The following is a 56,895-nucleotide window of genomic DNA, read 5'->3' as shown; positions in this document are numbered from 1 at the left end:
GGCACTCGTCAAGTAAGGTCACGCGCCCCTGTCAGGTAACAGCTCTACCTACAAAACACGGCGGCATCGGAAAACCCTGCCCAAGGCTGACAGCGGGCGGCATCTCTACCAACCACAAGAGCTGGTATTGAAATCCGCCACGCTTAGGCCAACCTTAAGCAGGTATGCGGGGGAGAACTGTTATTTCAACGACAGGGTTTCTACCCGGCCTTTAATTTCTATATTAAGTTTGCCTTCTTTAGCCAACCAACCGATAGCCCGTTGCACATCGTTCTTGCCCAAGCCGGTCTCAGTTGTAACCTTGTTAATGCTGGCTTCGCCATGCGAGTCCAAAAATTGCCAGATGATTCCAGCCGCTTCGCCAATTGTTTCTACCATTTCAACTCCTCATTATTTAAACAACAAAAAAAATCGGGGGTTTGTAGTTGCGCGATCGGTCAATGTACTGCGTAAACCGCGTCAAGCTTGCAAACGCAACTAGCGCTCATCAGGCAGCACAATATTGAGTTCCAATGTTTCCTGGTTACCATCCTGTTCGAAATTAACGGTGATGGCGTCCTGCCCTACGTTGACATATTTACGGATCACCGCCAGCAATTCTTGTTGCAATTGCGGCAAATAGGACGGCTGATTCCGCGACGACCGTTCATGAGCTACCAATATCTGCAACCGCTCCTTCGCTAAAGACGCGGTATTGGGCTTCGATGACCTAAAGTAATCCAAGAGACTCATCACTTACTCCCGAACAGCTTGCTAAATAAGCCTTTCTTCTCTTCGTCTATAAAGCGGTGCGGTTTGTTTTCCCCAAGATACCTAGCAACGATATCGGCATACGCTTGACCCGCGTCGCTTTGTTCGTCCAATATCACCGGGTTGCCGGAGTTTGAGGCATTCAGCACCGATTTGGATTCCGGTATAACGCCCAACAAGTGCAGCGATAAAATCTCCTGCACATCCTCGACACTCAACATTTCACCTAATTTGACCCGATCTGGAGAATAACGGGTCAGCAGCAAATATTCCTTGATCGGTTCCTCGCCCTTTTCGGCACGCCGCGACTTGCTCGCCAAAATTCCCAGCATCCGGTCCGAATCTCGCACCGAAGAGACTTCGGGGTTGGTCACCACAAAGGCGTCGTCGGCGAAATACATGGCAAGTGTAGCACCACGCTCTATTCCTGCCGGCGAATCGCAGACGATGTATTTAAAATCCTTGGAAAGTTCTTCCAGAATTTTGCCGACACCTTCCGTCGTTAAAGCGTCCTTATCGCGGGTTTGCGAGGCGGGCAATATGAATAATTGATCGCAACGCTTATCTCTGATCAGCGCTTGATTCAAGGTTGCTTCGTTATTGATGACATTAACCAGATCATAAACCACTCGACGCTCACAACCCATGATTAAGTCGAGATTACGCAGTCCCACATCAAAATCGATGACAGCCGTTTTATGCCCGCGCTTCGCCAAGCCCATGGCGATAGCGGCGCTGGTTGTGGTTTTACCCACTCCACCTTTTCCCGATGTTACTACGATAATTCTGGCCAATGTTGTTCCTCCAAGAAAAGCTTAAATATCTTTGATAATCAAAGTCTGATTATCCAGACTGATTTGTACGGGTTTATGCGCGGCATGTTTCAAATCATCGCTGATCTGATAAATACCGGCTATAGAAATCAACTCGGCTTGCAAATCCGAACAAAAAATCCGGCTGTTGACATCGCCCAACACGCCGGCCAAAGCCCGGCCGCGCAACGATCCGTAGATATGAATATTACCTTCCGCCATGATCTCGGCGCCGGCACTAACGGTTGCAGTGACGATTAAATCACCTTTTGCATAAACCCGCTGTCCGGAACGGACCGGCTGGGTGATTAACTTGTTTTCAACCGTTTGGCTGGCTGGCTTTTGCTCTTCCGGCGCGGGAGTCGATAAGGTTTTTGCCGGCGCTTTGTTGACCAGGGGCGCGTTGCTACCATGCAGTGAATGCTGAGGAAGATTCATAGCCAACGCATCGCTATTTTGTTTTTCGTTACCGCCGCGAATGCCTATCGGCATAAAGCCATGCTGGCGCACTATGCCGACTATTTCGGCAAAGTCGATAGCCAGATTTTGAGCGTTGAGTTTTTGCAGATCGATCAGTAGCGGCGAGTTTTTAAAAAACTCGGGGGCTTGCACCACCTTTTCCTTAAGCTGCTGATCGACGAGGGAGAGGTCGTTGCTGGCCAACAGTAACACCGGCACTGTCAGTGATGTGCTTTTAAACTCCAAAGCTGTTTTTTGCGAAGTTATGGTGCCAGTCGACATCGAATTTGGAAAATCAGCCAATTTATGCTCGAAATACTATCATTTTCTGTGACAAAAAGCACAGACCGTTACAGTAAAAACAAGGTTGCCAAGCCCAAAAATGTCATAAAACCAACTACATCGGTAACCGTAGTCAGCAACACGCCGCCGGCCAAGGCCGGATCGACACCGATCTTATCCAGCAATACCGGAATCGCTACGCCCGATAAGGCCGCACACACCAGATTGATCAGCATCGCCACGCCAAGCAGTATGCCAATGTGCGGATTGTGAAACCACAGTCCGGCCACCACCGCAACCACGACAGCCCAACCCAAGCCATTGAGCAAACCCACCGATATTTCCTTGAACAGCAAACTACCCGCATTGCTGGTCGTGATCTGCCGCAATGCCAGGCCTCTCACCACCAGCGTCAAAGTCTGGCTGCCGGCGATTCCCCCCATACTGGCCACAATCGGCATCAACACCGCCAACGCGACGATTTGCTGAATAGTATCTTCAAACAAGTCGATAACCGACGCCGCTAAAAACGCGGTCAGCAAGTTAACACCCAACCATAATGCTCTACGCTTGGCGCTACTGATCACCGGCGCGAACATATCCTGCTCTTCGCTCAAACCGGCCATGCTCATCAGGGAGTGATTCGCTTCATCTCTTATCAAACCAACCACGTCGTCGATAGTGATACGCCCCAATACTTTCCCATCATCCGCCAACACTGGCGCCGACAGCAGTTTTCGCCGTTCGAACAAACCAGCCACGTCGCGACTGGACATGCGATAGGGAATACCGGCACTGCGGGTATCCATCACCGTCTCGACCTTGGCATGGGGATCGTGAGTCAGTAATTGGTCGAGCGCCAACAAGCCCTGAAACTGTTCCTTGCGGTCAACCACGATCAGGCTGTCGGTGGCCGCCGGCAGCTTACCGCGCAGCCTGAGATAACGGGCCACCACATCCAAGGTCACATCGGCGCGGATAGTCAATACATCGTCGGACATCAAGCCACCCGCGGTATGCTCGTCGTAACCCAGCGCTTTTTCGAAACGATTGCGGTTATGAACGCCGATAGATTCCATGACTTGAGACAACAGCGGCTCGGGCAAGACATGCAGTAAATCCACCATCCCTTCCGCCCCCATGGATTCGGTGGCAGCGATCAAATCCTTTCTATCGGTCATTTTCAGCAAGCTACTGCCGACTTCGACATTCACTTCGACCAGAATCTCGCCGATCACCCCTGGCGGTATCAACGCCCACATCTTGGCTCGCTGTTCAGGTTCCAGGGATTCAAGTATGTGCGCGGCTTCTGCCGGATACAATGAGCGCACCAGATTTCTCATCTCGATTAGAGAGCCCTTCGCCAATACTTCCGTCGCGCGATCCAAGAGATGCGCGGTGTTTTCAAGCTTTGCTGGTGGTGTCATGAGTAAAAACCAAGAAATGAGGCGCGGCGACTGCGTTAACGCAATTCCCGGTGCCTGACGATGACGTTAGGAGTAATGCTTTGAAAATGCTTACTCAATGCTTCAACCAAATAAACCGAGCGATGCTGACCACCGGTACAACCGATGGCGATAGTCAAATAACTGCGATTGTCCGACTCGAATCGCGGCGCCCAGCGCCCGATAAAGTAACCGATGTCGTGCAGAAAATCTTTCACGATTGCTTCGTTCTGTAAAAAATCGATGACTTCGGCATGCTTACCGGTCAATCCCCGCAGCTCCGGCGCCCAATAGGGATTGGGCAGGCTGCGGGCATCGAATACAAAATCGGCATCCAAGGGGATACCGTACTTAAAACCGAAGGACTGAAACAAAATCGATAATGAACTTTTGCCTTTCTCGCCCAAGCGGTTTTTCAACAAATCCCGCAATTGATGGTAATGCGTATAGCTGGTGTCGATAACAATATCGGCGCGCGTTGCGACAGGCCGCAGCATTTCCCGTTCTATTTCCAACGCCTCGCGCAAGGGTCTGGTTTCGGTTGTCAACGGGTGCCGGCGGCGCGTTTCGCTGTAGCGTTTGAGAATAATATTCTCATCTGCCTCCATGTATACCAGCTCGCAATCAATACCTTTGTTGCGAATCGAGGCCAGGCTATCCGGAAAATAAGCCAGCTTGTCGTTGCGGTTTCTGGCGTCGATGCCGATTGCGGTTTTGCTATAGGTCTGCTCGTCTTTCAGCATTACATGATCGACAAAGTCTTCCAGCAACACGACCGGCAGATTGTCGATACAGTAATAGCCGCAATCTTCCAGAGTGTCTAAGGCGATACTCTTACCCGATCCCGATAATCCGCTGACGATGACAAGTTTCATATCCAAATCGATACAGAGCGAAAACCGCGCTCACTCTGTATCGCTCAACCTCAAATTAACGATGGTTTTGATTTTTTTCTTTATGTTTGACGATTTGTCTGTCGAGTTTGTCGACCATATTGTCGATGGCAGCATACATGTCTTCCTGCACATCCTCTGCATACAGTTTGGCACCGCTGATTTGCACGGCCGCTTCGGCTTTTTGCTCCAACTTCTCAACGGTCAAAATGACATGAACATCAACGACGTTATCGAAATGACGTTTGATTTTGCTAATTTTTTCATCGACATATGCTTTCAATGCCTCTGTGACTTCTACGTGGTGACCTGTGATACTAACTTGCATGGAATACTCCTAGTTTTAAAAATTATTCTTCCAAATCGATTAAATGTGCCTTTTCCGTTGGCTGGTCGAAGGGATGGACATCGCTTCCCGATATTTGGCAATGGTGCGGCGCGCGACGTTAATGCCCTTCTCGTTCAATAAGTCTGATATTTTACTATCGCTTAATGGTTTGGCCGGATTTTCACTGCCGACCAACTCTTTTATCAGTGCCCGGATGGCTGTTGCCGAACACTCGCCTCCGCCATCGGTACTGACATGGCTGGAGAAAAAATACTTAAATTCAATCACCCCGTGCGGCGTGTGCATGTATTTTTGAGTCGTCACCCTGGAGATGGTGGACTCATGTAGCTCCAATTCCTCGGCGATATCGCGCAACACCATCGGCTTCATCGCGATGGCGCCGTGTTCGAAAAAATCGCCTTGTTTTTCGACGATGCTTTTAGCCACTCGCAACAAGGTATCGTTGCGGCTATGCAGGCTTTTGATAAACCAGCGCGCTTCCTGCAAATGGCTCTTCATGCTGACATTGTCTTGACTATTGTCGGCGCGCTTGATCATCCCGGAATAGAAAGGATTGATGCGTAACTTCGGAGCGATCTCGGGATTCAGACTAACCAACCACTGGCCGCTGACCTTGGCGACGAACACGTCGGGAACCACATATTCGACGTCAACATCTTGCAGCCGCGCACCCGGTTTGGGATCCAAGGTTCTAATCAGCGCCAATATGCCTTTTAATACCTCTTCGCTCAAACCAACCCGTTTCATCAAGCGGACCTGGTCGCAACTGGCCAACAAATCCAGATGTCGGCAGACAAAATCCACAGCCTCGGTTTTATACGACGTAGTCGCCGGCAATTGTTGCAGTTGTATACGCAGGCAATCGGCCAGATCGACCGCAGCGACGCCAACCGGATCGAAATTCTGCACCATGTGTAACACGGCCTGGACTTCGTCCATTTCCAAACCGTCCAACTGTTCCTGTAACCCTTGCAAAATGTCGGTCAACTCACTGGTCACATAGCCGTCGTCGTTGATCGCATCGATGATAGCCACCGCAATCGCATAATCCCGGTCAGAGATCGGAATCAATTCCAATTGCCATATCAGATGATCGCGCAAGGATTCGGCCTTGCCGCGAAAGGCTTCGAACTCGGGGCTATCGCCGTCATCGCTACCGCTTGGCAGTGCGCTTTCGTAAACATCTTCCCAACTAAACTCCACCGGCAACTCGTCCGGCATATCGGTTTGCGAGCCTTCGCTGCCAACCTGATCGCTGTTATCGACCTTTTTTTCGCGAAAATCCAGATTGGGTAAATCCTCTTCCTCCACCTCCAGCATCATGTTCGATTCCAGGGCTTGCTGAATTTCCTGTTGCAAGTCCAAAGTCGACATCTGTAATAACTTGATCGCCTGCTGTAACTGCGGCGTCATGGTCAGACTCTGGCCGATACGGAGTTGTAAGGATTGCTTCATGACTACTCGAATTTCATAAACTAAATTTGTCGCCCAGGTACACTCTGCGTACCTCTTCATTATCAACAAGCTGGCGCGACTGTCCTTCCGCTATAACCTTGCCCTCATTCAAGATGTAGGCCCGATCGCATATCTCCAATGTTTCCCTAACCTTATGCTCGGTAATCAGGATACCGATGCCGCGGTGCTTAAGGTGCGCAATAATTTTTTGCAACTCCAGCACCGAAATTGGATCGACGCCGGCGAACGGTTCGTCCAACAGAATAAACTGCGGCTCGCTGGCCAAGGCCCGAGCGATTTCAACCCGGCGCCGTTCGCCCCCTGACAAGCCTAAGGCCACCTGATTACGCAAGTGGTTGATATTAAATTCGCTTAGCAATTCGTCGATCACTAATTCGATCTGACCATCGGTCAAATCGGCACGAAGCTGTAACACCGCCCGCAAATTATCGGCCACGCTCAACTTGCGAAATACCGAAGCTTCCTGAGCCAGATAACCAATCCCCAGCCGCGCCCGCCTGTGCATAGGCTGATGCGTGATACGTTGATCGTCGAGAAAAATATCGCCGCTATCGGCCTTGACCAAGCCCACCATCATGTAAAAGCTGGTGGTCTTGCCGGCACCGTTCGGCCCCAACAATCCGACCACTTCACCGGCTTCAACCTGCAAGCTGACGCCATCGACGACATTGCGGTTGTTGTAGCGCTTGAACAGTTGTTCCGCAACCAGTCGCGCCATCACTGCGCCTGCTTGGTTTTGGGCTTGGGCTTAATCACCGAATGCACACGCTTGCCATCGGATTGCTGTTCGCCGGCTTTCAATAAGGAATTAAGCGTATCGTACTCGATATATTCGCTGGATTGTTTGGCATCGCCCTGCCATACCGTGGCATTTTTCATAAAAATCAGTAAATTCTTATCCGGGTAATACTCGTTAACCAAGCCTTCACCGTGCATCTCTTCCTTGCCAACCGCCGGCAACTGCTTAAAACGCGACGGTTTGCCGGTCGCAATCAGCTTGGTAATTGCGCCATCCTTCAAATACACCACCAACTGATCGGCATCGATTTTGATACTACCCTGCGTCGCGACCACGTTACCGGTATAGGTACTGATCTGGGTCTTTTCATCATAAACCGCGTTATTGGAGTCTATATATATGGGCTGATCGGGATCAGATTCCAAACCCAGCGCCATCCGCGCCGACAATAACAGGCACAGACCGGCCATTTTACTTAATTTCATAGCGACCTTTCACTTTGGACAACAATTTCAGGTGAATCGGACTCACAAAAGTCGCTTCCATTCCTATTCCCGCCGTTTTGTTGGGCGGGCTGACGATCTCCGCCCACGCCTGTGTCTCCGCATAATGGCTGGCGAGTTTGACCCGCAAATCCGATGTGTTGATGGTCAACGCCGAGTTGGTTTTCGACGCCTCCCGATTGATATAAGCACTGCCGTTCAATTGCAAATTATCGCCGTCCGCCGCCATCACGCCACTGTCGGCTTTAATCAGCCAAGGCATTTGATCGGGGTTGTAAAGACTCATGACCGGCTTTTCCAAGTGAGTGCTGCCGTCGATCTTATAATGTTGCATTTTTTCCGCCGTCAATTCGCTTTTCGGCACGCCATCGACATTCATTTCCTTCTTGAAATAACCCACACTAAAAAAATCCGGGCTATTCTCGGCAATTTTTATTTCGGCGTCACGTTGTTCGTTAAGTTGCACCAACCACCACGATAGCAGCGCAGCCAAACCGACATAGATAAAAATCTGTAGACTTTTCAGCAATGTCATAAATAAGTCTGCAATACGTCTTCGAAGCTACCCTGGGCTTGCATGATCAAATCGCAAACTTCCCGCACAGCGCCCAGGCCACCGGGGGTCTGCGTTTGCCAATGAGCATGGTGTTTAACCGCAAAATTGGCATCCTGTACTGCCACGGCAAAACCGACCTGACGCATCACCGGCAAATCGAGTATGTCATCGCCGATATAAGCCACCTGATCGGGCGCCAACTCCAAAATTTGCAAAATTTCCGCGAACGCAGCGCGCTTGTTTTCGTGGCCTTGATACACATGCTCGACACCCAGGCCCTGCATCCGCAACGTCACCGAATTGGATTTACGGCCGGAAATCACCGCCACTTCGACGCCGGTTTGCCGCAGCAATTTAATCCCGTGGCCGTCGCGCGCATGAAAACATTTATATTCCCTGCCGCTGTCGTCGAAAAACAAGCGACCATCGGTCAGCACGCCGTCCACATCCAGGATCAGCAGTTTTAATTGTTTGACAATACTTAATTGTTGCGGATTTAAATCAAACATCGCTCGCTACTCTCAGACTATCCCGGCCCGCAACAAATCATGCATATTCAAGGCACCCAATAATTTTTGCCGATCATCGACCACCAACAAGGCGTTGATTTTTTTGGTCTCCATGATTTGCATCGCTTCTGCCGCCAACATGTCACCGCCGATCACCTTGCATGGCCCGGTCATCACTTCGACCACCTTGGTCGTATGCACATCCAAATTCTTTTCCAGCATGCGCCGTAAATCACCGTCGGTAAAAATCCCGGCGACCCGGCCTTCGCCGTCGGCAACCGCCGTCATGCCCATTTTTTTACCGGTCATCTCCAACAAGGCATCACTCACTAAAACGCTATCCGCCACCACCGGCACTTCCGCGCCGCGATGCATGATGTCGTTGACCTGCAGCAGCAGGCGCTTACCCAGACTGCCGCCGGGGTGAGACAGCGCGAAATCGTCGCGGGTAAAGCCTTTGGTTTCCAACAGCGACACCGCCAGCGCATCGCCCATCACCAATGCAGCCGTGGTACTGGCGGTCGGCGCCAAACCCAGCGGGCAAGCTTCTTGCTCGACGGCGACGTTAATATGTACCGTAGAAAATTTAGCCAAAGCCGATGCGGGATTACCGGTCAGCGCAATCAACGGTACGCCGAGTCGCTTAATGATAGGCAAAATCGTCAAGATTTCCTCGGTTTCGCCAGAATTGGACAAGGCCAACACCACATCCTGCCGGGTAATCATACCGAGATCGCCGTGGCTGGCCTCGCCGGGGTGCACGAAAAAGGCCGGCGTGCCGGTACTGGCCAAGGTGGCGGCAATTTTTCCGGCGATGTGACCGGATTTACCCATACCGGTCACCACCACCCGGCCTTTGCAAGCCAGAAGCAAATGGCAGGCGCCGACAAAATTCTGGTCGATGCGCGCGGCCAAGCCGGCAACCGCTTGCATTTCGGTTTGAATCACCGCCAACGCCAACGCTTGTATGTCTTGATCACAACCCACGCAAATCGACTCCAGGCACCCGAATAAAAAGGAACCATTATTGCATGTTATTAACCGACTTTTCACCCCAAGTCATTGACTTATTCTCGGCGAGTCATAGAAAATAGCCCGTTCCCAATCAAAAAACTCCTGCGATCCCGGTAGATGGCCAATAGCGCAAGTCCTACAGACAATATCGTTTCTATTAGCAACTTGAGCTTTTCCAGAGGCTCCAGAAAAATTTTCGACGCGGTCAATCTGGACATTCAACGCGGCAAAATCACCGCTATCATGGGCCCCAGCGGCACCGGCAAGACCACGCTACTGAAATTGATCGGCGGTCAATTGGTACCGGATCGAGGCCAAATTCATGTCGACGGTCAAAACGTGCATCGTTTGAGCACCAGAGAACTATACGAACTGCGCAAACGCATGGGCATGCTGTTCCAAAGCGGCGCCTTGCTGACCGATATGAACGTTTACGATAATGTGGCATTTCCGCTACGCGAGCACACCCATCTGCCGGAGTCGATGATCCGCAGCCTGGTTTTGATGAAACTCCAGGCCGTCGGCCTGCGCGGCGCCCGCGAGCTGATGCCCAACGAACTGTCCGGCGGCATGGCGCGGCGGGTAGCGCTGGCCCGCGCCATCGCCCTTGATCCGCTGATGATCATGTACGACGAACCCTTCACCGGCCAGGACCCGATTTCGATGGGCGCCTTGGTGCATCTGATCAAGTCCTTAAATACTACGTTAGGCTTGACCAGCATCATCGTGTCGCACGACGTCCAGGAAACCGCCGCCATCGCCGATTACATCTATGTGCTGTCCGAAGGCAAAATCATCGGCCAAGGCACGCCACAACAATTGCAAGAATCGGATTCGGAATGGGTGCAACAGTTTATGCACGGCGATGCCGACGGTCCGGTACACTTCCACTACCCGGCGCCCGACTATCTGGACGACCTGCTGGCCAGCAAATAACCACATTTAATTATCGATGCTTCAATTTCTGCAAAACTTGGGCAAAACCACCCGCAGCAGCTTTGCCAAGCTCGGCCGCGGCACGTTTTTTCTGACTCACACGCTGACCGGCATCGGCGATGTGTTGCCGCGCCCCAACTTGCTGCTCAAGCAAATGTATTCGGTCGGCGTGCTATCGTTTCTGATCATCACCATCTCCGGCCTGTTCGTCGGCATGGTGCTCGGTTTGCAAGGTTTTAACATTCTCTCCGACTTCGGCGCCGAAGAATCCCTGGGCGTGATGGTGGCCGCGTCCTTGGTGCGCGAACTGGGACCGGTGGTGTCCGCGCTATTATTCGCCGGCCGCGCCGGCTCGGCATTAACCGCGGAGATCGGCTTGATGAAAGCCACCGAACAGCTATCCGGCATGGAAATGATGGCGGTCGACCCTATCAAACGCATCATCTCGCCGCGCTTTTTGGCCGGTTTTATTTCCATGCCCTTGCTGGCCGCCTTGTTCAGCGCGATCGGCGTGATGGGCGGCTTCATGGTCGGCGTCGGCATGCTCGGCGTCGACGACGGCGCATTCTGGGCGCAGATGCAGGCCAACATCGATTTTCGGGAAGACATCGTCAACGGCATCATCAAAAGCGTGGTATTCGGCTTCGTGGTGTCCTGGATTGCCTTGTTCGAAGGCTACGACGCGATACCCACCTCGGAAGGCGTCAGCCGCGCCACCACCCGCACCGTGGTCAATTCGGCTTTCTCGGTTCTGGCACTCGATTTCATTCTAACCGCACTCATGTTTGGAGACATTTAACATGCAGCATTCCAAGACCCAGGACACCCTGGTCGGTTTTTTTGTCGCCAGCGGCATCGCCGCGCTGTTTTACATGGCTCTGCAAGTCAGTAACCTCGGCACATACAGCAGCAACGACAGCTATACGGTGATCGCCCACTTTCAAAACTCCGGCGGCTTGAAAGTTAAATCGCCGGTATCGGTCGCCGGCGTGCGTATCGGCCGGGTTTCGGCGATCAGGCTGGACAAGGAAAGCCACGAATCCATCGTGGAAATGCGCATCGAATCGCAATACAACAACCTGCCTTCCGATTCCGGTGCTAGCATCTATACCGCCGGCCTGTTGGGCGAGCAATACATCAGCATCGATCCCGGCTCGTCCGAGGAGTTTTTGAAAGACAAAAGCACCCTGGACATCACCAGCTCGGCTATCGTGCTGGAAGAAATGATCGGTAAATTCATGCTGAATAAGGCGGAAGGCAAATAATGTCCGTGCTGTCATTGACCGAACAAGCCCCCGGCCATTTTACCGTTGAAGGCAATCTGACCTTCGCCAACATCGACAAGCAGACTTTAAAATCTTTCAAATTTCTGAAAGGCATGGACGCCATTTGCATCGATCTGGCCAAAGTGCAAACCACCGACAGCGCCGGTCTGGCGCTGATGATCGAATGGATCAGACTCAGCCGCATGGGCCGGGTTAAACTGTCCTTCAAAAACGTCCCCGCGCAGTTGATGGCGCTGGCCAAGCTCAGCGGCTTCGACGAAACCGAATATTTTGCAACTCACACGCAGTAAGCTGCGCTCTTCTCCACAGACCCTAGTGAATCCATGGACAAATTACTGATTACCGGCGGCCAAGCGCTGCACGGCGAACTGAGAATCTCCGGCGCCAAAAATGCCGCCCTGCCTATCCTGGCCGCCACCCTGTTGTCCGATGTACCGGTCAGCGTCGGCAACATTCCGCATTTGCACGACATCACCACCACGATGGAACTGCTCGGCCAAATGGGCGTGCGCCTGACCGTCGACGAAAAAATGAACATCGAAGTCGATTCCAGCACCATCGACAAATACGAAGCGCCTTACGAACTGGTGAAAACCATGCGCGCCTCGATTCTGGTATTGGGACCGTTGCTGGCCCGTTTCGGCGAAGCGTATGTGTCGCTGCCCGGCGGTTGTGCAATCGGCACCCGGCCGGTCGATATTCACATCGACTCGCTGATCAAAATGGGCGCCGATATTACTGTTGAAGCCGGTTATATCCATGCCAAGGCCACTCGTTTGAAAGGCTGCCGTTTGGTACTGGACAAAATCACCGTAACCGGTACCGAGAACATCCTGATGGCCGCCACCCTGGCCGAAGGCATTACCATCATCGAAAACGCCGCGAAAGAACCGGAAGTCACCGACCTGGCGCACTTCCTGAACAAAATGGGCGCCAAAATCACCGGCGTCGGCACCGACATTCTCACCGTCGAAGGCGTGGAAAGACTGGGCGTCGAAGGTTTGCATTACGACATCCTGCCCGACCGCATCGAAACCGGCACCTATCTGGTGGCCGGAGCGATCAGCCGCGGCCATGTCAAACTGAAAAATACCGACCCCAGCACCCTGGATGCGGTACTGGTCAAATTGAAGGAAGCCGGCGCCGACATCACTTGCGGCGAAAACTGGATCGAACTGAACATGCACGGTAAGCGTCCGAAAGCCGTCACCGTCCGCACTGCGCCTTATCCAGCTTTCCCGACCGACATGCAGGCGCAATTTACCGCGCTGAACTCGGTCGCCGAAGGCGTGGGCTTGATCACCGAAACAGTGTTCGAAAACCGTTTCATGCACGTCCAGGAACTGCAACGGATGGGCGCCCAAATCAAGCTGGAATCCAACACTGCGATCTGTACCGGCAGCGGCCAGTTGAAAGCAGCGCCGGTCATGGCTACCGACTTGCGGGCTTCCGCCAGCCTGGTATTGGCCGGTCTGGTCGCGGAAGGCGAAACCCTGGTAGACAGGATTTACCATATCGACCGCGGTTACGATCATATCGAAGAAAAACTGTCACAACTGGGCGCCACCATACGCCGCGTTCCTAACTAACCTTATCGCAAAGCCATGTTGACCATTGCCGTATCCAAAGGCCGTATTTACGAAGAAGCATTGCCCTTTCTGGAACAGGCCGGCATTCGGCCGATAGACGACCCCGATAAAAGCCGCAAACTGATTCTGCAAACCACCCGCCCCGACGTGCAGTTGGTGATCATCCGCGCCACCGACGTGCCGACTTTCGTCGAATACGGCGCGGCGGACCTGGGCATCGCCGGCAAGGACGTGCTGCTGGAGCATGGCGCGGAAAGTCTCTACGAACCGCTGGATTTAGGTATCGCCGGCTGTCGGCTGATGACCGCCGGTCCGGTCAACGCGCCGGAAGTGAAAGGCCGCTTGCGGGTCGCCACTAAATACGTGAAAACCGCGCAACGCTATTTCGCCGATCTGGGCATTCAGGCCGAAATCATCAAGCTGTACGGTTCGATGGAACTGGCGCCGTTGGTCGGTTTGGCCGACTGCATCGTCGATTTGGTCGATACCGGCAACACCCTCAAGGCCAACGGCCTGGAGCCACGGGAACTAATCGCCAACATCACCTCTCGACTGGTGGTCAATAAGGCGGCAATGAAAATGAAACACCAAGCCATTCAAGCACTGATAGACCAGTTCGAAACCACCTTAGCGCAAAGGTAAAGCCATGACTGCGATCAAAATGCTCCGCCTCGACAGCGCCGCCGCCGACTTTCGGGAACAATTGCAAGCCCGATTGGCTTGGGATGCCAGCGACGATTTAGAGATACACAAACGGGTATTGGACATCATCGCCGACGTCAGAAAACGCGGCGATAAAGCCTTATTGGAGTACACCAACCGCTTCGACGCCACCACGTTCAAGACCGCCGCGGAACTGGAACTGGATTCCGGTTCATTGAAAACGGCTTGGGACACCCTGCCCAGCACCCAGGCCATCGCGCTGCAAACCGCCGCCGACCGGGTACGTGCTTATGCCGAGCATCAGAAATTGCAGTCCTGGCAATATACCGAACTGGACGGCACTGTGTTGGGCCAGAAAGTCACCGCATTGGATAAGGCCGGGCTTTACGTGCCGGGCGGCAAAGCCGCTTACCCATCCTCGGTATTGATGAACGCGATTCCGGCCAAAGTCGCAGGCGTCGGCGAACTGATCATGGTCGTGCCCACGCCGGGCGGCGAAACCAATGCACTAGTCATGGCGGCGGCTTATGTGGCCGGCGTGGACCGGGTATTCACCATCGGTGGCGCCCAAGCCGTCGCGGCATTGGCATACGGCACCGAATCGATTCCGGCGGTGGATAAAATCGTCGGCCCCGGCAACATCTATGTCGCCACCGCTAAAAAACTGGTGTTCGGCCAAGTCGGCATCGACATGATCGCCGGCCCGTCCGAGATTTTGATCATCTGCGACGGCCAGACCAACCCGGACTGGATCGCGATGGATATGTTCTCGCAAGCCGAACACGACGAAAACGCCCAAGCCATTTTAATCAGCGACGACGCCGATTTTCTGAAACAAGTCGAAGTCAGTATCAACAAGCTATTGCCGCAGATGGAACGCGCCAACATCATCCGCGCTTCGCTAACCGGTCGCGGCGCATTCATCAAGGTGGCCGATTTAGCGGAAGCGGCCAAAGTCGCCAACCGTATCGCGCCGGAACATTTAGAACTATCAGTCGCCGATCCGGAAGCGCTTTGTGCGCAAATCCAAAATGCCGGCGCGATCTTCATGGGCCGTTACACAGCCGAAGCGCTGGGCGACTACTGCGCCGGGCCGAACCACGTGCTGCCCACCTCCAGCACTGCCCGTTACTCCTCGCCGCTGGGCGTTTACGATTTTCAAAAACGCAGCAGTTTGATTAATTGTTCGGCGGTGGGTGCGCAGAACTTGGGTAAGATTGCCTCGGTGTTGGCGCGGGGGGAGAGTCTTACTGCGCATGCGCGGTCGGCGGAGTTTAGAATTTGAAAATTAGTTTGACCTCGTTCCTACGCGCCGAGTGGGAACGCAGAGTGACCGCGCCAGCGGTCATATTGTGTCGCTGCCGCGACGGTTATTTTTGAGTCGGGTCTCGGCCCGACAGCCGAAATACTTTCTTTTGCGTGGCCAAAAAAAGTATTCAAAGAAAAGGCCACCCAGAATTCCGCCTTTATCCTGCGCTCCTCACTTTTGGCTAGGGTTTTCAGAAGGGGCTTCCCAGCCCCTCCAAAAACGAGCGGCATCCCTGCCGCTCCCCTGCGGGCTGATCTCGCCAAAAGCTGCGATGCTCGGGGCGAAATAACGGGAATAAAACCCTCCCGTAATCCAGCCAAAAACTAATATGAAATGTAAAGATCTATAATGCAAGATGTGCTGGCACTAAAGGCGCATCACTCGCGAACAATGCACTTCTCTTATTTTTAGCTCATCCTATTGCCCTGGAATTAGCAGATTGCCTGTGGATTTTTAGAAACACTAAGCAATTCAGAAATAACATTTTTTCCATATTTTTTTTCTAGGCGTTTTACAAAATCATTTTCTACATCAAGGCAAAATGCCAAGTATCCTTTTAAATAACTTAACTGTTCAACATCTAATTGAGATAGCGTGTACTTATGTACAAGACTACTTATATATCTTTTTTTAGCCCTTCCAATTGACAATCTGGAGTCATTAGTTATTGTGAGCCCTGTTATATGTCTATTGTGTTTTTTAGAGGAGAAAACTGTTTTTTCTCGATTAATTTTTAATCTTGGGTATGGCAATGTCTTGATGGTTTCTTCAATAAATTTAGGAACCAAAGACAGCGCTTGCGGCAAAGATGTCGAAAAAATCAAATCATCAGCATAACGCGAATACGTTATACTATTTCCCACACAGTAATAATCGACTTTTTCGTCAAATTGCTGCATGATAGTATTTGATATAAAAGGAGAGCTAGGGGCACCAATACTCATGACCAAAGGCTTGCCTCTAACTGGCGACCAGAAAAAAACTCTGGTAATAACGAATTTATCCTCTTCCGAGAGATTAAATTTAGTCGACCATTTTAAATGCTCAATAAAGTCTTCTGGCTTAATTGATGGAAAAAAATCTTGGAAATCCATTTTAAGTAGAAAAACATTATCGGCATGCATTAAAGCATTATCTTTAATCCCTTTGCCTTTTACGTAAGCCATTGCGCTACGATGCACAGAAAGGTCAGAAAAAAACTCTTTCAAAATAGCTTTTTGAATAAATTTTAACTGAAAAGAAGGTTGGGCAATTACCCTAAATTCACCTTTTTTTCTTTTCGGTATTGAATAAACTTTATAACGATGAGGTGACGAAGCAATAAACCTAAGGATTTCACTTTTTTCTAAACTAAGCAAATTCGACAGGTATTTTAAAATCATAATTTTTCGCCAGAATCTTCACTAACAAGAAGGCTACTAAGCATTCTTCGACGATGTCGTTCTTTGGGCTCTTGCATGTAAAACTGCATTGCAGCCATGGTTATAGCTGATTTATCAATCTTTTTCCTGATTACCCACGACCCTCAGCAACTTACGAGCATCCTGCTAGTCCAATGAAAGCTATGAACTGACAGGAGATCGTGGCATGAAAAAGAATCCGATCCAATTTCAAAAAGGCTTTAGCCTGACGGATTTCATGAATCGCTACGGTACTGAAAGCCAGTGTGCCGCAGGGCTATTTCAGGCGCGATGGCCATCCGGGTTTCAATGCCCAGGCTGCGGTCGCCGCCGCTATAGCGTGATCAAGACTCGCAATTTGTATCAGTGCACGACGTGCCATCACCAAACCTCGTTGATCAGCGGTACGCTGTTCGAACAAACCAAGTTGCCGCTCACCGTGTGGTTTCTGGCGATTCATCTGCTGACTCAAGCCAAAACCAGTTTGTCGGCTTTAGCCTTGAAGCGGCAAATCGGCGTTTCCTACAACACCGCCTGGAGCCTCAAGCACAAGATCATGCAGGCAATGAAAGAGCGCGATGATCGCAAACCGCTGACCGGCATTATTCAACTCGATGACGTTTACTGGGGCGGCGAGCATCGGGGTGGCAAACGCGGGCGAGGTTCGGAAAACAAGACGCCTTTTGTCGCGGCGGTGGCGCTGAACAAGGAACACCATCCTATCGCGATGAACTTGAATGTCGTCAAAGGCTTCCGCAACAGCGAAATCAAGCGCTGGGCCGGCCATCATCTTCAGCCGGGTAGTCTGGTGTACTCGGACGGCTTAGCTTGCTTTTCCGCCGTGCTCGATCACGGTTGTCACCATTACTCCATTGTCACCGGCGGTGGTCCTGACAGCGTGACGAAAGAAGAATTCGCCTGGGTCAATACCATGATCGGTAACGTGAAGCGCGCCATCAATGGCACTTACCATGCCATTCAGTCCAAACATTTACCCCGCTATCTGGCCGAGTTTTGTTATCGTTTTAATCGCAGATTCGATCTGCAAACCATAATGCCGCGGTTTCTCATCGCTGCGGCTAATTCTCCACCCATGCCGGGCCGTTTGCTCAAATTAGCTGAGGCTTATGGGTAATCAGGATCTTTTTTGTTTTATCTTTCAGAGAAAGACTAACTCTGCTTTGCTTCTGCAAAGGATAGTAAAATTCGCTTCCATAGCTTTTCTTTGAAATAAAGCCTAGCTTTTCAAGAAGAAACAAAAACCTGTTTAGTTTTTGTTTAGAAATACATAGACCTAAACACTCTAGCGAGTCCATTATTTCATTATATTTCAACGCCTTAAATAGCAAGATTATCTCAAAGATCACAAACGAAATATGTCCCGGATTTTCTTCTTGAAAAACTTCTCTTTTATGATGTTTACTTAACAAATCTTTAATATCTTCAGATATGTCATTTATAACTGACTTTGCTGTATTTTTTAGGTTATTATCATCCCAAGGATAGCAACGCACTATATCTTCATTCTTACCAGAAAGATAACGCAACAGACCCAGCTTAATGAACGAGTCTGAACTATAATGAAATTCACTAACAAAAATAATCAGCTTATCTATTAAATTGTCGTAAGTTGCAAAAAGCCCTAACTCGGCAATAGTTCCAGGACTCTCTAAAAATATCAATATTAAAGATGAAATATGAGCAATATCTTCTTCGAAAGTTTTAAGATCAGCATATTTCGAATCATTTAGCCAATCCTTGAAATTTTCAGCAATTCTGATATGAGAGAATAACTCTGGCTCTCTTGAAACAATATGTTCGATAAAGAAACCACGAACGGATTTTGGTTCAGGTAAGCGAACATCTGCATTGCCGCCACAGGCAAATATGATAGGAGGAGTCAGCGAAACTTCTGAGCCTTTCAATGAGAAAGAACTCAGATGTTCTAATCGTAAATCTTTTACCAACTTGAATTACTCTTTACCTTTAAGGAAGCGCAGAAGGCTTCTTTGGGCTGTAGCAACGCGGAAGACCGAAGAAGCCTTCTGCGCAGCCTAAATCTTATCAATAAATTTGAGTCTGGCTGAACGCCCGACATACTTAAATTTCCATATAAAACGCGTAAAGAGTATTTAGCAATATAGCACAAGTAAAGCCGTAAGTCGCAACCAGGCCATGAGGCGCTAAAATCTAAAATCTTCACAAATATTAAACAGTCTCGAATTTTGCGGAGGGGTTTTGTCCCGTTTGCCGCGCCGAGCACTGGAGGGTTTTAACGGATAAGCCCAAGGGGCGATGCAGGGATGCATCGCGTTTCCGCAGGGGCTGGGAAGCCCCCTTCGGAAAACCCCGTTCAAACCCTTCGGAGCGCAGGGAATAAGCGGCATCCGGGTGTCTTTTCTTTTGGATACTTTTCTTTGGACAAGCAAAGAAAAGTATCTCGGCTGTCGGGCCGAGACCCGACTTCTAAATAGGCCGTCGCGTAGCGACACAACCTAATGCCTTTGCGACCTCCATAAACCAGTGTTAGAATCCGCCCGCCGTATCGCCCGCACCGCCGCGCGCGATTCGCGTCAACGGGGACGCACCAGGCTGGTTTTCAAGGTTATGCGTTCGTCCTCCGCTTTGTTAAAATCCGCCGATTTTTTTGCCTTCGCGGCCGCCCAAGTTTGATCGGGCATGCTACATGCCGTTTGTTCCAATTCCGCAGAGTTTGACAACATGCCAACCCAACCGCTCGCCAATCTGTTCCGCCCCGAAGTCTTGTCCATGTCGGCCTACCATGTCGCCGATGCCAGCAATTTCATCAAACTCGACGCCATGGAAAATCCGTATAGCTGGCCGGAAGATATTCAAGACCGCTGGTTGGAAACGCTGAAAACCTGCCCGATCAATCGCTATCCGGACCCGACCGGCCGCTCCTTATGCGCCAGCCTGCGGCGCAGCAACGCCATTCCGGACCATGCCGAACTGTTACTGGGCAACGGTTCCGACGAAATCATCCAGATTCTATTGATGGCGCTGGCCGGCGATGCCACGGTGTTGGCGCCGGAACCCGGCTTCGTGATGTACAAACAAATCGCCCGCAGCCTGGGCCTGAACTATGTCGGCGTGCCGTTGACCGCCGAGTTCGAGCTCGATCTGCCGGCAATGCTGCAAGCGATCGACCAGCAGCGGCCGTCCGTGATTTTCATCGCCTATCCGAATAATCCGACCGGCAATCTATTCAACGCCGAGGCCGTCAAGACCATCATTGCCGCCACGCCGGGACTGGTCATCGTCGACGAAGCCTATGCGCCGTTTGCCGATTGCAGCTTCGTCGGCGAATTGGGTCATTATCCCAATCTGTTGGTAATGCGCACCGTCTCCAAACTAGGACTGGCAGGATTGCGACTAGGCTTTTTAGCGGGCCCCGCCGAATTGATCGCCGAGCTGGACAAGGTTCGTCTGCCCTACAACATCAACAGCCTGACTCAGGCCACCGTTGGCTTCGCCTTGGAAAACGGCGACTTCCTGGCCCGACAAACCCAGGCCATCCGCGAAGAACGCAATGTCGTCGCTGCCGCGCTGCAAGCGCTGCCCGGCTTGACCGTTTATCCCAGCGCCGCCAATTTCATCCTGTTCAGGACCGAGCAAGTCCCCGCCGACCAGGTGTTTACCAACTTGAAAACGCAAGGCATCTTAATCAAAAACCTGTCCGGACAAGGCGGCTTACTCGGCGACTGCCTGCGGGTGACGATAGGCAAGCCGGACGAAAACCAGGCTTTTCTGAGCGCATTGACCGCTTCGTTAAAGACAGCCGGCGACTAAACGCCGGCGCGACACACCGTAAATCAACCACTTATCGATTGTCTCAACCAACGTCGCCCCGGAGTCGAATCAGCCAATGATGACGACCGCCGACCAGCGTCGGTGCGAGCGGCACGACAGCCCACGGCTCGCGCGGCCGGCGGCCCAATAACAATTTCAATAATCCGGGCCAGTAAGGTATATTTGCCGGGAAAAATTATAATAAACGGCGTATTGAAAGGTACGCCGCACATCATGCAGGAGTGTTACTTATGAACCACGCAGGCGTCGATCATTCCAAACGCCAGTTTCTGACCTCGGCCTTGTCCGTGGTCGGAGCGGTGGGCGCGGGCTATCTGGCCGTGCCCTTTCTCTCGCAAATGCAGCCCAGCGCCAAAGCCATGGCCGCCGGCGCGCCCGTCGAAGTCGATATCAGTAAAATGGAACCCGGCCAGTTGATCAGGGTGGCTTGGCGCGGCAAGCCGGTCTGGATATTGAATCGAACACCGGAAGTGCAGGCGACGCTGGCGACCTTGGACAGCAAGCTGGCTGACCCGGTATCCAACGAATCGCTGCAACCCGAATATAGTAAAAATCCGTTGCGCTCGATCAAGCCGGAAATCTTTGTCGCGGTCGGTCTTTGCACGCACTTGGGTTGCTCGCCCACGTTTCGCCCGGAAATTGCCCCTAACGATTTAGGCGCAGACTGGAAAGGCGGTTTCTTTTGCCCATGTCACGGTTCCTGGTTCGATCTGGCCGGTCGTGTCTATCGCGGCGTTCCCGCCCCTACCAATCTTGAAATCCCGCCCTATCGATATGAAACAGACAATCTGATTGTCGTTGGCGAAGACAGCGAGGCAAACAACGCATGAAGCAAAAATTGAATCAATGCAGCGATTGGCTGCTGGAGCGCTTTCCACTCTCCCATCTGTGGAACGAACACATGGCGCATTACTATGCGCCTAAAAACTTCAACGTCTGGTACTTTTTCGGTTCTTTAGCCCTGTTCGTACTGGTTAATCAGTTCATCACCGGCATTCTGCTGACCATGAACTACAAGCCTGATGCCAAGCTAGCCTTCGACTCGGTCGAATACATCATGCGCGACGTCAATTGGGGCTGGCTGGTGCGCTATATGCACTCCACCGGCGCCTCGGCCTTCTTCATCGTGGTCTATCTGCACATGTTCCGCGGCCTGATTTACGGTTCGTTCAAACAACCTCGCGAACTGATCTGGATCTTCGGCATGCTGATCTTCGTTTGCCTGATGGCCGAAGCTTTCATGGGTTATTTGCTGCCTTGGGGACAAATGTCTTACTGGGGCGCGCAGGTGATTATCTCGCTGTTCAGCGCGATTCCGGTGGTCGGCGACGAATTGTCACTGTGGATCCGCGGCGACTATGTGGTTTCCGACGCAACGCTGAACCGCTTCTTCGCGTTTCACGTGATTGCGGTGCCCTTGGTATTGTTGATCCTGGTATTCCTGCATATTGTCGCGTTGCACGAAGTGGGCTCCAACAACCCTGACGGCGTTGAAATAAAGCAATCAAAAGACCCCTGGGGACATCCGGTCGACGGCATTCCCTTCCATCCTTATTACACCGTCAAGGATATCGTCGGCGTCGGCGTGTTCATGTTCTTCTTCGCCACGGTGATTTTCTACATGCCGGAATTGGGCGGCTACTTTCTGGAGCACGCCAACTTTATCCCGGCTGATCCATTGAAAACACCAGAACATATTGCGCCGGTCTGGTATTTCACACCGTTCTACGCCATTTTGCGCGCAGTACCGGATAAGTTTGCCGGCGTGATTGCGATGGGCGGCGCGATCGTGGTGCTGTTCATGCTGCCCTGGCTGGACCGCAGCCCGGTCAAATCCATCCGCTATCGCGGCGGTATGTTCAAAAAAGCGCTGGCGCTATTTGTTATCGCTTTCGTGGGCTTGGGCTATTTGGGAACCCAACCCGCCACACCGGGCGCGACGACTGTTGCTCGGGTATTGACCGCTGTTTACTTCGGCTTTTTCCTGTTAATGCCGCTGTATACACGCTGGGAAAAAACCAAACCGGTACCGAATCGACTGACCACGCAGCCAAGCCTGGAAGATCGCATTCCCGCTCTGCTGGCATTAGTCGATGAAGTGGTTGAGGTACACCAAGTTCCCGACAATCTCGGCGGCACCGTCGCCAAAAAAAGGCCGAACTGGTCCGGCATTTCAGCCGTACTGATTCGTTTTGCAAAAAACCTGAAAAAGAGCCTGGATTAAGCCATGAACAAAATACTCTACACTCTTTTATTTTTGCTGCCTTTCAACGTGTTTGCCAGTGCCGGCGTCAAGCTTGACAGCGCCGATATCGACCTGTCTGATACCATGGCCTTGGAACGCGGCGCCAAATACTACGTCACCTACTGCCTGGGCTGCCATTCGGCGAAACATATTCGCTATAAACGCATTGCGCTGGATTTGAAACTGGATGAAGGCGAAGTGCTAAAAGTGGTGGCACCCTTTGGCGCCGGCATCTATGATCAGATGCACTCGGCCATGAATGCGCATGATGCGGAAAAATGGTTCGGCACCACGCCGCCGGATTTATCGTTGATTGCCCGTTCGCGCGGCGCCGACTGGTTGTACACCTACCTGAGGAGCTTTTATGCCGAACCGGGTAAATCGCCTTTGGGCGTCAACAATGTGGTGTTCCCGGATGTGGGTATGCCCAACGTATTCTGGCAACTGCAAGGCACTCAATCAGCGGTGATTCATAAAGTCGATGGTCAAGACGTGATCACCGACCTGAAACTGGAGCAACCGGGTCAGTTGTCGCCGCAGGAATTCGACAAAATGGTCAACGATCTGGTCAACTTCCTGGTTTACGTCGGCGAGCCGGTGCAACTGGAAAGACAGCAAATGGGCAAATATGTATTGTTCTTTATCCTGATGTTCATCGTGCTGGCTTATCTGTTGAAAAAAGAGTACTGGAAAGACGTGCACTAAACACAGCTTAAGCTAGCGCTATCCATCAAACCGGTATCGGCTGTCGCGGATACCGGTTTTTTTATGCCTAAGAAGCTGTTTAAAAGCCGCTGCGCTTGCCCCTGACTGTGTTGAAAAATCGCTCAAAATCCTCATGCACTCCATGTACACTCCGGTTTTTCGCCTTGCCGTGAACAAGCTCCCGACGCTTTTAAACAGCTTCTAAGAACATTTGCTGCCGACGAATCACAATCGACCGATACTCCAGCACACAGCAACCTCATATGATACTGTGTTCGCCATGGCAACAAGCTCGAAACCAATAACTTTTGCCAAGCGTCACGATCATTTCACAAGAGTGTGAGCTAAGTTATCTAGCTCGCGTTGACACCTCAAATCTTCTTGAATAGATTGTGCAATCAGTAAGAATCAACGCTTTATTGGCGACGGACGCAAGCACTTCTTTCGACGCAGCCTTAACTACCAAGCCGCCATGCGCTGTCTTATTAGTACAGCCTAGCAATAGGCTCCACAGATAAATATAAATATAAACTAGGAGAAGCACATGAAAGCATTCATCACAAAACTGATCCACCGCGAAGACGGCGCCAGCGCACTTGAGTACGCGTTGCTGGCAGCCATGGTGGCGGTGGTTATCGCCACATTCGTTACCCCCATCGGCGACGCCATTGGAGTTATTTTTACCAGCATCCAGACCGCCCTGACACCAGCACCATAATCACAAGCGCTTCAGTTATCCTATACGAACATACTGAACGATGGATCGATTACTGGGGCCAGAAGGTCTGCTAATCGCATGGACATGCTCTCTTGTCCTACTTGATTATCGGCAACGGCGCCTACCCAATAGTCTGACGCTGGGCGCGGCCGGAGTCGCCATAATCTATTTACTGATTTACGGCAGAAGCATCCTGGGTGCTTCGCCGCTTTCGGCTGTGACTGCCGGTATCGGCGTGTTGTTTTTTTTGTCGCCATGCCTATGGTTGGGATGGCTGGGAGCAGGAGACATCAAGCTAATGTCGGCCATCGGCTTCATAGGCGGCGCACAGATATTGGCGACTACTTTTGTGATCAGCAGCCTACTGACGCTGCCAGTGGCGCTTTGGCTTAGCATGAGCAAATCCAGGCAGGCGGAACAAAACGCTTCCAAAAACCTGCGCCTGCCGCAAGGCATATTCATTGCCCTGGGATTGATGCTGGCCATGCTCGGCAGCGGCAATGTGTAAGCAACGACCGATGCGAACATTACCCCATCCGGATTCGCATCACGCAGCGGGGCACCGACAAAAAGGCGGGGTTGCCATCGAGTTTGCATTGGCGTTCCCGTTATTTTTCACACTGTTTTATGCCATCGTCGGTTATGGCCTGGTCATGACTTTAGACCAATCACTGACGCACGCGTCAAAGGAAGGTACTCGCGCCGCGATCAAGGCAGACCCCACTGCCTTTGCCAGCAACGCCGATTATCAGGCCAAGGTCGCCGAACTGGCCCGCGGCGCGGTCGTTCAAACCTTGGCCTGGCTGCCTGAGTCCCAGAAAGAAGTCATCCTCGGCACCGCGCCCAACTACGACAAGATTCAGGTCGCCGTGGCGGGTTCCAACATCACTGTCACGCTAACCTACCCTTATACGGAAAGCCCATTGCTGCCGGTTCTGACATTTCCTGTCATCGGCAATGTCCCCAATATCCCCGACAATTTCGTCATCACCTCTGACGGGCAACTTTGATGCAGCTCGCGCATGGCGTCTTGTTAGCCAAGCAGGTAGCCGGCTATAATTTACAAGGACGATTTTTTGGCTGACTGGTCAATGAGTTTCATCAAAATAGGCAAATATCATGAGCAGTCAAATACTTAAACTCGTCGCCGCTATTATGCTGATAGGCTCGTTGATTCTTATCGCCATCGCTTACCGGCTCAGCAGCCCTCCAGCCGACAAGACAACAACGCCTGCCAAGGCGCCTGAAATCAGCTATCAAATCGTCACTGCTAGCCGCCCTCTCCAACCGGGAGACGTCATCAGCGAAGGCGATGTCACCTCGACGCCGGCCACAATCCGGCCAGCCAATGCCTTCGACACCACCAAGGAAGTGCTTGGCAAACGTCTGGCAAACACCATCGCACAAGGCAAACCGATACTGGCTAGCGATCTCGTGACAGGCAATCCAATCGCCCAGTCACTTAAAACCAATGAGCGGGCCATTGCGATAAAAGTCAGCGAAGTCATTGGCGTTGGTGGCTTCATCCATCCCGGCGATGCTGTCGACGTGATTGCCTTCATTCGTAAAGACAATGAACTGGTCAAGGAAAATCAAGCCGTGGTCATGCTGCATGCGGTCCGCGTTTTAAGCTACGGAACAGAGTTACCTGCGCCGGACCCGGCCACCGATAAAAGCCCATCGAAAGATGAGACAGTGAAAAGCAAAACCGGAATCAATACCGCCGTAATAGCCGTCGACGCCGACCAAACTGCACTGGTTGCCTTGGTCGAAAATCTGGGCATATTGCGACTGGCGTTACGCCCAGCAGGCGCGGCCGTTAGCGAAGAATTATCTTCTCCTACCACCTTGAACGATGTCGCCGCACCGACGACGCAAAGCCTGGCTCCCGAGAAGCCACAGGGCCCTATTATAGAAATTTATCACGGCGCTCACGTTGAGCAGGTTCAATACCCATGACACATTCGATCGATCGACACATTGCTTATCAACGGCTAGTGTCCTTATTCTATTTCCTGATGCTCTGCGTTTTTGCCGGTAACGCGCTGGCGAACGGAAAACATAAACGCGGCAGTTACACCCCACACATAGAGGAAATCCTGATCAACGAGGGTCAGCAAGAGGTCCTGCGTCTAGCCAAAGCACCGACGCGTATCGCCGTCGGCGATCCGGAAATCGCCGATGTCAGCATCACCGCCACAGCACAGGATTTGCTGATAACAGCCAAGAAGCCAGGATCTACCAATCTACATATCTGGCATGACGAGCGATCCCAAGCGCGCCGTTACCGTTTACGCGTCGATCCGCGCATCATCGAGGGCGAATTCGAATCGCTCGTCGAACATGCCGGCAAGATACCCGAAAGCGCACCCAATCCAAGAGACATGACGACCGTGGAGATGGGCAGCACCCAGATCCAAGCGGATATCAAGGTCGTCGAAATCAGCCGCACCGCCCTCAAGGAAGCCGGCTTTTTCTTCGGCAAAAACTCAGCCAATTCCACTATTGCCGTCGCGCCGCCGGGGACGCTATCCGGCGTACAAAGTGCGGAAGCCGGCAGTCTGCTCCTGGAAAGCGCGGCCGGATTCTTCCCTTACGCGCAAGCGTTCCAAATGGTATTCGGCAACTCTAACCAAAGCTGGCTGAGCACTGTCAGCTTGCTGGAACAGGGCGGCTATGCCTATACCTTGGCCGAACCCAGCCTGGTGGTGCTGAGCGGGCAGACGGCCAATTTTCTGGCCGGCGGCGAATTCCCGATCCCGGTTCCGCAAGGCGGCTCCGCATCCGGCGCGATCACCATAAAATACCGGGAGTTTGGCGTGCGCCTAGCGTTGACCCCTACCCTGCTGGCAGCGAACCGCATCATGATGAAGGTGGCACCGGAGGTCAGCGATCTGGATTTTTCCGCCGGCATTCAGAGCGGTAGTACACGGGTGCCGGCCCTGAAGGTACGCCGTACCGACACCAGCATCGAGTTGGGTGATGGCGAAAGTTTTGCCATTAGCGGCTTGATCAGCCAAACCACCGTCGCCAATGAAGACAAGCTACCTTGGCTGGGCGATATTCCCTATATCGGCGCGTTTTTCCGCTCCAAGCGTTTCGAGAAGAACGACAAGGAACTGCTGATGGTGGTGACGCCGCATATCGTCCATCCCATAAAACGAGATGCCCCTATGCCCGCTCTGCCAGGCGAGGCTTACCGCCGGACCGATCCAAACTTCGCCAAATTCCTGTTTTACAAACAGGAACCGAATAAAGCCCAGCGCGGTTCCATGGAAGGCTTTTCACGATGAGCGCCGAAGCACGCCACATTCGCCCGGCATTTGTGCTGATTACCGACAATGAATCGGTTACTCGTCGGCTAAACGACAGCATCGGTGATGAAGGCGACCTACTGATTGCGGAACCCTCGTCGTTGGAACGCATTCTGCAGATTATCGACTCAGTCAGCGCGATGCTGGCGATCATCCATATTCCCGTCGGCAATCATGCCTCCCATCTGGATTTGATCGAAGAGCTCCACGCCAGCAAGCCTTTGCTACCCTTATTGGTATTTACCGAATCATGGGATTCGGACATGGTATTGGAGATCATGCGTTCCGGCGCCTGCGACCTGATCACCAAAGAATCCTCTCGGGATGAGATACGCGATCGCCTGCGACGTATCATGAAGAAAACTGCTCACTACGCCACGATACGCGACAAACCGAGAGGCAAAATCATCGGCATCGTCAGCGCGCGTCCCGATGCCGACTCGGCCATCCTCTGCCTGCACCTGGGACTGGCCTTGCGCCAGCATTCACCAGAAAGCAAAACCTTGCTGCTGGACCTGGGGATACCCGAAGCGGACTCCTTATCGTTCCTTGACCTGCAGGCCTCCTATTCCTTTGTCGATGCCGTGCGTAGCATTCGGCGTTTCGACGAGACCCTGATCGAAACCGCCTTCGCCAAGCACCACTCAGGACTGGCCCTATTAGCCATGGCCGAGGAGTCGACCGCCGACGATATTACCGCCAATGATGTCATCGTGCTGCTTAACATCCTGCGCTCTTATTTCCAATATGTGGTGGTCAACCTTAGCGGCTTACCCAAATCGCAGTTTCTGCAATTGACCACAGTGCATGCCGACCAACTCTTCCTGCTATGCGAACAGACCGTACCGAGTTGCCGCAGCAATAAGAAACTGATGGACTTCTTACTGAAAAATCAGCCCGATTGTCCTATCGAACTCATTGTGGATCGCTATCTGGACAAGCAAGAACCCAGCGGAGCCGAGATCGCGGAACGTTTAGGTCTGCCATTGCGGACCATATTGCCGTCATCAGGCCTCGCCAGGCTCTACATGAAAAATAGCGGACGTACTTTGTTCGAGTTCGCTCCCCAGGACAAATACGCGCAAGCCATCGAACAATTTGCCAAATCACTGCTCGGCCTGAAACCATTGGCAGAACGCCGAAGCTGGTTGTCCTTTTTCACATCCTTTTTGCAAAAACATTAGTGGAATGAACCGATGAGATTCCGCAACCAATCTGGCGTCAACCTGGCGGACGAATTGCAAACATTCAAGGGTAAACTGCATCGCTATCTGCTGGACCAGATCGATACATTGCCGGCGGCGGGACAGGACGAACAACTCAAGCAATTCGTCGCGGAAAAAACCCTACAATTCATCCGCGACCAGCACCTCGCCATCAACCAGCAAGAATCCGAAAGACTGATCAAGGATTTGATCGATGAACTCACCGGTTATGGCCCGATCGATCCCCTGCTGCGTGACGACAAGATCAGCGACGTGCTAGTCAACGGTCCTCACGAGGTCTACATCGAGCGTAACGGCAAATTGGAACTGACAGAGCTGAAATTTATCGATAGTCAGCACTTGCTACGCGTGATTCGCCGCATCTTGGCCCCTCTAGGACGCCGCGTCGACGAATCCAGCCCTATGGTCGACACCCGTCTACCCGACGGCAGCCGGGTCAATGCCATCATCCCGCCGCTGGCCATCGATGGCCCCTGCCTTTCGATTCGCAAATTCCGCAAGGATCCGCTGACCTCCGCCGATCTCCTGGTTTATCAAACTGTCGACGAGGAAACCCTGGCGCTATTACGCCAGGCGGTACAAGCGCGCTGTAACCTGCTGGTGGCGGGTTCCACCGGCGCCGGCAAAACCACCCTACTCAATGTACTCAGCAGTTTCATTCCCCACAGCGAGCGCCTGATCACCATCGAGGATGCCGCCGAACTCAACTTGCGCCATCCGCATGTCGTGCGCCTGGAAACGCGCCCCCCTAACCTGGAGGGCAGTGGCGCGATCACCGCGCGCGAACTGGTTCGCAACGCGCTGCGGATGCGCCCGGATCGCATCATACTGGGCGAAATTCGCGGTGCAGAAGTGCTGGACATGCTGCAAGCCATGAATACCGGCCATGACGGTTCGATGGCAACATTACACGCCAACAATCCGCGCGACGCGCTGAATCGTCTGGAACTATTGGCCGGATTCGCCGGCTACAACGGCAGCGAAATCACGCTGCGCCAACAAATCGCCAGTTCTGTAGACCTGATCGTCCACATTGGCCGAGCGCCTGACGGGCACCGACGCATCATGACCGTCGAGGAAGTCATCAACGTCGCCGACGAACATTATGTGACACAAAGCCTCTATCGCTACGACCCTCCCAGTCGGCTCCGGCCCAAGCTGCAAAAACTTGCGCAGAACCGGTCAGAATCTATTTTGTCCGGCCGCGGCCATGTCTAAGGCCTTATTGCTAATCGTACTCGCAGCCGGCTTCATGGGCTGTTCCGCCATTCTGCTGTGGCTGTTGGGGCGTCAGAAAGATAGGCAAATCACCGTGACGCGCCGATTCGACCAAAAACTGGAACGTCGGCGGGCAGGCACCCAGAAGCGTCATCACTTCAAGCCGCTGAGTTGGGGATACAAGTTGTTGCAACGGGCGGGATTGGAACGGCGCCCCTTATATCTGATGATCGCTCTGCTCATTTTTAGCTTAGTCTGCGGCATCACCTTTTTACTGAAGGGAAATACCGGTTTGTTGATCGCTATCCTCGCCTTCGCGCTCGGCAGCTATGTTTTTATACTCTGGCGCGCCGCTGCCACTCACCGCATGTTATTGAAGCAGCTACCTGGCTTTATTGACTATATCATCCGCATCATGGCAATAGGCCGCAGCTTCGACAGCGCCCTGCTCAACGCGATCGACGACAGCCTGCCGCCGTTATCAAAAGCGATGGCAAGTGTAAAACTCGAAAACTCGCTCGGTGGCGATCTGGTCGAATCACTACAGGAAACCGCGGAAATCTATCGAATGCAAGAGCTACACCTAATCACGCTGGCATTGCGTATCAATCAGCGCTATGGCGGCAGTATCAAGGCCATGCTGGAAAACATCATCACCATGATCCGGCAGCGCGAACAAGCGGAACGAGAATTAAGCGCCCTGACCGGCGAGACTCGCCTGAGCGCCTGGATGCTGGGGACAATGCCGGTCGCCATGGCGGGTTATATGATGATTACCAATCCGACTTATATCGGCTACCTGTTGAATGATCCGCATGGCATGGAAATCATTTACACGGCACTGGGCTTGCAGACCGTGGGCGGATTGTTGTTGTGGCGTATGATGCGTAGCATCCGATGACAGTCCTGAGCGATTATCCCTGGCTATTGCCCTTATTGGCATTATCAACCACCTTGGCCGGGCTGGCTCTGTTCGCACTGGCTCGCGCACAAAGCAAAACCAGACCCGCCGATCTGAATCGCCGGTTCAGATCGGCATTCGGGGAAAATATCAGCAGCAATAGCGGATCGAGCCACGAGTCAAACTGGTTGGAAAGTTTGGGCAACCGGGTTATCGACCGTTCAGCAGGCGACGACGAAGTCAAGGCGTTGCTGATTCGGGCAGGCTGGAAACGCAAGAGCGATCTCGCCATTTTCTACGCCTTGCGGACACTGTCACCGATCGCGGCGGTGATGATCGCGAGTTACACCTTTTTCATGAATGGCCTGGATCAAAAAGATTTGGCCATTCTGTTCCTGGCCGGAAGCGCGGCCTTCCTGCTTCCCAAGCGAGTCGTCGCCTACCGGGCGGCTGCGCGTCAAGCGCGTATCGCCGAACAAACCCCGGTGCTGGTGCATTTGTTGCGAGTGCTGCTTAGCACAGGCCTGAGCGTCGAGCAGGCTTTACGCTCCTTGTCGGTGGATACACGCGCTTTACTGCCCGACCTGGCAGCCGAACTGGATTATCTATTGCGTCTGATTGAGGCCGGTGAGGACGTCGCTGTGGCGATGAACAACATTGCCGTCCAAATAGACGTGCCGGCCTTGACCGATTTGGCGATGATACTGGAGCAGACTTGGCGGATGGGCGGCAGCGTACTAAAATCCCTGGCCGAATTGTCGAACCTGATCGAGGACCGCATGCAAACGGACTTGAAAGAAAAGGTGTCCAAACTGTCGGGTAAGATGACTATCGTCATGATGCTGTTTTTGTTCCCGGCCTTATTGGTATTTCTAGCGGCACCGGGCTTTCTGGCGATCATTCAGGGTTTGAAAAATGCGGCGGGTTAAAAAATCGTTATTTTCTTTGTGGAGCATGTTGGGACTGACAAGCTGCGGCTTGCTGCCCCTCCCTACCCCCCAAGCTGATAACCCGCCTACCTTTCCGGAGCTAGCGCCTAGTCAGCCAATCAGTGAACCGGCAGCCTTTAGGCCGGATATGGAATGCGGCGGGCAGTTTACTCAGGAGCAGCGCATGTATCTGGAACTCGTGCACAAGATGGTGGAGCAAGGACAATTCTATGGCGCGCTTGCCAACTTAAATCAGCTGGAAAAAAGCGCCACCGCCTCGCCACAAACCATTTATTTGCGAGCCGAGGCTTTGCGTGGCTCCGGCCAACTGGACGCCGCGGAAAGACAATACCGTTTGCTGCTGGATGGCTGCATGGCCGGCTACGGACTGCATGGACTGGGGCTGTTGGCGACGGAAACCGGGCAACTGTCTCAAGCCGAAGATTACTTAGCGCGCGCCTGCCACGAACGACCGGTCGACGCCAACGCCCACAACGATCTCGGCATGGTCTTGCTGTTGCAGGGCCGCCATCAAGAAGCTCGTCGGGAATTCATGACCGCTATGGAGTTGGATCGAGCCAATCATCTGCCGGTGGAAAACCTGATCGTGCTAATGCTGATAGAAAAACAGGACATGCTGGCTCGGCAGTTCGCCGCGGAACGGGGGCTGAACGACCAGGACATGGAACGCTTGGCGATGCGCGCGCAACAACTGAACACGCCAAGCCAACGATAACCCAACACCACCCTAATCGAAACGAGTAGCCCATGCGTAATCTTTGCCTTAGCTTGTTGATCGGTGTTAGCACCTATACTGCCGCCGCTTTTGCTCAAACCTCGATCGAAACCTTCCCCAGCACATCCCCGGTTGTCGAAGTAATCATGCCCGCGGAAGAAATCGTGCCGGCAACGGAAATAGCTATGCCAATGGAAGCCGATACCCAGACCCGTCTGTGGCTGCTCCGGCAAGAATCCGGCGCGATAGCAGGCAACCGCTACAGCCTCCCCGGACAGGCCGCAACCCTGGTCTACCAACGCTACCTGAAGAGTTTCTCGCATCCTATTCCAGCCGAACTAGGGAGCGCCGGCAGCGACGGTGGCTCCGGATCAAGCTCAGGCCGCTAGTTCCTCCCATCCATCAGGCTGGCCTCTATCATGCATAGCCCTTCATTCAACTACCAACGCCAACACGGAGCAATCGGTCTTTATGCGGTATTGGTATTGATATTGGCGATCTTATTCACTGCGCTAGCGGTGGATACCGGCCGACTCGCCCTGGAAAAGCAACGTTTACAGACCATCGCAGATTTAAGTGCGCTGCACGCAGCCGGCGTCAACGCCTGCGGCGGCACCGAGATACCAGACGCAACGCTCGTCGCAGCCGCCGCGCAGCAGCTTGCGCTGGCCAATGGCTATGCCGGCGACCTTAGCACGGAAGCCGGCGGGGTAACGCTCGGCACCACGCAAACGATAAACGGCGTGCGCCAATTCGCCACCACCGCCAGCGTCAACGACGCCGATGCAGTACGTGTGACCGCCACCACCACCTACCCGACTTCGCTGATCCTCCCCGCCCTGATAGCCGGCACGACTGATTTGCAAGCGACGGCGGTAGCCAGTAAACAGGTACTGGCAGGATTCCAGCTGGGCAGTTTTCTGGCCCGCCTGGACACCGGTGACTCGGTGTTGAATCCGCTGCTGGGCGGCATGCTGGGCAGCAATCTCTCGCTCGACCTGGTCAGTTATAAAGGCATCGCCGCCGCACAGGTGTCCTTGCTGGATCTGATCAATGCCGCCGCCGGTGTCGGCACCGTGAACGAATTGCTGCAAACCCAGATGAGCGTGGCCGGTTTTCTGAGTTTGCTGATCGACGCGGTGGGTCCGGCGACTACTGCCGGCATCGCCTTAAACGACATGCTGCTCGCCGGTGTCGGCGTTTTACCCAACATTAAATTGGCCGATATTCTGTCGGTCACTGGCGCAAATCCGGACGCCGCCCAGGACGCCAAAATCAACGTATTCGACTTGCTGAACGCCGGTTTGCAACTGGCCAACAAACAACACGCCATCAGCATCCCAAACTTCAATTTAAACCTCCCGCCACTTGCCTCGCTAGGTATTAATCTGTATGTCATTGAGCCGCCGAAAATCGCCATTGGCCCACCCGGCAAGGACAGCAACGGCAACTGGCGTACCAAGACCAGCACCGCCCAGCTCAGACTACAACTGGATTTGACGGCGGTAGCGCTTGATTTGGGCGTGCTTTCGACAGCAGTCAAATTGAGCCTGTATCTGAACGCCGCTGCCGCGGATGCACATCTGAGTTCGATCCAATGCCCGTCGGTGGCCGATCCGGTTTACCATGTCGTCGTTGGCGCTCAGCCCAGCCTGGTTTCGCTGGGCGTGGGACAATATTCGGACATCGAAAGCGGCACGACTCAAGCCACTCCCGCACTGGCCGTCAAGGCCTTGACGCTGACCGTGGCCAACGTATCGATTTCCAGCGACATCGCAGTACAAGAGCCTGGACCAGAGAATCTGCCTTTCACTATAGAAAGAACGCCGATTCCCTCGCCGCCGCCCGCGGAATTAACCCAGACAGCCGGCACGGATGCAGCAACCGGCATCGGCAATGCCATCGGAACGCTCAACAACAATCTGGATGTGGATGTCTCCGTGCTGCCGGCAATCAATTTGTTATCTTTCCTGGTCAAACCGGTGGTGGAAGCCGCGCTGAATACCCTCGCAGCCACATTAACACCGTTCTTGCAATCGCTGCTCACAGTAATCGGCGACAGCGTGCTAACGCCGCTGCTAACCGCATTGGGCGTTCAAATCGGCGGCGCAGACGTGACCTTGATCTGGCTCGACGTAAAACCCACCTTATTGGCGATCTGAACATGTTTCGTACCCAACTCCATTCCGTCTGGCTATCCCTGAATCTGGCGCTGTTAATGGCCAGCTTCGTAGCACTGGCTGTCGGCGCCTTCTGGATTATCGACGATAGCCGCAGCGAACAACAGCAACAGGCTCGGCAGATTCAACATCTCGTCAGCCAGGCCTTGGACTTGAGCAAAGGCAATCCCAAATCGCTGCAACCACTGTTGACTGTACTCCCCGGATCGCCGATGTTCATGACTTTGGAAATCCAAGGAAAATCGGGCCGCTTACTGGAGATCCGGTACAACACTCCGGATTCAGGGTGGCTGAATACGTTGCCAGTCGCAAGCCCCATACCGTTAGAGCAGCCCTTGGATACAAAAGGGACATTGATACTCCGCTTACTCCCCGCGCCGAATTTTGCGCTGCTCCGCCTGATAGCCGCCTCGCCCACAGCCCTGATCACGCTGGCACTTACCTTTCTGGTGTTCAATCTGACGCTGTGGATATTCAAAAAACGGTTCAGTTTCGACCACATAGCCGATCATCGCTGGCACCAAGCACTGGCTGCCGACCAGCCAAAGCATGACGCCGACATCCCAGCGGCCATTGCAACCGGTGATATGCTGGATTGCCTGATCGACGCGATTCTGCGTTGTGACGCTCAAGGCCGAGTAAGGTATATGAATACGGCTGCGAGAGAGCTGCTGAAATCTCGAACCAGCAAAATCGATCAGGCCAATATACTCGATTTGATCGCCCCGTGGGACCGTACGCGTTGCGCCGAATTACTACTAAAGACCGATCTGCCAGACGAGGGAGAACAGCTGGAAACCCAGGCTGTCGGCACTAATCGAGGCATTCTCCCGGTGACGATTGCTTTTAGACCGGCACCGGCAGCTAACGGTGAGCGGGTGTTAGTAATCCACGACGCCCGCAGCGAACGCGGCCAACAGGAAATGCTGAGGCTATACGCGCTTTTGCTGGACGCGATTCCGCAAGGCTTAGCGGTATTGTCTCCGCAGGACAACGGCGAACTGCTGTATGCCAATCCGGCATTTCGCACCTTATTGAATATTGGTGACACGCACGCCGGGAAAGATACTTGGTTTGATCGACTAGCCAGTCAACTTCCCGTCACCCTGACAGGACAGATTCGTTCAGCCATCGGCCGGCTGTCGGAGACGACTATCGAACTACCTTGGCGCACTCCAAACGGAGACTCCCGCAGCCTGGAATTAGGGCTTTTTCCGGCAAACAACGGCGAATCGCGTCTGGTTTGCGTTATTCGCGACCAGAGCGAAGAGCTAATCCATCGCCACCGTATCGAACAGGAAATGTCTATCCGGCAAACGATACTCGATAAAATGCCGATAGGATTTTGCATCACCGATGACCAAGCCAAAATCAGAATCGCCAATGCCTCCTTCGCTCAACTGACAGGCAAGAATCCTCAACAACTCATCGGCACCTATCTCGCCACTTGGGTTGCGGATCGGCCACACATTCACAGTCATGTGTATCAGGGTGAACACACCATCCAGAACGCGCATCAAGTCAGATTCGCCACACTCAATACCCTGCCGCTGACGCCCCGGGAAGGCAATCAAGAATATGCCTACTTCTTCGAGGATATCACCGCCTTCAAACAGCAAGCACAAGCCAATGAGACCGACTTGACCCGTTTGCAACAGACTCTGGATAGTATCGCCAACGGCATCATCACCACCAACGAGCATGGTTTCATTCAATATCTCAATCCCTACGCACAAAAACTCACGGGGATGATGGAACATCAATACAAGGGCATGGCCTTCGAACAGGCGGTCCATCTGGTCGACGAAAAAAAACGCGAACCTTTGGTCGATCCCGCAGTACGCGCCATGCGCATCGGCAAGATCATCAAATTCCGCCAAGACGTACTGTTTATCAAGGAAAACAAACAGGAACTGGCGGTGGAAGTCTCAGCCACGCCGGTTTTCGATCGTGACAATTCGGTGATCGGTGCGGTCATCGCGATGAAAGACGTCGCAGAACAACGCTCATTGAATCGGCAAATGCAGCTACGGGCCAGCCGCGATCCGCTCACCGGCTTGATTAACCGCCGCGAGTTGCTTTCCATGCTCGAAGGCTTGCAATACGAAGTCGAAGAACAATCCCAGCAACATACGCTGTGTTATATGGATCTGGATAAGTTCAAGGTGGTCAACGACAGCTGCGGCCATAACGCCGGCGACGAATTGCTGCGGCAGGTCTCCCTTCTGATGAACGAATGCCTGAGAGCCAGCGACGTGCTGGCGCGTATCGGCGGCGATGAGTTCTGTGCGGTATTTTGCAACGCGTCTTGCGAGAATAGCGTCATCGTTGCGGAGAAAATTCGCGAAGCCGTCAAACGATTCCGCTTCACTTGGAACGACAAGTTTTTCGAAATTGGGGTCAGCATCGGCCTGTTCGAACTGCAACCCGGCCTGAGTATCGAAGAAACCATTAGCGCCGCCGACCAAGCCTGTTATCACGCCAAAGAAGCAGGTCGCGACCAAGTTCATATAGCCTCGGCGTCGGAAAGAGACGGGGGGAAATTAGCGCTAACGCCATGGCGCCAACGTCTGGCCGAGGCGTTGGACCACGATTATTTCCGCTTATTCCAGCTAGATGCGCAAGCGCTTGCCGACAAACAGTCCAAACTTCCGGTTTATCGCGACGTACTGTTGCAATTGCACGAGCCCAACCAAGCACCGTTGAATGCCTCCGCTTTCATGCCTAACGCCTATCGCCTCAATCTAGGTTCATCCATAGAACGTTGGGCCATCGATAAGCTGTTTTCCATAATAAGCGCAAGAGCGCTGAATGACGCTTCGCCAGAGATCTTTGCCATTCAAGTGTCGGCTGTCACGCTAACAGACAATAGCTTCGCCACCTTTCTGACCGAGCAGAGTAAACGCCACCGCGTTTCGGCTCGGTGTATCTGCTTCGAAATCGCCGAAGACGATCTGGTGCAGAATTTCAGCCTGGTGCAGCATTTCATGCAGGAAGGTAAAAAAACCGGCTACCACTTCTGTTTGAGCCGATTTGGTGGGGGCGTTTCTTCGTTCGCGTACTTGCGTAATCTGCCTTTGGATTTTATAAAAATAGACAGCAGCCTAACTCAGAGATTGGCCTCCGACCCTATTGATGCCGTTATTGTCCGCGCCATCCAAGCGATTAGCGAACACATGCAAATCCGCATCATTAGCTATTACACCGCGGATGCCGCCATGCGGGAATTCCAGGGCAAGTTGGGTATCGACTATACCCAGGGTTCGCAAGCCGAGTCGACGCCGCTAGGGCTATAAAGATCGACAAAAACCGGTTCGAATTTCAGCAGGGATTGATAGCCGGTCATCCTACGCCACTGTTTTTGTGACTGAATTAGGTCCACAGTTTGCATCGTTTAGCCTGGCATTAGCGGTGGACTGACAGTGCCAAGCGGCATTGTTTTGCCGACTAGCAAGACACTCAAAATTTTATTTGTTCTGCATTTGTTTTTATTGTATGCTTTTTAAAAACAAATACAGAACAAACATGAACCTCACCCGTAAACAACAAGAAATTTTCGACTTCCTGTTACAGAACCAGGATCAATTCAATCATCCGCCGACACTGGAAGAATTGTGCGCGGCAATGGGCTTGAAGTCGCGTGGCTCCTTGCACAGCCAGATCAAGGCCTTGATCGACGCCAATCTGATAGAAGCGCCCGAGCGCAAGCAACGCGGCATCCGCTTGACCGAATACGCCAAGTCACTGGTTAACAAGACCGAAATATCCGGCGCGCTACCGTTTGTTGGCACCATCGCCGCCGGCCGACCGATCGAAGCCATCGAAACTATTTCCTACATGGCTGTGCCAGACGAGTTAAAAACCGACAACCCTTGTTATGTGCTGAAGGTGAAAGGCGATTCGATGCTGGAAGAAGGCATCTTCGACGGCGACTGGGTCATCATCGAACAACGTAGTCATGCCCGCAACGGCGAAATCGTCGTCGCGCTGGTCGATAAGGCCGAAGCGACATTGAAATTTATTGAGCAGTACCCACACGAAACCTTGCTGATCCCCGCCAATTCCACGATGCAGGCCATGCACTATCGGCCCGAGCAAGTGGAAATTCAAGGGGTATTAGTCGGACAAATGCGTAGCTATACCAACCACCATTAGGAGGAGATTATGCTTCATCAATCCGTTCATATGCGCGATCAAAAAGCCAATCAATCAGCCATGCTGCACCGGGCCGACCGCCAGGCCGCCATCAATATGATCGAGGAAATTACCTTGGTCGTAGTGCTGTGGGGAGTATTTTTATTGGCGACTGGTTGATGGTAGCCGCCGCAAACCGTTGCGCATCGCCAACCGGCGGAGCCTGAAATCGTGTACAGATTGAGTTTTTATGTACCGGCCAGCCATCTCGAACCAGTGAAACAATCTTTGTTCGAGCAAGGCGCCGGTCGTTTCGGCGATTACGACAGTTGCGCTTGGCAAGTGCTTGGCGAAGGCCAATTCCGGCCGTTAGCCGGTAGCGAGCCTTATCTAGGCCATATTGGCCAAGTCCAGCATATCGCCGAATACAAGGTAGAAATGGTATGCGCCGACCATCTGATCAAAACCGTCGTCCAAACCTTGCTGGCTTGCCATCCTTATCAGCAACCGGCTTACGAAGTTTATAAGATCGTGACCACTGACGATTTACCCTAAACGCGGTCAATCCCCACAAGAGAGTTAGTGGCCTTCCTCGTCTTCTTCGCCTTCTTTCTTGCTGATTTCCTGCAAGGAGAGGCTCGCGCCGAGGTTACCGCCCTTGGTTGCTGATCCCAAGCCCTCGCTCAAGTTGATTTTCAGTTTCAGGTTATTCGGCGAATCAGAATTACGCAACGCTTCCTCCAGGGAAATCACGCCGCCTTTGTAAAGTTTCAGTAAATGGCTATCGAAGGTTTGCATGCCGATGGCTTCCGATTTTTCCATCGCTTCCTTGATGGCGTGAACCTCGCCTTTCTGAATCAGATCGCTGACCAGCTTGGTGCCCAGCAAAATTTCAATCGCCGCCACGCGCTTGCCTTCGATGGTCGGCACCAGGCGTTGTGAAATAAAGGCTTGCAAATTAAGTGACAAATCCAGCAACAACTGATTGCGGCGCTCCTCCGGAAAAAAGTTGATGATACGGTCCAAGGCCTGATTAGCGTTATTGGCATGCAAGGTCGACAAACATAAATGTCCGGTTTCGGCAAAAGCCAACGCATGTTCCATGGTTTCCTGGCTACGAATTTCGCCGATCAAAATCACATCCGGCGCCTGCCGCAAGGTATTTTTCAACGCATCTTCATAGCTGAGGGTATCGACACCCACCTCGCGCTGATTGACCAGCGACTTTTTATGCGGATGCACGTATTCGATCGGATCTTCGATAGTAATGATATGGCCGGACGAGTTGCTGTTGCGATGGTCGATCAAGGCCGCTAGCGAGGTCGACTTACCCGAACCGGTACCGCCGACGAACAAAATCAGGCCGCGCTTTTCCATGATTTTGTCTTTCAGAATTTGCGGCAAACCCAGCACATCGGCATTAGGAATATCAACCTTGATGTTGCGAATCACTAATGCGTAAGAATTGCGTTGTTTGAAGATATTGACCCGAAACCGGCCAATGCCGTCTTCCGAAATGGCGAGATTCATTTCCGGCACATGCTCGAAGCTGGCGCGTTGATCGGCATCCATGATGCTGTCGGCGATTTCCTTGATGCGTTCGTGGCCGAGTTTAATATTTTCCAATGGCTTTAATTGGCCTTGAAACTTAGCCGCCGGTGGTGCGCCGGCCGTCAGATAAAGATCGGAACCGTCGTGCTGAACCAGGATTTTTAGATAATCTTTAAATTCCATATTGGTAAGTCTCACTTTGATGAATGCAGAGAAGTGTAGGCGAATCGCTAGACAAGTGAAGCCGCACCATGACAGCTGGTTCAATTAATGCGATCAGCGCCAAAAATACTAAGAAAGCCTCGAGCACTTGGACCAACTGATCGGTTCCGCTCAACCATTAGCCGTTTTAAAAAACCAAGGCAATTTCAACAGTATCAAGAGAAGCGATTGGCGTTCGTATCAGTTGGCAGATTAGCCAATCATGGATATTAAACCACTGATTTTGACTGGTTTTTTCGGCATGATTCCACCAGATTAATTGCCAGACATCGTTCCCGGCGGCGGCATTGCGCTAAAATCCGCAGTATAATGCTCGGTTTTCCTGATAAACACCTGTTTTATGAGTCAACAAAGAAAAGCCGTGGCGCTGATTTCCGGCGGCCTGGATTCCATGCTAGCCAGCAAGGCCATCATGGAGCAAGGCATCCATGTCGAGGGTATCAACTTTTTCACCGGCTTTTGCGTAGAAGGCCACACCCATGCCATTCGCAAGCAAGACGCCGACAAAGTAAAGCGCAACAATTCGCTGTGGGTTGCCGAACAACTGGGCATCAAGCTGCATATCATCGATATTATCGAAGAATACAAACAAGTGTTGCTGAACCCCAAGCACGGTTATGGCGCCAACATGAATCCGTGCCTGGATTGCAAGATTTTCATGGTCAACAAGGCCAAACAATGGATGGCGGAAAACGGCTTTGACTTCATCATCACCGGTGAAGTGGTCGGTCAACGGCCCATGTCGCAACGCAAGCAAACCATGCCTATTGTCGCCGCCGAATCCGGCGCCGACGATTTATTGGTCAGACCCCTGTCGGCGCAAAATTTGCCCGCCACTTTGCCGGAACGCGAGGGCTGGATCAGCCGCGACAGACTATTCGGTTTCAGCGGCCGCTCGCGCAAACCACAGATGGCACTGGCCAAACAATACGGCTTTAGCGATTACGCGCAACCGGCCGGAGGCTGTTGTTTTCTGACAGACGAGGCCTACTCGCTGAAACTGGTGGACTTATGGAAAGCTCGCGGCGAACGCGATTACGATCTGGACGACGTAATGCTATTAAAGGTGGGCAGACATATACGCCCCAAGCCGCATTTTAAAGTCATCGTCGCCCGCGAAGACGGCGAAGCGCGCTTCATGAGCGGCTACAAAAAAGAATTCATCAATATGAATTGCGCCAGCCACCACGGACCACTGACATTGATCGACGGCACTCCCAGCGAAGAAGACCTGTATCTGGCGGGGCAAATCACAGCCCGTTACGGCCAAGGCCGCAACGCGGAGCAGGTGGAAATCAGCATCCGCGACCGTCAAGGTAACGAACGCAATATTTTCGTCAAGCCGCTACTTGCGGAAGAAATCCCGCAGGAGTGGTTTGTATGAGTCAGGACGACCTACAGGGACGGAGGGAGTGCAGCGGATTGTCGGGAACAAGCGCTGTAACCCTGAACGCCCGCCGTCTGCTATGTCCTTTGCCGGTGATACGCACTCAGGATAAAGTCAAAACCCTGCTAAGCGGCGACGTGTTGACAGTGGAATGCACCGATCCGGGCGTGATGCAGGATATTCCAGCCTGGTGCCGGATCAATGGGCATAAGGTGTTGGAGACTAAAGCTGTCGATGGTGAGTATGTGATTGTGTTGGAAGTTGTTTGATTGGTTGTGTCGCTGTCGCGACGGGTTTTAGATGTCGGTTCTCGGACCGACGGCCGAGATACTTTTCTTTGCTTGTCCAAAGAAAAGTACCCAAAAGAAAAGACACCCGGATGCCGCTTTGATCCTGCGCTCCGAAGCTTTCGACGGGGATCGACAGAAGGGCCTTCCTGCCCCTCTGTCGATGTGCGGCATCCATGCCGCACCCCTGCGGGCTATTCCCGCCGAAAGCTCCGGTGCTCGGCGCGGCATACGGGAGGAAAACCGTCCAGATAGCAACTCTTTATTTGCTGACACGGATGATATGCAAAAGCCATTTAATATCTTGTTATGTTTGTAATTCTTGAATCAGTAGACTTTTGGAAATTTGCTGCTCCTCTTTTTGGGGCTATTATCGCTTGGTTCGTTAACGAATGGCGTAAACGAGTTTGGGAGCAATATCAAAGAAAAGAGGAAAGTTACAGAGAATTACTGCGTTGCCTTAAAGGCTTTTACGTCAGTGCACAGAACGCAAATGAACTAAGAACAGAATTTCTTAACCAGCTAAATCGTTGTTGGTTATATTGCCCTGATGATGTCATTTTAAAAGGGTATGCGTTTCTGAATACTGTTCATACATCTAACCCGTCAACGGATGAAGAAAAAGAAAAGGCAATGGGTGATTTTGTTGCATCAATCAGAATTGATCTCTTGTCGAGGAAATTGGTAACAAATACCGATTTATGCGGAAAAGACTTTAAGCACTTAAATGCAAATTAAATAAAAACATAATACGTCACCCAAAGGGATGCCGCGTAATCTTTAGCTTGGCGTTAGAAATTAAGAAATCCACCGCGGTAAGGCTCAATCCTCGGGGTGTCATTAGTCGAAGCCGTATTGCGCCGCATGTTGGCCTTCGATTATTCGGTGCATTACGCTATCGCTAATGCACCCTACGAGGGTGAGACAAAAGGCTTTGGGGCATTAATTAATTGCCAAACTCCGGGATGGTTTTGCCCCGTATGCCGTGCCGAGCACCGGAGCTTTTGGACGGATCAGCCCGCAGGGGCGATGCAGGGATGCATCGCGTTGCCGAAGGGGCAGGAAGCCCCTTTCGGCAACCCCGTTCAAAAGCGAGGAGCGCAGGATCAAAGCGGCATCCGGGTCGCCTTTTCTTTGGATACTTTCTTTTGGCGACGCAAAAGAAAGTATCGCGGTTGTCGGTCCGCGAACCGACACCCAAAAAATCCGTCGCGATAGCGACACAAATTAGAACAGCTAATTAGTATTAACAGGTTACAAAAATGGCAGTAGGACAAATCGACTTCCCCACCATGCATGCCGTCAAAGGCATTAAACTCGGCACCTGCAATGCCGGCATCAAACAAACCGTGCGCGACGATATTTTAGTTCTGGAAATGGCGGAAGGCGGCAGTTGCGCGGCGGTGTTTACCCAAAACGCCTTTTGCGCAGCACCGGTGCATATCGCCAAGGCGCATTTATCGCAAAATCCGCGCTGGTTACTGGTCAATTCCGGTAACGCCAATGCCGGCACCGGCAAGCAAGGCCTGCAAGATGCCTTCGCCTGTTGCGCCAATCTGGCTGGCGAAGTCGACGCGATTGCCCAACAGGTTTTACCGTTTTCGACAGGCGTGATCGGCGAACCCTTGCCCGTGGAAAAGCTTTCCAAGGTATTGCCGGCGGCGGTTGCTAACTTAGATGAAGCCCATTGGAGCCAAGCCGCGCGCGCGATTATGACCACCGACACCTTTCCCAAAGGCGCCTCGGTGGTGATCGACATTGGCGGCCATCCGGTCACGATTACCGGTATTTCCAAGGGTGCCGGCATGATCCAGCCCAATATGGCCACCATGCTGGGTTTTGTGGCCACCGATGCCAGTATCGAGCAATCTCTATTGCAAGAATGCCTGTCGGCGGCGGCGGAAAAATCCTTTAACCGCATCACGGTGGACGGCGATACCTCCACCAACGACGCTTGCGTATTGTTGGCCAGCGCGTGTAGCGAGGCACCGGAAATTCTGGCCGGCAGCGAACATTATGCGGTGTTCGCCGCCGCCGTCATGTCGGTCTGCAAACGCCTGGCGGAACTGATTATTCGCGATGGCGAAGGTGCCACCAAGCTGATCCGCATCGTCGTCGAACAAGCTCGCGATAGCGCCGAAGCGGTACAAGTCGCTAAGACCATCGCCCATTCGCCACTCGTGAAAACCGCCTTCTTCGCCAGCGACCCCAACTGGGGCCGCATCTTGGCGGCCGTTGGTCGGGCCGGCGTGGAAAATATGGAACTGGATAAAATCGAAATTTATCTGGGCACGGTCTGCATCGTCGAAAATGGCGGTCGGGCTCCGTCTTATACCGAACAAGACGGTCAGCGAGTGATGAACCAGGAAGAAATCGCCGTGACGGTCAGACTGGGCCGCGGTGCGGCCAGCGAGGAAGTGTTGACCTGCGACTTCTCCTACGACTATGTCAAGATCAACGCCGAATACCGCACCTAAGGCATCAACATGTCAAACAATAGCCAACGGCTGCATGTCGCGGTCGGCGTGGTTCGCGATGGCAACGGCAAGATTTTAATCACTCGGCGGGCCAAACACGCACACCAAGGCGGTTTGTGGGAATTTCCGGGCGGCAAGCTGGAAGCCGGCGAACCAGTGCGACAGGCGCTGGCTCGCGAACTGGCGGAAGAAGTCGGTATCCAGGTAAAAGCCGCTTCGCCGCTGATCCGAATCAACCACGATTACGGCGACAGACACGTGCTGCTGGATGTCTGGAATGTTACGGCCTTTGCCGGCCAGGCGCGTGGCTGCGAAGGCCAGGCGATGCGCTGGATAGACGCGGAACAATTGCAAGAATTCAGCTTCCCGGCCGCCAACCTGCCGATTATCGCCGCCGCGCAACTACCCCACTATTACGCAATCCTAGAAGGCAAAAGCGCCGCCGAAGTGCTGGACAATTGCCGGCTGATTTTAGCGAGCGGCATCAAACTGCTGCAATTTCGCGTCAAGTCTTTACCGGTTGCCGATTTGCAAAACTTATTGGAGCTGGTTTCTCAACTTTGCCGGCAGCAACAGGTTCGCTTGCTGATTAACTCTGACTTGCCTGTCAATACCACTAGTGCACACGGCCTGCACCTAAGCAGCCGCGCGTTGCTGGCGTGCGCTGAAAGACCGAAAGATTATCGCTGGGTAGCGGCATCCTGCCATAATCTGGATGAACTGCAGCGTGCGGAAACACTGGGCTTGGACTTTGCGGTGCTGGCACCGATACAGCCTACCACCTCTCATCCGGGCGCAGCGGCGTTAGGCTGGCATGCAATGACCGAACTGCTGGAACAAATCAATCTGCCGGTATTCGCCTTGGGCGGTTTAGGTAAGCAAGACCTGGATCGGGCACTGGCTGCCGGCGCACAAGGCATTGCCGGCATCAGCGCTTTTTTGAGCGACGATTAGCCGAATAAAATCGTTTAATAGGAACTGAAATCTGGATTTTCGTCTTCGTCGTCGAGAAGCGGCGGACCGGGGATCTTATGGGCTTCGGTAGCCCAGTCGCCCAAATCGATCAATTTACAGCGCTCAGAACAAAACGGTTTGAATTTTTCGGCGACTATCCAAGCCACCGGTTTACGACAAGTGGGGCAAGCCACTAGCGGCGGGGTATGCGCGGTCATCAGAACATGCAGCGGGTCAGGGAAAATTCAATATCGTCCAAAGTTTGGCAGGGCCGATTTTCATCGACCGACGGCTTCATAAAACGTATGCTGAAGCGATGCTTGCCGCCGCTAATCTCGGCAAAACAAGGGGTGTCGGACGCTATCCCCACCCGCAGCAATTGCACTGGATGATTCTTGTTGTCCAGGGCCAGTTGGAAAAAACCGGCCTTGGCTAGTTCCTGGGTCGGCACACTGCTTTGCCGAATAAAGCCCAATATCAAATCGATCGCCACCCGAATATCCACAAACGGCTGAGTCCAACGCTCCAAGTCTTTTTGTTGCTCGGCTTCATGTTGCTCCAACCAGTAATGAAAAGCCGGCAGATCGAAGGAACAGCTGCCGCCCGGTATGGAATTGCGCTGCGATATGCTCTGAAATAAATCGCTTTCCATCACGCTGATGCCGATTTTGCCGCTGGCGCTATACAAATTACGGCTGGCTTGATTCAGCTCGGCCAAAATTTCCTGTAGTTTTTCGTCGTCGACCCCATGACTATGCGCCAGCTGGTTCAGTACTTTGGTATGCCTATCCAGTTCCTTGATCAATTCCGACTTCAAATCACTGCGGCTGAAAATCATCAGGATATCGAGTAAAACCGAAATGGCGGCGCGTTTGTCGAAAACCGAAGCGCCCAACATGAAATGACTGAGCTGTTGAAAGAGCTGCTCCAAGCGCATAAACACCCGAATTCGTTCGTTAAGAGGGAATTCGTAGATAGTTTGTGTATTCAAGCCGATTGTGTCCTGGCAGTGGCTAATAAAATGTAGGAATTGTGCAGCCTTTTAACCTGTTCTGCAAGCCGCTCGGGACCGGCGATGTTATCGATCACATCGTCGGCCCTGGCCAGACGCTCGCTGCGCGGCATTTGGCTGTCGATAATGGCTTGCACTTGCCCACGCGTCAGCTTGTCCCGGCCGATAACCCGTTCTATCTGCACCTCCACCGGGCAATCGACCAGCAGCACCCGGTCGACCGCATAGGCGTTTTTCGACTCGAACAGCAAAGGCACCGCAATCACGCAGTATGCGGCCTGTAAAGCCATCACGTCCGCCGCGATTTGCCCATACACCAAAGGATGCATGATCGCGTCCAACCGGCGCTTTTTATCCGCATCGGCAAATACTGCTTCCCGCAGCCTGGCCCGATTCAAGCTACCGTCGTCGTCGAGCATCTGTGGCCCAAAGGTTTCGGCAATCCGCATCAATGCCGGCCTGCCCGGCTCGACCAGCTGCCTGGCGATCAGGTCCGCATCGACAATAGGCACACCGAGTTCGGCAAACAAACCACAGACGGTCGATTTGCCGCTACCAATCCCGCCGGTCAGGCCTATTTTAAGCACGGATTACAAACCGGCGGCATGCAGATATAAAGCGTTGATCTCTTGCCCGAACAGCATCGCCAACCAACCGGCCATGGCCAGATAGGGGCCGAACGGTATCGGTTTGCCGGCATCACGCTTGCCAAACACGATCATCGCAACCCCGATGACCGCCCCCACCAGTGACGACAATAGCACGATCAGCGGCAGATATTGCCAACCCAGCCAGGCACCGAATAGCGCTAGCAATTTGAAATCGCCATAGCCCATACCTTCCTTGCCGGTCAGTAGCTTAAATAGCTGGTAGACACTCCATAGGCTCAAATAGCCGGCAATCGCACCGATAATCGCGTCGTGGCTACTACTGTAAATATCAAACAGACTCAGCAGCAAACCTAGCCACAACATCGGCAGGGTAATGGAATCGGGTAGCAAATGCTGATCGATGTCGATAAAGCTCAAGGCGATCAAACTCCAAGTCAGCAGCAGCGCGAACGCCAACGCCACACCATAACCGAAATGCCAGGCCACTATTGCCGAACACAATCCGCTGAATGCCTCGATCAGCGGATAGCGGATAGCGATTTTGACGCCGCAATGCCCGCATTTGCCGCCCAGCAACAGATAACTGAGCACCGGAATATTCTGATAGGCCTTGATCTCGGCCTTGCATGACGGACAATGCGAGGCCGGCAACATCAGGTTGAATACTTCCGCCTCTTCTTCCAGCGGCAGTTGCAGATAATCGTGACATTCGCGCCGCCAGCCGGCTTGCATCATCACCGGCAAGCGATAAATCACCACATTCAGAAAACTGCCAACCAGCAGCCCTAATACGAAAACGACGCTAATCAGCAATAGCGGAGATTGTTGAAGACTGGCAAGCAACATGAAAGCAGACGAGTAATGGGGAGGAATAACCCACGCTTGCCCTTTTCAGCCAAGCGAGGGAATAACAAAGCTAAATGGCAGCGCCCAGCTTGAAGATAGGCAAATACATCGCGACGATCAAACCGCCGACCAGGATACCCAATATCACCATAATGATAGGCTCCATCAAGCTGCTTAAATTGTCGACCAGATTATCCACTTCTTCTTCGTAGAAATCGGCGACCTTATCCAGCATGGCGTCGATCGAGCCTGACTCCTCGCCGATTGCCACCATTTGCACCACCATATTCGGAAACATGCCGGTCTGTTCCAATGCAAATTTCAATTGCTGACCGGTGGATACGTCATCGCGGACTTTCATGACCGCATCGTAGAACAAAATATTGCCGCAGGCCCCGGCTACGGAAGCCAGCGCCTCGACCAAGGGCACCCCGGCCGCCGACATGGTGGAGAGGGTTCTGGCAAAGCGAGCGATAGCCGATTTTTCCAGAATCATGCCCACCACCGGAATTTTCAACAACATCCTATCCAGAAAATGGTTAAACGGCCGCGAGCGTTTCTTAAAATACATAAACACATAAGAAGTGACCGCAACCACGGCCACCACCATCCACCACCATTCCTGCACCCAGGCCGATAACTCGATGACAAACTGAGTGAACGCCGGCAGATCGGCACCGAAACCTTTAAACAAATCCTCGAACACCGGCACCACGAAAATCAGCAAAATCGCGGTAACGATAAACGCCACTACCAATACCGCAATCGGATAGGTCAAGGCTTTTTTAACTTTTTTCTTGATCGATTCGGTCTTTTCTTTGTAAGTAGCGATCTTGTCCAGCAAGGTTTCCAACACCCCGGCATGTTCGCCGGCCTCGACCAGATTGCAAAACAGATCATCGAAATACAGCGGCTTTCTACCCAAGGCTTGCGCCAAGGTGTCACCGCCTTCCACGTCGGCCTTAATCCCCAGCAGCAATTCGGACATGCTGGCATTATCATGGCCCTTGCCGATGATGTCGAAGGATTGCACCAAGGGTACGCCAGCCGCCAGCATGGTGGCCAATTGTCTGGCAAATACCGCAATATCGCCGGGCGTGATTTTCTGTACTCTAGGACCAAACAGCGGTTTGGGCTTGGGTTTGATCGCCGTCACCCGAATACCCATCCGCCGCAATTCGGCGCGGGCAATCACCTCGCTTTTGGCGCTGATGGTGCCTTTGGTCTTTTTGTTCTGTTTATCGAAGCCGTCCCAATTGAATTCGATTTGCTCTTCTTGTTTCGCCATGATTATTCCTTGGTGACCCGGTCAATTTCTTGGAGCGAGGTAATGCCCTGCTTAATTTTTAACAGCCCTGACATTCTTAAATCGTTGATGCCTTCAGTTTTCGACAATTCCGCCATTTGCATTGAATTGCCGCCATTCAGGATCAGCGCGCGCATGTTTTCGGTAATCGGCATCACCTGGTAAATCCCCACCCGGCCTTTGTAACCGTTATTGCAATGTTCGCAGCCCACCGGACCGTATACTTTGAACGTACCGATTTCTTCCTTCTTAAATCCGGCCGACAGCAAGGCGCTTTCCGGATAATCGACCTCTTGCTTGCAATGCTCGCACAAGCGACGGGCTAGCCGTTGCGCCATGATCAAAACCACCGCCGAAACGATATTGAACGGTTCGATACCCATCTGCACCAGCCGGTTGATGGTTTGCGGCGCATCGTTGGTATGCAGCGTGGACAATACCATGTGACCGGTTTGCGCCGCCTTGACGGCGATACTGGCGGTTTCCAGATCGCGAATCTCGCCGACCATGATGATGTCGGGGTCTTGCCGCAAGAACGCGCGTAGCGCTTCGGCAAAGGTCAAGCCGGCCTTGGGGTTGACGTTGACCTGATTGATGCCTTCCACGGTGATCTCCACCGGATCTTCAGCCGTAGAAATATTGCATTCGATGCTATTTAGAATATTCAAGCCGGTATAGAGCGATACGGTTTTACCGCTACCGGTCGGCCCGGTGACCAGCACCATACCGTAAGGCTTGTGAATCGCTTCCAAGAAACTTTTCTGCTGATCGGGCTCGAAACCGAGTTTTTCGATACCGATCTGGGCGCTGGTTGGATCGAGAATCCTCAAAACCACTTTTTCGCCGAACAGCGTCGGACAGGTATTGACCCGGAAGTCGATCGCGCGATTCTTGGAAATCTGCATCTTGATCCGGCCGTCCTGCGGCACCCGCCGCTCGGCGATATCCATTCTCGACATGACTTTCAGTCTGGAAATAATCCGGTTAGCGATGCCGACCGGCGGACTGGCCACTTCCGATAAGATGCCGTCAGCCCGGAAACGGATGCGGAATTTTTTCTCGAAAGGTTCCATGTGTATATCCGACACCCCGCGCTTGATCGAATCGAGCAGGATTTTATTCACAAAACGAACAATAGGCGCATCGTCAACATCGGAACCCATCGCTTCTTCAGCAGGCCGATCATCGCCAGCGGAAATATCGATATTGTCAAGATCGTCGTCCAACAAATCCTTCATCGACGTATCGGCCGCTTCCAGCGCCTTGTCTATCATTTTGATCAGTTTGTCTTCTTCGACCAAAATGTTTTCGGTATTGTGACGCGTATGGAATTTGATCTCGTCCAGAGCCTGAAAATTGGTCGGATCGGCGGTCGCCACGAATAAGCGGTTACCGCGCTTGAACAACGGTAAGGCATGATGTTGACGGATCAATTTCTCGCTGACCATTTTGATCGGCAAAAACGAAATATCGATCGCATCCAGATCGAAAAACGGCACACCGAATTCCGCCGACGCCAACGACGCCACGGTTTTACTGTCCGTGTACTTATTCTCGACCAAATAGCTAATGAACGGCTGCTTGCGTTTCTGCGCCTCCTGTAGACAGGTTGCCGCTAAGTCCTCAGTCAGCAAGCCTTGTTGAATCAGGCATTTGACCAAGCCGCTGAAATGGATGTTTGAAGATGCTGTCGCCATGAAAAAAAGTCTGGATTGGTTTTACTGCAACTAAGTGCTGCAACTATAGATGAAGTAAGGATTTTATCCAACCTCACCGAACGTTGCTTAAGACCCGGACAGAACAGCATAGGGGCGCCGACAGTCAATTCACTGAAACTCCGCGGCAAATATCGACCTGCCACCAGCACGAAAATCGTGCCGATGGCAGGCAACAACAATCAGATTTCGTGATAAATCGCCGCGCCTTCCTTCAGGAATTGCTCCGACTTTTCTTCCATACCCTTCTTCAGCGCTTCCGCTTCCTCCAAGCCTTTTTGCTCGGCGTAGTTGCGCACGTCCTGGGTGATTTTCATCGAGCAGAAATGCGGGCCACACATCGAGCAAAAATGCGCGACTTTCGCGGACTCTTTCGGCAAGGTTTCATCATGGAAAGAGCGGGCTTTTTCCGGATCCAGCGCCAGGTTGAATTGATCATCCCAACGAAATTCGAAACGCGCCTTGGACATCGCGTTGTCGCGAATCTGCGCGCCGGGGTGGCCTTTGGCCAGATCGGCGGCATGGGCGGCGATCTTGTAGGTGACGATACCTTCGCGGACGTCCTGCTTATTGGGCAAACCCAAATGTTCTTTTTGGGTGACGTAGCACAGCATCGCACAGCCGTACCAGCCGATATTGGCCGCGCCAATCGCCGAGGTGATGTGGTCGTAGCCGGGCGCGATGTCGGTGGTCAGCGGCCCCAAGGTGTAGAAAGGCGCTTCGAAGCAGTCTTCCAATTGCTTGTCCATGTTGACCTTGATCATTTGCAACGGCACGTGGCCGGGGCCTTCGATCATGGTTTGCACGTCGTGTTTCCAGGCGACTTGAGTCAACTCGCCCAGGGTTTCCAGTTCGCCGAACTGGGCGGCGTCGTTGGCGTCGTAAATCGAACCCGGACGCAAACCGTCGCCCAATGAGAACGACACGTCGTAGGCCTTCATGATTTCGCAGATTTCCTCGAAATTGGTGTAAAGGAAGCTTTCGGTATGGTGAGCCAGACACCATTTCGCCATGATGGAACCGCCGCGCGAGACGATGCCGGTCAGGCGTTTGGCGGTCAATGGCACGTGATGCAGACGGACGCCGGCATGGATGGTGAAATAATCCACGCCTTGTTCGGCTTGTTCGATCAATGTGTCGCGGAAGATTTCCCAGGTCAGTTCTTCGGCTTTGCCGTCGACTTTTTCCAGGGCTTGGTAAATCGGCACGGTGCCGATAGGCACCGGCGAATTGCGCAAGATCCATTCGCGGGTTTCGTGGATGTTTTTGCCGGTCGACAAGTCCATGATGGTGTCGGCGCCCCAGCGGATGCCCCACAGCATTTTCTCCACTTCTTCTTCGATGGAAGAAGTCACCGCCGAGTTGCCCAGGTTGCCGTTGATCTTGACCAGGAAGTTGCGGCCGATGATCATCGGTTCCAGCTCCGGATGGTTGATGTTGGCCGGGATGATGGCGCGGCCTCTGGCGACTTCGTCACGAACGAATTCCGGGGTGATGAAGGATTGAATGTTGGCGCCGTAGGAAAAGCCTGGATGCTGGCCTTGGTAACGGTCGCGCATCGCTTCCAGATTCTGATTTTCGCGGATCGCGATGTATTCCATCTCTGGGGTGATGATGCCTTTGCGGGCATAATGCATTTGCGAGACGTTATGGCCGGCTTTGGCGCGGCGCGGATTGCGGGTCAGTTCGAAACGCAAATGCGCGGTCTTGGGGTCGTGCAAGCGCTCGTGGCCAAATTTGGAAGTCGGGCCATTCAAAACTTCGGTATCGCCGCGTTCTTCTATCCATTTATTACGTACCGAGCCCAAACCTTGATGCAGATTGATATCAACATTCGGATCGGTGTAAGGGCCGGAGGTATCGTAAACGTAAATCGGTGGATTCTTTTCCGCGCCAAAGTGTGCGGGCGTATCCGACAGGTTGATCTGGCGCATCGGCACCTGCATGTCGGGACGACTGCCTGGGATATAGACTTTTTCCGAGGCGGGATAGGAATCGATTCTTATGCTACTGCCGGTATCGGTAGTAATTTCATTGCGGACAGCGCTCATGCTTATCTCCAAAATCTCAATAAATCGCAAGCGCAGGGAAGATAGGGCTTTCCTACGCCGGTGTTAACCGGTTCAGGTTCGAAGGGTTTTTCTCAGCTTTCCGGGCTTGCAGACAACGGAAAGCACCCCTAGCCTTTCAGGTGACTTGCTAAGTTAAATGATAATCGAGCCAATTGCAAGCGCCGCGCCGCGCGCCTTCGCCACAAAAAGCTTATAAAACAATGGGTTTTACACACTCATTACCTGCCACCCCGGCAGTTGTTATCATAGGCCTTACTCGCTACCTCGGATAACAGATTCGCCAATGAACGACTCATCGCAATTCAGCCAACTGGATTTCGGATTTGCGCATTTTCTCAGCGAACGCAGCCCTCTCAGCGGCCCACAAAAAAACCGCTTTGAAGAATTGCTGCTGCGATTATCCGCGCGGCAATCGTCGGGCCATAGCTGCATAGGCATCACCAACGAAGACAGGGACTTGCTCTTGGCATCGGGATTTGCCTCCAGCAACCAAGTCACGCCGCTCGTCGTCGAAGCCGACCGCTTGTATCTGCATCGTTATTGGCAATACGAACAACGCCTAGCCAAACAAATCAAAGCCATATCCCGGCAAAACTTTAGCGTCGCAGATTTGGATAAGACGCTGACAGGTTACTTCCCAAGCAGCGACGACGAAATCGACTGGCAGAAACAGGCCGCCAAATGCGCCGCCAGCCAGGCATTGACTATCATTACCGGCGGCCCCGGCACTGGCAAGACCACTACGGTGCTCAAAATACTGGCCTTGCTGCTGGAAACCGCCGAACAGCCCTTGCACATCGCCTTGGCCGCGCCCACCGGCAAGGCCGCCATGCGCCTGCAAGAATCGATAGCCGGCAACAAGGCGGATTTGCCCTGCCCGCCTGAGCTGAAAGCCCAAATCCCGGAAAAAGCCGGCACGCTACATCGCTTACTCGGCGCGATGCCGCCGTCACCGTATTTCAAACACCACGCCGAGAACCCTTTGCCCTACGATGTACTGGTCGTCGACGAAACATCGATGGTCGATCTGGCCTTGATGAGCAAACTGGTGGATTCCTTAAAACCTGGCTCAAGGTTGATTCTGCTGGGCGACAAGGATCAGCTGGCTTCGGTCGAATCGGGATCGGTATTGGCGGATTTGTCCAGCGGATTGCCGGCACAAACTATCGAGCTGCAAAAATCACATCGCTTTCAAGGGCATATCAAGGCGCTGGCCGACACTGTCAACCAGCAGCAAGCTGAACTCGCTTGGCAATTATTGCAAGACCATAGCCAGCCGACCTATCTGCTTAAGGACGATCCCATCGATTTTATCGTCGAAAACTATTTAGCGTATTTACAGCTGATGGCCGACGGTGCCGATTTTTCTAGCATATTCGCGGCCTTTAACCGCTTCCAAGTGCTGTGCGCCAATCAACGCGGTCATCACTCGGTCGGCGACATCAATCACCGCGTCGAACAAGAATTAGTAAAGCGCAATAAGATTAAATCGAGCAATCAATGGTATGCAGGCAGACCTATCATGATCGCCGCCAATCACGCCGGCATGCAGCTCTACAACGGCGATATAGGCTTGTGCTTAAGCGACGTCGAAAACGAAGGCCAATTACGCGTGTTTTTTCCGCGCGGCGATGGCAGCATCAAAAAACTACGGCCGGGTCGGCTACCGGCCTGTGAAACGGTGTTTGCGATGACCATCCACAAAAGCCAGGGCTCGGAATTCGAGAGCGTGCTCATCATGCTGCCGGATAAGATCAATCCGGTGCTGAGCAAAGAGCTGCTCTATACCGCGATTACCCGCGCCAGGAAGACGGTCGCCATCGCCACGCATCAAGCAATATTGACCGCCACTATTGGCCACAAGGTGTTACGAGACAGCGGCCTAGCCGCTAAGTTGGCAACAGCGAACATGGAGTAATAAACGAATGACATCGATTAAAAAGCGCGGCAAGCGACTGCTGACCGATATAGAAGAATCGGCAAATCAGCTCGCTTTATTGAGCAGCGACTTGAGCTTGCTTAAAGAAATTTATGACTTGGCGCGGGGAGTACAAGAAAGCATAGACGGATTGAACCACGAACTAGCGGGCTTAAAGAAAGCGGAATTCAGCACCAAGCTGGCAAATTCAAAAACGCTGGCCGATTTGGAAGAGTTGGTGGATAACGATGCGATGAGCGCACTGGAACAGCGCTTGTTTGAGGCACAACCCGACATGGAGAACAGCGAAGTCGGCCTGTTTTTGCAGCAAGTCCTGGCAAAAATCGAAACGCTGTACACACCGCTCTTGGAATCCATCCAGCAATTAACCGCCTTACCGGATGAAGAACAATGAAAGAGAATCAGTGACTGCGTTGCACCGAAAAGCGCGCCAGAGCTTCCAGCGCCCGTTTGTATTCCGATTCGGGTAGACATTGTAACGCATCGATCGCCTGTTCGGCTGCGCGGTCCGCGCATCGCTCGGTATATTCAATCGCGTTGGTGGCCTTAACCACCTCATAGACGTCGTTGAACGCCTCGCGCGAGCCGTGGCGAATCGCATCGACCACGATTTTGGCTTGTTGCTCGTTGCCGTGCTGGATCGCATAGATCAGCGGCAAGGTCGGCTTGCCTTCCGCCAAGTCGTCGCCAAGATTCTTGCCCAACTCTTCGCTATTGGCTTTGTAGTCCAGCGCATCGTCGATCAATTGAAACGCCACACCTAATTGTTGGCCATAAATCGCCAAGGCATTTTCGATTGCCGGATCCGCCTCGGAAATCACCGCCGCCAAGCGGGTAGCGGTGCTGAATAAAATAGCGGTTTTACGGGCGATCACATCCAGATATTTTGCTTCGGTGGTATCAGGATTATTGCAGTTCAACAATTGCAATACTTCGCCTTCGGCAATCGCGGTGGTGGTCTTGGACAGAATTTCCATGACCCGCATTTTGCTGGTGCGCACCATCATCTCGAAAGCGCTGGAGTACAGATAATCGCCGACCAGAACGCTGGCAGCATTCCCCCACACCGCATTCGCGGATTCCTTACCGCGCCGCAATACCGATTCGTCGACCACATCGTCGTGCAGTAGCGTGGCGGTATGAATGAATTCGATGACGGCGGCCATGATCAGATGATGATCGTCAACCTTGCCGAGCGCTTTGGCGGCCAGCAATAGCAACATCGGCCGCAATCGCTTACCGCCGTTGCCGATAATGTAATGACCAATTTGATTAATCAGCACAACATCGGAGCTTAGTTCGTCCAAAATCAACCGGTCGACAGCTTGACTTTCCGCGCTGGTTAAATTTTTAATCGAATCGAAGTCTATAGTGACTGAAGCTGGCGTTGAAACTTTAGCTATCATGTA

General features: G+C 52.7%; 60 protein-coding genes and 1 riboswitch. Of the genes, 36 read left to right on the top strand and 24 right to left on the bottom strand.

Annotation, left to right across the window (positions count from 1 at the left end; translation table 11 throughout):
- Positions 1-180 precede the first annotated feature (180 nt).
- The 13 genes from QZJ86_RS02475 to QZJ86_RS02415 form a co-directional block, all read right to left on the bottom strand.
- Positions 181-378: a winged helix-turn-helix domain-containing protein gene (locus tag QZJ86_RS02475; protein ID WP_301936144.1), complete on the bottom strand. Its 198-nt coding sequence runs from the start codon at positions 376-378 to the stop codon at positions 181-183.
- A gap of 99 nt (positions 379-477) precedes the next feature.
- Entirely contained in the window at positions 478-732 is a 255-nt protein-coding gene (gene minE / locus QZJ86_RS02470) for a cell division topological specificity factor MinE (protein WP_196435145.1), read from the bottom strand.
- Positions 732-1,544, bottom strand: coding sequence for a septum site-determining protein MinD (gene minD, locus QZJ86_RS02465; RefSeq protein ID WP_301936139.1), 813 nt, complete (start codon positions 1,542-1,544; stop codon positions 732-734). Before minD ends, minE begins: the two co-directional genes overlap by 1 nt.
- 21 nt (positions 1,545-1,565) lie before the next feature.
- Positions 1,566-2,324, bottom strand: a complete 759-nt coding sequence (gene minC / locus QZJ86_RS02460) for a septum site-determining protein MinC (protein WP_320415839.1) — start codon at positions 2,322-2,324, stop codon at positions 1,566-1,568.
- A 47-nt stretch (positions 2,325-2,371) separates the two neighbouring features.
- The gene (gene mgtE / locus QZJ86_RS02455) at positions 2,372-3,730 is read right to left on the bottom strand and encodes a magnesium transporter (RefSeq protein WP_301936137.1); all 1,359 of its coding nucleotides are present in this window, start codon (positions 3,728-3,730) and stop codon (positions 2,372-2,374) included.
- Between the two features lie 35 nt (positions 3,731-3,765).
- Entirely contained in the window at positions 3,766-4,623 is an 858-nt protein-coding gene (gene rapZ, locus QZJ86_RS02450) for an RNase adapter RapZ (protein ID WP_301936135.1), read from the bottom strand.
- A gap of 55 nt (positions 4,624-4,678) precedes the next feature.
- Positions 4,679-4,969, bottom strand: a complete 291-nt coding sequence (gene hpf / locus QZJ86_RS02445; protein ID WP_020483551.1) for a ribosome hibernation-promoting factor, HPF/YfiA family — start codon at positions 4,967-4,969, stop codon at positions 4,679-4,681.
- A 39-nt stretch (positions 4,970-5,008) separates the two neighbouring features.
- Positions 5,009-6,445, bottom strand: a complete 1,437-nt coding sequence (locus QZJ86_RS02440) for an RNA polymerase factor sigma-54 (protein ID WP_301936130.1) — start codon at positions 6,443-6,445, stop codon at positions 5,009-5,011.
- A gap of 13 nt (positions 6,446-6,458) precedes the next feature.
- On the bottom strand, positions 6,459-7,184 hold the full coding sequence (gene lptB, locus QZJ86_RS02435; protein WP_301936128.1) for an LPS export ABC transporter ATP-binding protein: 726 nt from the start codon (positions 7,182-7,184) through the stop codon (positions 6,459-6,461).
- A complete protein-coding gene (gene lptA / locus QZJ86_RS02430) occupies positions 7,184-7,690 on the bottom strand; it encodes a lipopolysaccharide transport periplasmic protein LptA (RefSeq protein WP_301936127.1) in 507 nt (168 codons plus the stop codon). The genes lptB and lptA overlap by 1 nt, the downstream gene beginning before the upstream one ends.
- The gene (gene lptC, locus QZJ86_RS02425; protein ID WP_301936125.1) at positions 7,677-8,243 is read right to left on the bottom strand and encodes an LPS export ABC transporter periplasmic protein LptC; all 567 of its coding nucleotides are present in this window, start codon (positions 8,241-8,243) and stop codon (positions 7,677-7,679) included. Before lptC ends, lptA begins: the two co-directional genes overlap by 14 nt.
- Complete coding sequence (kdsC, locus tag QZJ86_RS02420; RefSeq protein WP_301936123.1) at positions 8,240-8,773, bottom strand: 3-deoxy-manno-octulosonate-8-phosphatase KdsC; 534 nt, start codon at positions 8,771-8,773, stop codon at positions 8,240-8,242. Before kdsC ends, lptC begins: the two co-directional genes overlap by 4 nt.
- A 12-nt stretch (positions 8,774-8,785) precedes the next feature.
- A complete protein-coding gene (locus QZJ86_RS02415) occupies positions 8,786-9,760 on the bottom strand; it encodes a KpsF/GutQ family sugar-phosphate isomerase (RefSeq protein WP_320415838.1) in 975 nt (324 codons plus the stop codon).
- A 144-nt stretch (positions 9,761-9,904) separates the two neighbouring features.
- Between QZJ86_RS02415 and QZJ86_RS02410 the strand changes: the two genes are divergently transcribed.
- Genes QZJ86_RS02410 through hisD form a run of 7 tightly spaced genes read left to right on the top strand, consistent with a single transcriptional unit; the run spans position 9,905 to position 15,546 of the window.
- The gene (locus tag QZJ86_RS02410; protein WP_301936121.1) at positions 9,905-10,723 is read left to right on the top strand and encodes an ABC transporter ATP-binding protein; all 819 of its coding nucleotides are present in this window, start codon (positions 9,905-9,907) and stop codon (positions 10,721-10,723) included.
- A 16-nt stretch (positions 10,724-10,739) separates the two neighbouring features.
- Positions 10,740-11,522 (top strand): lipid asymmetry maintenance ABC transporter permease subunit MlaE, encoded by a 783-nt coding sequence (gene mlaE, locus QZJ86_RS02405; RefSeq protein WP_301936119.1) that lies wholly within the window; start codon positions 10,740-10,742, stop codon positions 11,520-11,522.
- A 1-nt stretch (position 11,523) separates the two neighbouring features.
- Entirely contained in the window at positions 11,524-11,988 is a 465-nt protein-coding gene (gene mlaD / locus QZJ86_RS02400) for an outer membrane lipid asymmetry maintenance protein MlaD (RefSeq protein ID WP_301936117.1), read from the top strand.
- Positions 11,988-12,299: an STAS domain-containing protein gene (locus QZJ86_RS02395; protein WP_301936116.1), complete on the top strand. Its 312-nt coding sequence runs from the start codon at positions 11,988-11,990 to the stop codon at positions 12,297-12,299. Before mlaD ends, QZJ86_RS02395 begins: the two co-directional genes overlap by 1 nt.
- A 33-nt stretch (positions 12,300-12,332) precedes the next feature.
- Positions 12,333-13,598 carry a UDP-N-acetylglucosamine 1-carboxyvinyltransferase gene (murA, locus tag QZJ86_RS02390; protein ID WP_301936114.1) on the top strand — a complete coding sequence of 422 codons (1,266 nt, stop codon included), beginning with the start codon at positions 12,333-12,335 and terminating at the stop codon, positions 13,596-13,598.
- A 15-nt stretch (positions 13,599-13,613) separates the two neighbouring features.
- Positions 13,614-14,240, top strand: a complete 627-nt coding sequence (gene hisG, locus QZJ86_RS02385; protein ID WP_301936112.1) for an ATP phosphoribosyltransferase — start codon at positions 13,614-13,616, stop codon at positions 14,238-14,240.
- Positions 14,241-14,244: 4 nt separating this feature from the next.
- Positions 14,245-15,546 carry a histidinol dehydrogenase gene (hisD, locus tag QZJ86_RS02380; RefSeq protein ID WP_407081635.1) on the top strand — a complete coding sequence of 434 codons (1,302 nt, stop codon included), beginning with the start codon at positions 14,245-14,247 and terminating at the stop codon, positions 15,544-15,546.
- A 455-nt stretch (positions 15,547-16,001) separates the two neighbouring features.
- On the opposite strand, the gene QZJ86_RS02375 is transcribed toward hisD, so the two are convergent.
- On the bottom strand, positions 16,002-16,952 hold the full coding sequence (locus QZJ86_RS02375) for a retron St85 family RNA-directed DNA polymerase (protein WP_301936111.1): 951 nt from the start codon (positions 16,950-16,952) through the stop codon (positions 16,002-16,004).
- A gap of 205 nt (positions 16,953-17,157) precedes the next feature.
- On the opposite strand from QZJ86_RS02375, the gene QZJ86_RS02370 reads away from it, so the two are divergent.
- Positions 17,158-18,105 carry an IS1595 family transposase gene (locus QZJ86_RS02370; protein WP_301670534.1) on the top strand — a complete coding sequence of 316 codons (948 nt, stop codon included), beginning with the start codon at positions 17,158-17,160 and terminating at the stop codon, positions 18,103-18,105.
- Here QZJ86_RS02370 and QZJ86_RS02365 read toward each other — a convergent pair.
- Positions 18,080-18,937 (bottom strand): retron St85 family effector protein, encoded by an 858-nt coding sequence (locus QZJ86_RS02365; protein WP_301936110.1) that lies wholly within the window; start codon positions 18,935-18,937, stop codon positions 18,080-18,082. The genes QZJ86_RS02370 and QZJ86_RS02365 overlap by 26 nt on opposite strands.
- Before the next feature lie 754 nt (positions 18,938-19,691).
- On the opposite strand from QZJ86_RS02365, the gene hisC reads away from it, so the two are divergent.
- The 20 genes from hisC to QZJ86_RS02265 all read left to right on the top strand — a co-directional run bounded on the left by hisC (position 19,692) and on the right by QZJ86_RS02265 (position 39,662).
- Positions 19,692-20,780 carry a histidinol-phosphate transaminase gene (gene hisC / locus QZJ86_RS02360; RefSeq protein ID WP_301936109.1) on the top strand — a complete coding sequence of 363 codons (1,089 nt, stop codon included), beginning with the start codon at positions 19,692-19,694 and terminating at the stop codon, positions 20,778-20,780.
- Positions 20,781-21,031: 251 nt separating this feature from the next.
- Positions 21,032-21,631 (top strand): ubiquinol-cytochrome c reductase iron-sulfur subunit, encoded by a 600-nt coding sequence (gene petA, locus QZJ86_RS02355; RefSeq protein ID WP_301936108.1) that lies wholly within the window; start codon positions 21,032-21,034, stop codon positions 21,629-21,631.
- The gene (locus tag QZJ86_RS02350; RefSeq protein ID WP_301936107.1) at positions 21,628-23,025 is read left to right on the top strand and encodes a cytochrome b; all 1,398 of its coding nucleotides are present in this window, start codon (positions 21,628-21,630) and stop codon (positions 23,023-23,025) included. The genes petA and QZJ86_RS02350 overlap by 4 nt, the downstream gene beginning before the upstream one ends.
- 3 nt (positions 23,026-23,028) lie before the next feature.
- Positions 23,029-23,751, top strand: a complete 723-nt coding sequence (locus QZJ86_RS02345) for a cytochrome c1 (protein WP_301936105.1) — start codon at positions 23,029-23,031, stop codon at positions 23,749-23,751.
- A 544-nt stretch (positions 23,752-24,295) separates the two neighbouring features.
- Entirely contained in the window at positions 24,296-24,469 is a 174-nt protein-coding gene (locus tag QZJ86_RS02340; protein ID WP_301936103.1) for a Flp family type IVb pilin, read from the top strand.
- Positions 24,470-24,509: 40 nt separating this feature from the next.
- Positions 24,510-24,977: a prepilin peptidase gene (locus tag QZJ86_RS02335; RefSeq protein WP_301936102.1), complete on the top strand. Its 468-nt coding sequence runs from the start codon at positions 24,510-24,512 to the stop codon at positions 24,975-24,977.
- Positions 24,978-24,987: 10 nt separating this feature from the next.
- Positions 24,988-25,479: a TadE/TadG family type IV pilus assembly protein gene (locus QZJ86_RS02330; protein WP_301936101.1), complete on the top strand. Its 492-nt coding sequence runs from the start codon at positions 24,988-24,990 to the stop codon at positions 25,477-25,479.
- A gap of 109 nt (positions 25,480-25,588) precedes the next feature.
- Complete coding sequence (cpaB, locus tag QZJ86_RS02325) at positions 25,589-26,428, top strand: Flp pilus assembly protein CpaB (protein ID WP_301936100.1); 840 nt, start codon at positions 25,589-25,591, stop codon at positions 26,426-26,428.
- The gene (locus QZJ86_RS02320; protein ID WP_301936099.1) at positions 26,425-27,762 is read left to right on the top strand and encodes a type II and III secretion system protein family protein; all 1,338 of its coding nucleotides are present in this window, start codon (positions 26,425-26,427) and stop codon (positions 27,760-27,762) included. The genes cpaB and QZJ86_RS02320 overlap by 4 nt, the downstream gene beginning before the upstream one ends.
- The gene (locus tag QZJ86_RS02315; RefSeq protein ID WP_301936098.1) at positions 27,759-28,967 is read left to right on the top strand and encodes an AAA family ATPase; all 1,209 of its coding nucleotides are present in this window, start codon (positions 27,759-27,761) and stop codon (positions 28,965-28,967) included. Before QZJ86_RS02320 ends, QZJ86_RS02315 begins: the two co-directional genes overlap by 4 nt.
- Before the next feature lie 12 nt (positions 28,968-28,979).
- A complete protein-coding gene (locus tag QZJ86_RS02310) occupies positions 28,980-30,227 on the top strand; it encodes a CpaF family protein (protein WP_301936097.1) in 1,248 nt (415 codons plus the stop codon).
- Positions 30,220-31,128 carry a type II secretion system F family protein gene (locus tag QZJ86_RS02305; protein ID WP_301936096.1) on the top strand — a complete coding sequence of 303 codons (909 nt, stop codon included), beginning with the start codon at positions 30,220-30,222 and terminating at the stop codon, positions 31,126-31,128. The genes QZJ86_RS02310 and QZJ86_RS02305 overlap by 8 nt, the downstream gene beginning before the upstream one ends.
- Positions 31,125-32,057 carry a type II secretion system F family protein gene (locus tag QZJ86_RS02300; RefSeq protein WP_301936095.1) on the top strand — a complete coding sequence of 311 codons (933 nt, stop codon included), beginning with the start codon at positions 31,125-31,127 and terminating at the stop codon, positions 32,055-32,057. The genes QZJ86_RS02305 and QZJ86_RS02300 overlap by 4 nt, the downstream gene beginning before the upstream one ends.
- A gap of 184 nt (positions 32,058-32,241) precedes the next feature.
- Positions 32,242-32,793, top strand: a complete 552-nt coding sequence (locus QZJ86_RS02295; RefSeq protein ID WP_301936094.1) for a tetratricopeptide repeat protein — start codon at positions 32,242-32,244, stop codon at positions 32,791-32,793.
- Positions 32,794-32,825: 32 nt separating this feature from the next.
- Positions 32,826-33,182, top strand: coding sequence for a DUF3613 domain-containing protein (locus QZJ86_RS02290; RefSeq protein WP_301936093.1), 357 nt, complete (start codon positions 32,826-32,828; stop codon positions 33,180-33,182).
- 30 nt (positions 33,183-33,212) lie between these two features.
- Positions 33,213-34,955, top strand: a complete 1,743-nt coding sequence (locus QZJ86_RS02285; protein WP_301936092.1) for a pilus assembly protein TadG-related protein — start codon at positions 33,213-33,215, stop codon at positions 34,953-34,955.
- 2 nt (positions 34,956-34,957) lie between these two features.
- The gene (locus QZJ86_RS02280; protein ID WP_301936091.1) at positions 34,958-38,269 is read left to right on the top strand and encodes a diguanylate cyclase; all 3,312 of its coding nucleotides are present in this window, start codon (positions 34,958-34,960) and stop codon (positions 38,267-38,269) included.
- 229 nt (positions 38,270-38,498) lie between these two features.
- Positions 38,499-39,128 carry a transcriptional repressor LexA gene (gene lexA / locus QZJ86_RS02275; RefSeq protein WP_301936090.1) on the top strand — a complete coding sequence of 210 codons (630 nt, stop codon included), beginning with the start codon at positions 38,499-38,501 and terminating at the stop codon, positions 39,126-39,128.
- Positions 39,129-39,137: 9 nt separating this feature from the next.
- On the top strand, positions 39,138-39,287 hold the full coding sequence (locus QZJ86_RS02270; protein ID WP_301936089.1) for a hypothetical protein: 150 nt from the start codon (positions 39,138-39,140) through the stop codon (positions 39,285-39,287).
- A 51-nt stretch (positions 39,288-39,338) separates the two neighbouring features.
- Positions 39,339-39,662, top strand: coding sequence for an NGG1p interacting factor NIF3 (locus tag QZJ86_RS02265; protein ID WP_301936088.1), 324 nt, complete (start codon positions 39,339-39,341; stop codon positions 39,660-39,662).
- A gap of 24 nt (positions 39,663-39,686) precedes the next feature.
- Here the strand turns inward: QZJ86_RS02265 and QZJ86_RS02260 are convergent, their stop codons facing one another.
- Entirely contained in the window at positions 39,687-40,841 is a 1,155-nt protein-coding gene (locus tag QZJ86_RS02260) for a PilT/PilU family type 4a pilus ATPase (protein WP_301936087.1), read from the bottom strand.
- 379 nt (positions 40,842-41,220) lie between these two features.
- Between QZJ86_RS02260 and QZJ86_RS02255 the strand changes: the two genes are divergently transcribed.
- The 6 genes from QZJ86_RS02255 to QZJ86_RS02230 all read left to right on the top strand — a co-directional run bounded on the left by QZJ86_RS02255 (position 41,221) and on the right by QZJ86_RS02230 (position 45,985).
- Positions 41,221-42,264, top strand: a complete 1,044-nt coding sequence (locus QZJ86_RS02255; RefSeq protein WP_301936086.1) for a tRNA (5-methylaminomethyl-2-thiouridylate)-methyltransferase — start codon at positions 41,221-41,223, stop codon at positions 42,262-42,264.
- The gene (locus QZJ86_RS02250) at positions 42,261-42,536 is read left to right on the top strand and encodes a sulfurtransferase TusA family protein (protein ID WP_301936085.1); all 276 of its coding nucleotides are present in this window, start codon (positions 42,261-42,263) and stop codon (positions 42,534-42,536) included. Before QZJ86_RS02255 ends, QZJ86_RS02250 begins: the two co-directional genes overlap by 4 nt.
- 31 nt (positions 42,537-42,567) lie before the next feature.
- Positions 42,568-42,873 carry a hypothetical protein gene (locus tag QZJ86_RS02245; protein ID WP_301936083.1) on the top strand — a complete coding sequence of 102 codons (306 nt, stop codon included), beginning with the start codon at positions 42,568-42,570 and terminating at the stop codon, positions 42,871-42,873.
- Positions 42,864-43,292: a hypothetical protein gene (locus tag QZJ86_RS02240; RefSeq protein WP_301936081.1), complete on the top strand. Its 429-nt coding sequence runs from the start codon at positions 42,864-42,866 to the stop codon at positions 43,290-43,292. Before QZJ86_RS02245 ends, QZJ86_RS02240 begins: the two co-directional genes overlap by 10 nt.
- A 524-nt stretch (positions 43,293-43,816) precedes the next feature.
- Complete coding sequence (gene argJ, locus QZJ86_RS02235) at positions 43,817-45,031, top strand: bifunctional glutamate N-acetyltransferase/amino-acid acetyltransferase ArgJ (RefSeq protein WP_301936078.1); 1,215 nt, start codon at positions 43,817-43,819, stop codon at positions 45,029-45,031.
- Positions 45,032-45,040: 9 nt separating this feature from the next.
- Positions 45,041-45,985, top strand: a complete 945-nt coding sequence (locus QZJ86_RS02230; protein WP_301936076.1) for a Nudix family hydrolase — start codon at positions 45,041-45,043, stop codon at positions 45,983-45,985.
- 14 nt (positions 45,986-45,999) lie between these two features.
- Here QZJ86_RS02230 and QZJ86_RS02225 read toward each other — a convergent pair whose 3' ends face one another.
- The 7 genes from QZJ86_RS02225 to thiC all read right to left on the bottom strand — a co-directional run bounded on the left by QZJ86_RS02225 (position 46,000) and on the right by thiC (position 53,526).
- Complete coding sequence (locus QZJ86_RS02225) at positions 46,000-46,203, bottom strand: DNA gyrase inhibitor YacG (protein WP_301936073.1); 204 nt, start codon at positions 46,201-46,203, stop codon at positions 46,000-46,002.
- Positions 46,203-46,976, bottom strand: a complete 774-nt coding sequence (gene zapD / locus QZJ86_RS02220) for a cell division protein ZapD (protein WP_301936071.1) — start codon at positions 46,974-46,976, stop codon at positions 46,203-46,205. The genes QZJ86_RS02225 and zapD overlap by 1 nt, the downstream gene beginning before the upstream one ends.
- Positions 46,973-47,584, bottom strand: a complete 612-nt coding sequence (coaE, locus tag QZJ86_RS02215; RefSeq protein ID WP_301936070.1) for a dephospho-CoA kinase — start codon at positions 47,582-47,584, stop codon at positions 46,973-46,975. The genes zapD and coaE overlap by 4 nt, the downstream gene beginning before the upstream one ends.
- A 3-nt stretch (positions 47,585-47,587) precedes the next feature.
- On the bottom strand, positions 47,588-48,454 hold the full coding sequence (locus QZJ86_RS02210) for a prepilin peptidase (RefSeq protein ID WP_301936068.1): 867 nt from the start codon (positions 48,452-48,454) through the stop codon (positions 47,588-47,590).
- 70 nt (positions 48,455-48,524) lie between these two features.
- A complete protein-coding gene (locus QZJ86_RS02205) occupies positions 48,525-49,742 on the bottom strand; it encodes a type II secretion system F family protein (RefSeq protein ID WP_301936067.1) in 1,218 nt (405 codons plus the stop codon).
- A gap of 2 nt (positions 49,743-49,744) precedes the next feature.
- Complete coding sequence (gene pilB / locus QZJ86_RS02200; RefSeq protein WP_301936066.1) at positions 49,745-51,457, bottom strand: type IV-A pilus assembly ATPase PilB; 1,713 nt, start codon at positions 51,455-51,457, stop codon at positions 49,745-49,747.
- Positions 51,458-51,657: 200 nt separating this feature from the next.
- Entirely contained in the window at positions 51,658-53,526 is a 1,869-nt protein-coding gene (gene thiC, locus QZJ86_RS02195; RefSeq protein WP_301936063.1) for a phosphomethylpyrimidine synthase ThiC, read from the bottom strand.
- A gap of 32 nt (positions 53,527-53,558) precedes the next feature.
- Positions 53,559-53,666: riboswitch (TPP riboswitch) on the bottom strand.
- A 164-nt stretch (positions 53,667-53,830) separates the two neighbouring features.
- Here thiC and recD point away from each other — a divergent pair.
- Positions 53,831-55,465: an exodeoxyribonuclease V subunit alpha gene (recD, locus tag QZJ86_RS02190; protein WP_301936061.1), complete on the top strand. Its 1,635-nt coding sequence runs from the start codon at positions 53,831-53,833 to the stop codon at positions 55,463-55,465.
- Between the two features lie 7 nt (positions 55,466-55,472).
- A complete protein-coding gene (locus tag QZJ86_RS02185; protein ID WP_301936059.1) occupies positions 55,473-55,880 on the top strand; it encodes a hypothetical protein in 408 nt (135 codons plus the stop codon).
- 7 nt (positions 55,881-55,887) lie between these two features.
- Here the strand turns inward: QZJ86_RS02185 and QZJ86_RS02180 are convergent, their stop codons facing one another.
- Complete coding sequence (locus QZJ86_RS02180) at positions 55,888-56,892, bottom strand: polyprenyl synthetase family protein (protein WP_301936057.1); 1,005 nt, start codon at positions 56,890-56,892, stop codon at positions 55,888-55,890.
- Between the last annotated feature and the right edge of the window lie 3 nt (positions 56,893-56,895).

This window comes from Methylomonas montana, assembly GCF_030490285.1.
GTDB classification, from domain to species: Bacteria; Pseudomonadota; Gammaproteobacteria; order Methylococcales; family Methylomonadaceae; genus Methylomonas; species Methylomonas montana.
Note: the sequence above shows the minus strand (reverse complement) of the source record. Positions and strands in the feature narration are given on the sequence as shown.

Bases quoted from the DNA above. Each gene is read 5' to 3' on its own strand.
- QZJ86_RS02475 (WP_301936144.1), bottom strand. From the start codon at position 378: ATGGTAGAAACAATTGGCGAAGCGGCTGGAATCATCTGGCAATTTTTG.
- minE (WP_196435145.1), bottom strand. From the start codon at position 732: ATGAGTCTCTTGGATTACTTTAGGTCATCGAAGCCCAATACCGCGTCT.
- mgtE (WP_301936137.1), bottom strand. From the start codon at position 3,730: ATGACACCACCAGCAAAGCTTGAAAACACCGCGCATCTCTTGGATCGC.
- rapZ (WP_301936135.1), bottom strand. From the start codon at position 4,623: ATGAAACTTGTCATCGTCAGCGGATTATCGGGATCGGGTAAGAGTATC.
- hpf (WP_020483551.1), bottom strand. From the start codon at position 4,969: ATGCAAGTTAGTATCACAGGTCACCACGTAGAAGTCACAGAGGCATTG.
- QZJ86_RS02440 (WP_301936130.1), bottom strand. From the start codon at position 6,445: ATGAAGCAATCCTTACAACTCCGTATCGGCCAGAGTCTGACCATGACG.
- lptB (WP_301936128.1), bottom strand. From the start codon at position 7,184: ATGGCGCGACTGGTTGCGGAACAACTGTTCAAGCGCTACAACAACCGC.
- lptA (WP_301936127.1), bottom strand. From the start codon at position 7,690: ATGAAATTAAGTAAAATGGCCGGTCTGTGCCTGTTATTGTCGGCGCGG.
- lptC (WP_301936125.1), bottom strand. From the start codon at position 8,243: ATGACATTGCTGAAAAGTCTACAGATTTTTATCTATGTCGGTTTGGCT.
- kdsC (WP_301936123.1), bottom strand. From the start codon at position 8,773: ATGTTTGATTTAAATCCGCAACAATTAAGTATTGTCAAACAATTAAAA.
- QZJ86_RS02410 (WP_301936121.1), top strand. From the start codon at position 9,905: ATGGCCAATAGCGCAAGTCCTACAGACAATATCGTTTCTATTAGCAAC.
- mlaE (WP_301936119.1), top strand. From the start codon at position 10,740: ATGCTTCAATTTCTGCAAAACTTGGGCAAAACCACCCGCAGCAGCTTT.
- mlaD (WP_301936117.1), top strand. From the start codon at position 11,524: ATGCAGCATTCCAAGACCCAGGACACCCTGGTCGGTTTTTTTGTCGCC.
- QZJ86_RS02395 (WP_301936116.1), top strand. From the start codon at position 11,988: ATGTCCGTGCTGTCATTGACCGAACAAGCCCCCGGCCATTTTACCGTT.
- murA (WP_301936114.1), top strand. From the start codon at position 12,333: ATGGACAAATTACTGATTACCGGCGGCCAAGCGCTGCACGGCGAACTG.
- hisG (WP_301936112.1), top strand. From the start codon at position 13,614: ATGTTGACCATTGCCGTATCCAAAGGCCGTATTTACGAAGAAGCATTG.
- hisD (WP_407081635.1), top strand. From the start codon at position 14,245: ATGACTGCGATCAAAATGCTCCGCCTCGACAGCGCCGCCGCCGACTTT.
- QZJ86_RS02375 (WP_301936111.1), bottom strand. From the start codon at position 16,952: ATGATTTTAAAATACCTGTCGAATTTGCTTAGTTTAGAAAAAAGTGAA.
- QZJ86_RS02370 (WP_301670534.1), top strand. From the start codon at position 17,158: ATGAAAAAGAATCCGATCCAATTTCAAAAAGGCTTTAGCCTGACGGAT.
- hisC (WP_301936109.1), top strand. From the start codon at position 19,692: ATGCCAACCCAACCGCTCGCCAATCTGTTCCGCCCCGAAGTCTTGTCC.
- petA (WP_301936108.1), top strand. From the start codon at position 21,032: ATGAACCACGCAGGCGTCGATCATTCCAAACGCCAGTTTCTGACCTCG.
- QZJ86_RS02350 (WP_301936107.1), top strand. From the start codon at position 21,628: ATGAAGCAAAAATTGAATCAATGCAGCGATTGGCTGCTGGAGCGCTTT.
- QZJ86_RS02345 (WP_301936105.1), top strand. From the start codon at position 23,029: ATGAACAAAATACTCTACACTCTTTTATTTTTGCTGCCTTTCAACGTG.
- QZJ86_RS02340 (WP_301936103.1), top strand. From the start codon at position 24,296: ATGAAAGCATTCATCACAAAACTGATCCACCGCGAAGACGGCGCCAGC.
- QZJ86_RS02335 (WP_301936102.1), top strand. From the start codon at position 24,510: ATGGATCGATTACTGGGGCCAGAAGGTCTGCTAATCGCATGGACATGC.
- QZJ86_RS02330 (WP_301936101.1), top strand. From the start codon at position 24,988: ATGCGAACATTACCCCATCCGGATTCGCATCACGCAGCGGGGCACCGA.
- cpaB (WP_301936100.1), top strand. From the start codon at position 25,589: ATGAGCAGTCAAATACTTAAACTCGTCGCCGCTATTATGCTGATAGGC.
- QZJ86_RS02320 (WP_301936099.1), top strand. From the start codon at position 26,425: ATGACACATTCGATCGATCGACACATTGCTTATCAACGGCTAGTGTCC.
- QZJ86_RS02315 (WP_301936098.1), top strand. From the start codon at position 27,759: ATGAGCGCCGAAGCACGCCACATTCGCCCGGCATTTGTGCTGATTACC.
- QZJ86_RS02310 (WP_301936097.1), top strand. From the start codon at position 28,980: ATGAGATTCCGCAACCAATCTGGCGTCAACCTGGCGGACGAATTGCAA.
- QZJ86_RS02305 (WP_301936096.1), top strand. From the start codon at position 30,220: ATGTCTAAGGCCTTATTGCTAATCGTACTCGCAGCCGGCTTCATGGGC.
- QZJ86_RS02300 (WP_301936095.1), top strand. From the start codon at position 31,125: ATGACAGTCCTGAGCGATTATCCCTGGCTATTGCCCTTATTGGCATTA.
- QZJ86_RS02295 (WP_301936094.1), top strand. From the start codon at position 32,242: ATGTATCTGGAACTCGTGCACAAGATGGTGGAGCAAGGACAATTCTAT.
- QZJ86_RS02290 (WP_301936093.1), top strand. From the start codon at position 32,826: ATGCGTAATCTTTGCCTTAGCTTGTTGATCGGTGTTAGCACCTATACT.
- QZJ86_RS02285 (WP_301936092.1), top strand. From the start codon at position 33,213: ATGCATAGCCCTTCATTCAACTACCAACGCCAACACGGAGCAATCGGT.
- QZJ86_RS02280 (WP_301936091.1), top strand. From the start codon at position 34,958: ATGTTTCGTACCCAACTCCATTCCGTCTGGCTATCCCTGAATCTGGCG.
- lexA (WP_301936090.1), top strand. From the start codon at position 38,499: ATGAACCTCACCCGTAAACAACAAGAAATTTTCGACTTCCTGTTACAG.
- QZJ86_RS02270 (WP_301936089.1), top strand. From the start codon at position 39,138: ATGCTTCATCAATCCGTTCATATGCGCGATCAAAAAGCCAATCAATCA.
- QZJ86_RS02260 (WP_301936087.1), bottom strand. From the start codon at position 40,841: ATGGAATTTAAAGATTATCTAAAAATCCTGGTTCAGCACGACGGTTCC.
- QZJ86_RS02255 (WP_301936086.1), top strand. From the start codon at position 41,221: ATGAGTCAACAAAGAAAAGCCGTGGCGCTGATTTCCGGCGGCCTGGAT.
- QZJ86_RS02250 (WP_301936085.1), top strand. From the start codon at position 42,261: ATGAGTCAGGACGACCTACAGGGACGGAGGGAGTGCAGCGGATTGTCG.
- QZJ86_RS02245 (WP_301936083.1), top strand. From the start codon at position 42,568: ATGTCGGTTCTCGGACCGACGGCCGAGATACTTTTCTTTGCTTGTCCA.
- QZJ86_RS02240 (WP_301936081.1), top strand. From the start codon at position 42,864: ATGTTTGTAATTCTTGAATCAGTAGACTTTTGGAAATTTGCTGCTCCT.
- argJ (WP_301936078.1), top strand. From the start codon at position 43,817: ATGGCAGTAGGACAAATCGACTTCCCCACCATGCATGCCGTCAAAGGC.
- QZJ86_RS02230 (WP_301936076.1), top strand. From the start codon at position 45,041: ATGTCAAACAATAGCCAACGGCTGCATGTCGCGGTCGGCGTGGTTCGC.
- QZJ86_RS02225 (WP_301936073.1), bottom strand. From the start codon at position 46,203: ATGACCGCGCATACCCCGCCGCTAGTGGCTTGCCCCACTTGTCGTAAA.
- QZJ86_RS02210 (WP_301936068.1), bottom strand. From the start codon at position 48,454: ATGTTGCTTGCCAGTCTTCAACAATCTCCGCTATTGCTGATTAGCGTC.
- QZJ86_RS02205 (WP_301936067.1), bottom strand. From the start codon at position 49,742: ATGGCGAAACAAGAAGAGCAAATCGAATTCAATTGGGACGGCTTCGAT.
- pilB (WP_301936066.1), bottom strand. From the start codon at position 51,457: ATGGCGACAGCATCTTCAAACATCCATTTCAGCGGCTTGGTCAAATGC.
- thiC (WP_301936063.1), bottom strand. From the start codon at position 53,526: ATGAGCGCTGTCCGCAATGAAATTACTACCGATACCGGCAGTAGCATA.
- recD (WP_301936061.1), top strand. From the start codon at position 53,831: ATGAACGACTCATCGCAATTCAGCCAACTGGATTTCGGATTTGCGCAT.
- QZJ86_RS02185 (WP_301936059.1), top strand. From the start codon at position 55,473: ATGACATCGATTAAAAAGCGCGGCAAGCGACTGCTGACCGATATAGAA.
- QZJ86_RS02180 (WP_301936057.1), bottom strand. From the start codon at position 56,892: ATGATAGCTAAAGTTTCAACGCCAGCTTCAGTCACTATAGACTTCGAT.